At 49.7% G+C, this 43,287-nt stretch carries 41 protein-coding genes (1 of these 41 only partly in view); 19 read left to right on the top strand and 22 right to left on the bottom strand.

The annotated features are described in order from the left end of the window. Nucleotides 1-172: 172 nt before the first annotated feature. Together CR164_RS06105 and CR164_RS06100 are read left to right on the top strand one after the other, a co-directional pair. Complete coding sequence (locus CR164_RS06105) at nt 173-1,909, top strand: N-acetylmuramoyl-L-alanine amidase family protein (RefSeq protein WP_239994478.1); 1,737 nt, start codon at nt 173-175, stop codon at nt 1,907-1,909. Nucleotides 1,910-2,112: 203 nt separating this feature from the next. Next, nucleotides 2,113-3,174, top strand: coding sequence for a methyltransferase family protein (locus CR164_RS06100; RefSeq protein ID WP_161953490.1), 1,062 nt, complete (start codon nt 2,113-2,115; stop codon nt 3,172-3,174). 113 nt (nt 3,175-3,287) lie between these two features. Here CR164_RS06100 and CR164_RS06095 read toward each other — a convergent pair whose 3' ends face one another. After that, nucleotides 3,288-4,217, bottom strand: a complete 930-nt coding sequence (locus CR164_RS06095) for a homocysteine S-methyltransferase family protein (RefSeq protein ID WP_110023030.1) — start codon at nt 4,215-4,217, stop codon at nt 3,288-3,290. Between the two features lie 207 nt (nt 4,218-4,424). Between CR164_RS06095 and CR164_RS06090 the strand changes: the two genes are divergently transcribed. The 8 genes from CR164_RS06090 to CR164_RS06055 all read left to right on the top strand — a co-directional run bounded on the left by CR164_RS06090 (nt 4,425) and on the right by CR164_RS06055 (nt 12,978). After that, nucleotides 4,425-5,411: a biotin--[acetyl-CoA-carboxylase] ligase gene (locus CR164_RS06090; protein ID WP_110023066.1), complete on the top strand. Its 987-nt coding sequence runs from the start codon at nt 4,425-4,427 to the stop codon at nt 5,409-5,411. Nucleotides 5,412-5,422: 11 nt separating this feature from the next. Continuing rightward, entirely contained in the window at nt 5,423-6,442 is a 1,020-nt protein-coding gene (gene bioB / locus CR164_RS06085; RefSeq protein ID WP_110023029.1) for a biotin synthase BioB, read from the top strand. 14 nt (nt 6,443-6,456) lie between these two features. After that, nucleotides 6,457-7,614 carry an aminotransferase class I/II-fold pyridoxal phosphate-dependent enzyme gene (locus tag CR164_RS06080; RefSeq protein WP_239994477.1) on the top strand — a complete coding sequence of 386 codons (1,158 nt, stop codon included), beginning with the start codon at nt 6,457-6,459 and terminating at the stop codon, nt 7,612-7,614. A gap of 44 nt (nt 7,615-7,658) precedes the next feature. After that, nucleotides 7,659-8,351 carry a DUF452 family protein gene (locus CR164_RS06075; RefSeq protein WP_110023027.1) on the top strand — a complete coding sequence of 231 codons (693 nt, stop codon included), beginning with the start codon at nt 7,659-7,661 and terminating at the stop codon, nt 8,349-8,351. Beyond that, nucleotides 8,336-9,112 carry a malonyl-ACP O-methyltransferase BioC gene (gene bioC / locus CR164_RS06070; protein WP_110023026.1) on the top strand — a complete coding sequence of 259 codons (777 nt, stop codon included), beginning with the start codon at nt 8,336-8,338 and terminating at the stop codon, nt 9,110-9,112. Before CR164_RS06075 ends, bioC begins: the two co-directional genes overlap by 16 nt. Nucleotides 9,113-9,213: 101 nt before the next feature. Next, entirely contained in the window at nt 9,214-9,909 is a 696-nt protein-coding gene (bioD, locus tag CR164_RS06065) for a dethiobiotin synthase (RefSeq protein WP_110023025.1), read from the top strand. Beyond that, nucleotides 9,899-11,182, top strand: coding sequence for an adenosylmethionine--8-amino-7-oxononanoate transaminase (gene bioA / locus CR164_RS06060; protein WP_110023024.1), 1,284 nt, complete (start codon nt 9,899-9,901; stop codon nt 11,180-11,182). The genes bioD and bioA overlap by 11 nt, the downstream gene beginning before the upstream one ends. 101 nt (nt 11,183-11,283) lie before the next feature. Beyond that, nucleotides 11,284-12,978: an AMP-binding protein gene (locus CR164_RS06055; protein WP_110023023.1), complete on the top strand. Its 1,695-nt coding sequence runs from the start codon at nt 11,284-11,286 to the stop codon at nt 12,976-12,978. A 311-nt stretch (nt 12,979-13,289) separates the two neighbouring features. Here the strand turns inward: CR164_RS06055 and CR164_RS06045 are convergent, their stop codons facing one another. After that, the gene (locus tag CR164_RS06045; RefSeq protein ID WP_161953489.1) at nt 13,290-13,808 is read right to left on the bottom strand and encodes a jacalin-like lectin; all 519 of its coding nucleotides are present in this window, start codon (nt 13,806-13,808) and stop codon (nt 13,290-13,292) included. Nucleotides 13,809-13,927: 119 nt separating this feature from the next. On the opposite strand from CR164_RS06045, the gene CR164_RS06040 reads away from it, so the two are divergent. Continuing rightward, on the top strand, nt 13,928-15,187 hold the full coding sequence (locus CR164_RS06040) for a class I SAM-dependent methyltransferase (RefSeq protein WP_110023020.1): 1,260 nt from the start codon (nt 13,928-13,930) through the stop codon (nt 15,185-15,187). Here the strand turns inward: CR164_RS06040 and CR164_RS06035 are convergent. The 3 genes from CR164_RS06035 to CR164_RS06025 form a co-directional block, all read right to left on the bottom strand. Beyond that, on the bottom strand, nt 15,184-16,131 hold the full coding sequence (locus CR164_RS06035) for a Ppx/GppA phosphatase family protein (RefSeq protein WP_110023019.1): 948 nt from the start codon (nt 16,129-16,131) through the stop codon (nt 15,184-15,186). The two genes, CR164_RS06040 and CR164_RS06035, sit on opposite strands and share 4 nt — an antisense overlap. 17 nt (nt 16,132-16,148) lie before the next feature. Then, nucleotides 16,149-17,012, bottom strand: a complete 864-nt coding sequence (gene prmA / locus CR164_RS06030; protein WP_110023018.1) for a 50S ribosomal protein L11 methyltransferase — start codon at nt 17,010-17,012, stop codon at nt 16,149-16,151. 105 nt (nt 17,013-17,117) lie between these two features. After that, nucleotides 17,118-17,705, bottom strand: a complete 588-nt coding sequence (locus CR164_RS06025) for a C40 family peptidase (protein WP_110023017.1) — start codon at nt 17,703-17,705, stop codon at nt 17,118-17,120. A gap of 107 nt (nt 17,706-17,812) precedes the next feature. On the opposite strand from CR164_RS06025, the gene lysC reads away from it, so the two are divergent. The 4 genes from lysC (at nt 17,813) to CR164_RS06005 (ending at nt 22,230) form a co-directional block, all read left to right on the top strand. Continuing rightward, complete coding sequence (lysC, locus tag CR164_RS06020) at nt 17,813-19,228, top strand: lysine-sensitive aspartokinase 3 (RefSeq protein ID WP_110023016.1); 1,416 nt, start codon at nt 17,813-17,815, stop codon at nt 19,226-19,228. Nucleotides 19,229-19,384: 156 nt separating this feature from the next. Next, the gene (gene purM / locus CR164_RS06015) at nt 19,385-20,374 is read left to right on the top strand and encodes a phosphoribosylformylglycinamidine cyclo-ligase (RefSeq protein WP_110023015.1); all 990 of its coding nucleotides are present in this window, start codon (nt 19,385-19,387) and stop codon (nt 20,372-20,374) included. Nucleotides 20,375-20,493: 119 nt separating this feature from the next. Beyond that, nucleotides 20,494-21,201: a glycerol-3-phosphate 1-O-acyltransferase PlsY gene (gene plsY, locus CR164_RS06010; RefSeq protein WP_110023014.1), complete on the top strand. Its 708-nt coding sequence runs from the start codon at nt 20,494-20,496 to the stop codon at nt 21,199-21,201. Nucleotides 21,202-21,225: 24 nt separating this feature from the next. Continuing rightward, nucleotides 21,226-22,230: an NAD(P)H-dependent glycerol-3-phosphate dehydrogenase gene (locus CR164_RS06005; RefSeq protein ID WP_110023013.1), complete on the top strand. Its 1,005-nt coding sequence runs from the start codon at nt 21,226-21,228 to the stop codon at nt 22,228-22,230. Between the two features lie 52 nt (nt 22,231-22,282). Here the strand turns inward: CR164_RS06005 and CR164_RS06000 are convergent, their stop codons facing one another. From CR164_RS06000 to CR164_RS05990, 3 genes are read right to left on the bottom strand one after another with little or no spacing between them, the layout of a single operon-like run. Then, nucleotides 22,283-22,777, bottom strand: a complete 495-nt coding sequence (locus tag CR164_RS06000) for a SixA phosphatase family protein (RefSeq protein ID WP_110023012.1) — start codon at nt 22,775-22,777, stop codon at nt 22,283-22,285. Next, on the bottom strand, nt 22,774-23,889 hold the full coding sequence (locus CR164_RS05995) for a glycoside hydrolase family 3 protein (RefSeq protein ID WP_110023011.1): 1,116 nt from the start codon (nt 23,887-23,889) through the stop codon (nt 22,774-22,776). The genes CR164_RS06000 and CR164_RS05995 overlap by 4 nt, the downstream gene beginning before the upstream one ends. Nucleotides 23,890-23,918: 29 nt before the next feature. After that, nucleotides 23,919-25,241, bottom strand: a complete 1,323-nt coding sequence (locus CR164_RS05990) for an AAA family ATPase (protein WP_110023010.1) — start codon at nt 25,239-25,241, stop codon at nt 23,919-23,921. Nucleotides 25,242-25,369: 128 nt separating this feature from the next. Here CR164_RS05990 and kdsA point away from each other — a divergent pair, with 128 nt between their 5' ends. Together kdsA and CR164_RS05980 are read left to right on the top strand one after the other, a co-directional pair. After that, nucleotides 25,370-26,188: a 3-deoxy-8-phosphooctulonate synthase gene (kdsA, locus tag CR164_RS05985; RefSeq protein WP_110023009.1), complete on the top strand. Its 819-nt coding sequence runs from the start codon at nt 25,370-25,372 to the stop codon at nt 26,186-26,188. Nucleotides 26,189-26,230: 42 nt separating this feature from the next. Then, nucleotides 26,231-26,800 carry a KdsC family phosphatase gene (locus CR164_RS05980; protein WP_110023008.1) on the top strand — a complete coding sequence of 190 codons (570 nt, stop codon included), beginning with the start codon at nt 26,231-26,233 and terminating at the stop codon, nt 26,798-26,800. Nucleotides 26,801-26,851: 51 nt separating this feature from the next. Here CR164_RS05980 and recO read toward each other — a convergent pair whose 3' ends face one another. Further along, nucleotides 26,852-27,643 carry a DNA repair protein RecO gene (gene recO, locus CR164_RS05975; RefSeq protein WP_161953488.1) on the bottom strand — a complete coding sequence of 264 codons (792 nt, stop codon included), beginning with the start codon at nt 27,641-27,643 and terminating at the stop codon, nt 26,852-26,854. A 173-nt stretch (nt 27,644-27,816) separates the two neighbouring features. Between recO and CR164_RS05970 the strand changes: the two genes are divergently transcribed. Beyond that, nucleotides 27,817-28,062, top strand: coding sequence for an FmdB family zinc ribbon protein (locus tag CR164_RS05970; RefSeq protein WP_110023006.1), 246 nt, complete (start codon nt 27,817-27,819; stop codon nt 28,060-28,062). Between the two features lie 81 nt (nt 28,063-28,143). On the opposite strand, the gene CR164_RS05965 is transcribed toward CR164_RS05970, so the two are convergent. Next, entirely contained in the window at nt 28,144-29,067 is a 924-nt protein-coding gene (locus tag CR164_RS05965) for an OstA-like protein (protein WP_110023005.1), read from the bottom strand. A 56-nt stretch (nt 29,068-29,123) separates the two neighbouring features. Here CR164_RS05965 and CR164_RS05960 point away from each other — a divergent pair, with 56 nt between their 5' ends. After that, nucleotides 29,124-30,230 carry a UDP-N-acetylglucosamine 2-epimerase gene (locus tag CR164_RS05960; RefSeq protein WP_110023004.1) on the top strand — a complete coding sequence of 369 codons (1,107 nt, stop codon included), beginning with the start codon at nt 29,124-29,126 and terminating at the stop codon, nt 30,228-30,230. A 60-nt stretch (nt 30,231-30,290) separates the two neighbouring features. Here the strand turns inward: CR164_RS05960 and CR164_RS12930 are convergent, their stop codons facing one another. The 12 genes from CR164_RS12930 to CR164_RS05900 all read right to left on the bottom strand — a co-directional run. Next, the gene (locus tag CR164_RS12930; RefSeq protein ID WP_146204141.1) at nt 30,291-30,533 is read right to left on the bottom strand and encodes a hypothetical protein; all 243 of its coding nucleotides are present in this window, start codon (nt 30,531-30,533) and stop codon (nt 30,291-30,293) included. 117 nt (nt 30,534-30,650) lie between these two features. Continuing rightward, entirely contained in the window at nt 30,651-31,853 is a 1,203-nt protein-coding gene (locus CR164_RS05950; RefSeq protein WP_110023002.1) for a glycosyltransferase family 2 protein, read from the bottom strand. Next, on the bottom strand, nt 31,850-33,070 hold the full coding sequence (locus CR164_RS05945; protein WP_110023001.1) for a glycosyltransferase family 4 protein: 1,221 nt from the start codon (nt 33,068-33,070) through the stop codon (nt 31,850-31,852). The genes CR164_RS05950 and CR164_RS05945 overlap by 4 nt, the downstream gene beginning before the upstream one ends. Further along, entirely contained in the window at nt 33,067-34,161 is a 1,095-nt protein-coding gene (locus tag CR164_RS05940; RefSeq protein ID WP_110023000.1) for a glycosyltransferase family 2 protein, read from the bottom strand. Before CR164_RS05940 ends, CR164_RS05945 begins: the two co-directional genes overlap by 4 nt. Nucleotides 34,162-34,192: 31 nt before the next feature. Next, nucleotides 34,193-34,633: a hypothetical protein gene (locus tag CR164_RS05935; RefSeq protein WP_239994476.1), complete on the bottom strand. Its 441-nt coding sequence runs from the start codon at nt 34,631-34,633 to the stop codon at nt 34,193-34,195. Between the two features lie 6 nt (nt 34,634-34,639). Beyond that, nucleotides 34,640-36,064, bottom strand: a complete 1,425-nt coding sequence (locus CR164_RS05930) for a hypothetical protein (protein ID WP_239994475.1) — start codon at nt 36,062-36,064, stop codon at nt 34,640-34,642. A gap of 16 nt (nt 36,065-36,080) precedes the next feature. Beyond that, nucleotides 36,081-37,286: a glycosyltransferase family 4 protein gene (locus CR164_RS05925; protein ID WP_239994474.1), complete on the bottom strand. Its 1,206-nt coding sequence runs from the start codon at nt 37,284-37,286 to the stop codon at nt 36,081-36,083. Nucleotides 37,287-37,357: 71 nt separating this feature from the next. Beyond that, nucleotides 37,358-37,864, bottom strand: coding sequence for a serine O-acetyltransferase (locus tag CR164_RS05920; RefSeq protein ID WP_110022996.1), 507 nt, complete (start codon nt 37,862-37,864; stop codon nt 37,358-37,360). After that, nucleotides 37,861-39,030, bottom strand: coding sequence for a glycosyltransferase family 4 protein (locus CR164_RS05915; RefSeq protein ID WP_239994473.1), 1,170 nt, complete (start codon nt 39,028-39,030; stop codon nt 37,861-37,863). The genes CR164_RS05920 and CR164_RS05915 overlap by 4 nt, the downstream gene beginning before the upstream one ends. Beyond that, nucleotides 39,012-41,315: a GumC family protein gene (locus CR164_RS05910; protein ID WP_110022995.1), complete on the bottom strand. Its 2,304-nt coding sequence runs from the start codon at nt 41,313-41,315 to the stop codon at nt 39,012-39,014. Before CR164_RS05910 ends, CR164_RS05915 begins: the two co-directional genes overlap by 19 nt. Further along, entirely contained in the window at nt 41,315-43,075 is a 1,761-nt protein-coding gene (locus tag CR164_RS05905) for a lipopolysaccharide biosynthesis protein (RefSeq protein WP_110022994.1), read from the bottom strand. The genes CR164_RS05910 and CR164_RS05905 overlap by 1 nt, the downstream gene beginning before the upstream one ends. A gap of 10 nt (nt 43,076-43,085) precedes the next feature. Further along, a protein-coding gene (locus CR164_RS05900; RefSeq protein WP_239994472.1) for a polysaccharide biosynthesis/export family protein crosses the window boundary here: on the bottom strand, nt 43,086-43,287 show its final stretch. It continues 968 nt past the right edge of the window; only the last 202 of its 1,170 coding nucleotides appear in the window; its start codon lies beyond the right edge, outside the window — the gene reads right to left on this strand; the stop codon is at nt 43,086-43,088.

Raw genomic sequence — 43,287 nt, 5'->3', positions numbered from 1 at the left:
AATCAGCTTTCCATTAAATTCCAGGGAAGAGTACCTTTATGAAGAATGGCTGTTTACACAGTTTTCTGAACAGACCCCACTGTCGACTTCGCAGGTTCCCCGTGGCTGGCATGGAAATTTTTAGTATAATTTCCTAACCAACTTGTCTCGTTAAGAATAAAATGCAGTTTCCGTGAGTGAATGTGCCGGCCGTCTCAGATACCATGCTTTATTTGTTCTGCTGCTTATCATTGCCATGCCTGGCAAGTTATTCGCCGTGTCGCTGGACAACGCCAAACCTGAACAGCTTGCCCTGCATGCTGTAAAAGGCTTTCAACAGGGGTATACCTTCAATGTCAGCGCTTTGCGGACAGATGCGGTGGTTTACGTAAATCTGGAGTCGATGTCCCGTGCTCTTCGACTGCTCAGCAAAAAGGATGGTAACCAGTTGAAAATTGTCCTCGAAAGAGATGGGACAACATCGGTTTGCCGTTTTATCGAAGGCAGTAACTTTGTGGGTATTGTACCGGAAAAATCAAGTGTGGGCGAGCGAGTCGTACATATGCGCTCCGCTCCTGTTCTCAAAAACGGGGCTCTCTGGTTGCGAGCTGTTGATGCGGTACGCTTTTTTTCCATCTGGTTGGACCGGCAGGTTGTCTATGACCGTAACAAGGGCGTGATCGACGCTTTTTTATGGAGCGCGGAGCCTGGGTCGGGAAAGAGCCGGATCGGGATTGTCAGGGATCAGGATCGCTATATCAGTGCAGGAGGCCCTTCGCCGCAATACAAAGGGCCGACGACCATAACCGGCATGAGGGTCGATGAACTCGCAAACGGGGTGGTTATCCGTTTAAAGGCGTCGGGAGCGAAAACCGCGGCTTCGTTCATAAAGCCTGATAAAGCAGGGAACGCATCACTGACTTTTGAAACTGCCAAGGGGAACCCGGCCGACATATTCAGGACGTTCAGCCAGGGACTCATAAAGGAAATCCGGGCGATCCCGCTGGGAAAAGGCGCCATGCAGATCAATATTGCCTTGAATACCGAATTTTTCAATGTTAAATCCAGCGAGTATCAGTGGGATCCAAGGACAAATACCTATGTGATTTCTGTTATGAGCGATATCGATGTTCAGGCGGTCTATCAGGCAGAAAAAGAAAAGCGTATCAAACAGGAGCTTGCAAAGGATTTGCAGAAATGGAAGTTCGATACCATAGTGCTCGATGCCGGACATGGCGGAAAAGATCCTGGTGCTATTGGGCTGGCAGGAACCCGAGAGAAAGATATCGTGCTGAAACTGGTCCACTATCTCGGTGCAATTATTAAAAAAGAGTGGCCCGAGATCAAGGTTGTTTACACGCGAAGTGACGACAGGTTCATACCGCTCAAGCAAAGGGGGAAAATCGCGAACCGAAACGACGGCAAGCTTTTTGTCAGTATTCATTGTAACGCAGCTAAAAATAGATCTGCGAAGGGGGCTGAGGTTTACATCCTCGGTCCTCACAAAAATCAGGCAGCTCTCAGGGTCGCCATGCTTGAAAATGCTGCCATAAAGCAGGAAGAAGACTACCAGAAGAAATACAAGGGATTCAGTGAAGAACACATGATTATGAGCAGTCTCGCGCAGAATGCTTTTACCCTTCAGTCCAAGGAGGCTGCGAGGCATGTGCTCGAGGGAATGGAAAAAAAAACAAAGATAAACGGCAGGGGGGTTCGCCAGGCGGGTTTCATGGTTCTCTGGACTCCTTCAATGCCGAGCCTGCTGGTCGAAGCGGGGTACCTCTCGAATCGTGAAGAAGAAAAAATGCTCCGCCGCCCCGATGTGCAGAAAAACATTGCGAGAGGGATTTTCAACGGATTGAAGCGCTATCGCGCAAGTTATGAAAAACAGCGGCTCGTCTCGGGTGCCGGTGCGCAGTCGAAAGGGTGAGCGCTCACTGCTTTTTCCATAACATTTCTCTTTTTTCTCCATCAGCATGACGTTCATTTTTAATTGTTCGGTGCTTATTTTTAATTTTGACTAATTAAAAATAATTGCCATGTTGTGCTGTTTAACATAGTTTTCGTTAGGGTTTTCTGCTGAAAGGAATGCTTTTAGAACAAGCTCGATATAAACTTACAATCGGTGTTACTATGGATACGTTTATGGATGCGTTTTGCCCAACAGCGTCACAGGTGCGGGCACCTTATAGCCAGCTGAACAATCTTCTCTATAAAAGTTATCTCCCTTTGATAATAAATAGCGCTGCCGAAATTGGTTTGTTCGATGTGCTGTCGGCAGGCACCTCTTTGCTGGAAAAGCTGGCTGAGGAGCTGAATGCGAATGTCCATGTGCTCGATGCGCTTCTGGATGTACTCGAGGCTGTCGGTCTTGTTGCGGTGCAGGATGGCTGCTACACACTGACTTCGATGTCGGGGACTTATCTTGTCAGCAGTTCGAAGGTCAATCAATTACGAGCTCTTCGAGGGTTTTCCGGTAGCCGCGGGCCGTTCGACAATCTCGTAGAGGCGTTGAGACACGATCACGTCAAGACGTTCAACAACAGGATCTGGGCGTCGGAAGAGGCTGCCTTGTCCATGGAGCAGGTATCGAAAGCCGGGATGATACAGGAGGTTGTCTCCTTCATGAAAAGCATTCCCGGTTTCAGTGGTGCCAGGAGGATGTGCGATATTGCAGGAAGCATCGGTTACTATTCCCTCGCCATGCTTCGTGAAAACGATGGTTTACAGGCTCATGTCTACGATCTTCCGGAGGTGTGTGCTATAGCGAGAAAGGTGAAACGAGATGATGAGCATTTTGAACGGGTGACCTTTCATGATTTCGATATTACCGGGTCCAGCTGGGTGGACGACGGTTTCGATCTTTTCTTCTGTTCTCATTTTCTCTATGAGTTCGGTGCAAAGGGAACTCTTGTGGATTTTCTGAAAAAGGTCAACGCCTCGCTCAAACCGGGAGGTTATTTCGTCTCCAGCCATATCTCGTCATATACTACAGAGGAGAACCGCTTGACGTTCGCCATGGTGGAGTTGATGACCAGGGCCATGGGGTACCCGACGCACACTCTTCCGAAAGAGACCCTGAAAGAAGCTCTGGGCAAAGCGGGATTCGGGGATTTTACCATACAGGAACCCAACGAGGACCTTGCATTCGCAACGATGTTGCTTTCGGCGAGGAAGTTGCAGGAAATCCTGTGAGGGCTGTCGTCATCACCGTCGCTGTTTGAACCGAAGCTGTTAATGGAAGGGTTCATGCATCCTTCGGCTGACAAAACAATGATGGTGACGGACTGATTATGGGCCCTGTATGCTCAAGGCGGGGATAAAGCGTTTATCTTCCGAACAATGTATTCGAGATGCTCGTGGTTTGTACCGCAGCATCCCCCCAATATTTTTATGCCATACCGTTTATTCAAACTTACCATCAGGTCTCCCCACTCGGATACAGGATTGGTTCGAAGTGTTTTCGCACCGTCCAGCTCGCAGTGATCGAAAGACGAGGCATTAGCCTGGTAGCCGATGATGCGGGAAAGAACCGATTGAGAAAGGGTGTCCGCTTCGAGAAACGATGGGTAAGCACAATTGATCATGTAACCGAGGGGCGGCCTGTTACAGGCTGCATCGATGCTTTGAACCGCCAGTTCCAGGCTGGTGCCGTCAAGAAGAGTGCTTTGCCGGTTGATAACGAAACTGATGATAAAGGGAAGCCGGGTCTCAGACATGGCCATGGCGATGCCCGTCGCTTCTGGCAGTGCGGGTAAGGTTGCGCCTAAAAGTAAATCCGTGCCCGCATCGCTGAGCTTATCGATTTGCCAGGAATGGAATAACCGTGCTTCGTTTGTCGAAAGACCTTTTTCAGGGATGTAGGCATCGTTTTTACAGCCGACCAGACCCCCGATGAAAATGTTTGAAGACCATGTTCCCCAGGTCGCTCTGATATCCTCGAGAAATCTTACGGCGTCGGTATTGACGTTGTGGGTTATACAGGACTTCGACAGCCGTTCCTCGTTTGCCCGCCATGTTGGAGTGCTGACGATCATGGGAACATCGTGGTTCCTGGCAATTTCGAGGTAACGCCGGAAAAGCGCTCGTAACGCCTCCTTGCCCGATGTGTCGTAAATCAAGAGAGCATTTTCAAGGTAAGGGTGCAGCGTTACCTGTCCTGATCGTCGTAGTGATTCGATGATGGATGCTTCAGTGAGGATTATGTCATGGCGCTGAAGTGCCTGCTGAATATTCATGCGGTGTGGTGGTTGTCATTCTCTGTGTCTGTGGACGTTGCTTTTTCCTCTTCAGGAAATTAGAAAATCAATAGTTTTTTTAACTCCATTACCACAGTGTTTGGTTTTTTTGTTTGCTTGCAAACTTGTCAACTTGATCGTAAATTCCGGTTGACAATGGCGGGCGTCCCTCGCGGCGCTTTTTTACTTGAATACGCTGACGAATTCATGAACCAGCTGACCTTGCAAATTCTCAATAGGCTCAGGGCATCGAACGGTTTTTTGTCGGGTGGTGAGTTGTGCCGTGAATATGGTATGACCCGAAGTGCTGTGTGGAAGCATATTTCACAGTTGCGTGAAAACGGTTACACCATCGAGGCGGTTTCCGGCAAGGGGTATCGGTTGAACGGCAGTCCCGATCTTCCGGTTTCACAAGAAATTGAACCTCTGCTTCGAACAGAAAGATTCGGCAGGAATCTCGTATTTCACGAAGAGGTGGATTCGACAAACGTTCAGGCTAAAATCCTGGCTCGTCAGGGAGCGCCTGAGGGGAGCGTTTTCGTTGCGGATTGTCAGACCGGCGGTCGTGGTAGAATGGGCAGAGTTTGGGTTTCTCCTCCGGGAGCGAATCTTTATTTCTCGGTTGTTCTCCGTCCTTCGGTTCCTCCGGTGAGGCTTTCACAAATTCCTCTCCTTGCTGCTGCTGCAATCCATCGGGCTTTTGGGACATCGGTAGAAGGGGTTTCGTCAATGATCAAATGGCCAAATGATATACTGATAAGCGGGCGGAAGGTCTGTGGTATTCTCTGTGAAATGGAGACAGAACCCGATATGACGCATTTCGTGATTGTCGGGATAGGGATCAATGTCAATCTTCAGGATATTCCGGGAGAAATAGAGGCCGTTGCAACCTCTCTCTTCCTCGAGTCGGGTTATGAGCATTCCCGGTCCGATATCCTTTCGTCCATACTCAACCATTTCGAGCCGCTTTATGAGGAGTGGCAGGAAGCGGAGGATCTGCGTGATTTTTTACCCTATCTGGAACGGTATGCGTGGCTGAAAAACCGGGACGTCGAGGTAGAACACTATAAGAATACCCTTTCAGGGCGAGTTCAGGGAATGAGCAGAACGGGTGAACTGCTGCTCGAGGAAAAGGATGGGACCGTTATTGCAGTTTCTTCAGGTGAAGCCCGCTTGTGTAAAGGATCATTATAAACGTTCGAGAGATGAGGGCGCCTATACACGAATCCATACTCAAAGCTTACAGTGTTCTGGAGACCGGTGAGCCGCTTCCGTTTGACGTTGCCATTGAGCTTGCATGTCTTGCAGGAGAAGATGTTCCAGATCTTTTGTCACTGGCAAACAAGGTAAAGAACCGTCATGCTATGCTGACGGATGGTTGTTTGCATAGCTGTTCCATCATCAATGCAAAATCCGGTGTTTGTGCCGAAAACTGCCGCTTTTGTGCACAATCATTGCACAACAGTGCGGACGTGGAGCAATATCCATTGCTTGATGCCACGCATATTCTGGAATCTGCCGGTAACGTTTATAAGGAAGGCGTCAGGTTTTTCGGGATCGTTACCAGCGGCTACGGCTACAGAACGGTCAACCCGGAGTTTCTGAAGATTGTCGATAGTATCGATCAGCTGCAGCAGGAGTATCCCGGGCTACATGTTTGTGCGTCTCTCGGAGTTCTCGGTGAAGAACCTGTCCGTGTGCTCGCGGAGCATAATGTTGCACACTACAATATCAATATCCAGGTTGCTCCTGATCGTTACGATGATCTCATTGCCACCACTCATTCTCTGGATGAGCGTCTTGAAACCGTGCGACTGCTCCGAAAGTATGGCGTATCGGTGTGCTGTGGCGGGATACTGGGGGTTGGTGAAACAATGCGTGAGCGTCTTGACTTTATCTATGCTCTGCAAGAGCTTGATATTGCGGTTATTCCGCTCAACGTGCTCGTACCGATAGACGGGACTCCTCTACAGGGTGTCGAGACTCCGGCAGTTACCGATATTGTTACAACGTTCGCGCTATGCAGGCTTGCTCATCCCCGAAAAATCATCAAGTTTGCAGCCGGGCGTGAGACGGTGATGAAAGATTTCCAGGGTCTGTTGATGCTTGCAGGGGCGAACGGATTGCTTACCGGAGGATACCTGACAACGAGGGGACGAAGGGTCGAGGATGACAGGACGCTCACGCAGCAGCTTTCAGGTTTCATGGGGAGTACGGATTCATGAGCCTGAAAGAGCATATGCAAAAAGAGCTTGAAATGCTCAGGGGGCGACAGTGTTTCAGAATGTTTCCCGAAACAGGGGAACGCCGGGGAGCATCCATCGAATCAGGAGGACGGAGTGCCCTGAACCTTTCCTCGAACGATTACCTCGGTATTGGTGATGACGGGAAGCTTCGGCGAGAGTACCTTCTTTCGTTCGATCCGCTGAACAATGACGACCGGTTCGGCCTGGCCAGTTCATCCTCACGTCTGCTCACAGGGAACCACCGGCTCTACGAAGAGCTGGAAGAGTATCTTGCGGCCTGGTACGGCAGATCAGCCGCACTGGTGTTCAACAGCGGTTATCATGCAAATATCGGTATACTTCCCGCTTTGACGACGCGGCATGATCTGATCCTCAGTGATAAACTGAACCATGCCAGCATCATCGACGGATGCAGGATCGCTGATGCGGATTTCAAACGATTCCGTCACCTTGATTACGATCATCTCGAAATGTTGCTTGATCAGGGCCGTGAAAAATACCGCCAGTTGTTTATCGTCAGCGAATCGGTTTTCAGCATGGACGGTGATCTGGCCGACCTGAAAAAGCTTTGTGAACTCCGTGAACGGTATGATGCCTTCCTGATTGTCGACGAAGCACACGGTGTCGGGACATTTGGTGAGACGGGGCAGGGGTTGTGCGAAATATCGGGGCTCACCGGTTCCATCGACATCATTGTTGGGACATTCGGCAAGGCGTTTGCTTCTACCGGTGCCTACGGTATCATGGACGGTGTGGTCCGTGATTACCTTATCAATACCATGCGTCCCCTGATTTTTACCACAGCCCTCCCACCGGTGGTTCTCGGGTGGAGTAAAATGGTGCTGGAACATCAACGAACGAAGGTTGCAGAGCGAAGTCATTTGCATTTTCTTGGCGTACGGTTACGTGATGCATTGAAAGAAAAAGGAATGCGCACCGCCGGTGAAAGTCAGATTGTGCCGGTTATCGTGGGTTCGAACAGCAGTGCTGTTCGAACGGCGTCGGCGTTGCGTGACGCAGGAATTCTCGCGCTGCCGGTTCGTCCTCCAACGGTACCTGAGAATACTGCGAGAATACGGTTTTCTCTCCGGGCGGACATCGGATGGGAGGGTGTATCCGGTATTCCGGAGATATTGCATGCCGTACGTTGATCATTTTATAAAAAACGGTTACACGCTACCTGCCACTGAACGATATGATTACTCATTGGATACAAAGAAAAGGATATAGCCGGCTCCTGATTTTTTTCAACGGATGGGGGATGGACAGCCGGATTGCCGATTATCTCCAGTCCAATACTTCCGGGTTCGACAGTGATATTTTGCTTTGCTATGATTATCGTTCGACAGTTCTGCCTGCAGATGTGCTCGGTACGGTTGCCGGGTATGATGAACGGATGGTTGTGGCATGGTCCCTCGGGGTGTGGGCGGCATCCCGGGCGGGATTACACGGGATTGACCGGGCATTGGCGATAAACGGCACCGTGAATCCGGTAAGCAGCGATGAAGGAATTCCGCCCGATATTTTTCGGGCAACGCTCGATAACTATGATGAAGGGAACAGAAAACGGTTCATGAGGCGGATGTGCGGTGGTAAAGCCTCTTTGTTCGAACGGTTTCTCGATATTGCTCCTCTACGTACTGCTTCCGATCAAAGAGAGGAGCTCGCGTTGATTCTGCAGAGCGTCGAGAAGAATGTTGAAGAAGGGGGCGTACCATCATGGAGCTATACGGAGGCGTTGATCGGCGGGCGTGATATGATTTTTCCACCGGTAGCCCAGGCATTTGCGTGGCGTGGGATAAAGCATACGGTGGTGGACGAAATGGCCCACTTTCCGTTCTTCGATTTCAGCAACTGGCAAAGGGTGTGTACATGCATGGAGCGGTGAACAAAGAGCTTGTCAGGCAGCGGTTTGCCAGACGCCTGAAAGAGTATCGCCGACATGCGATCATTCAGGAAAGCATGGCATGCGAGTTGGCCGAATTGATTTGTGGCAATAAAAAACCACCGCTGTTCGGGCGTGTTCTGGAGATAGGTTCGGGTTCAGGAGCGTTTACCGAAGCATTGCTCAGTCGTTGTGATGCAATGCGTTATGTGGCAAACGATCTGGTAGGCGAAAGCCGTGAGCTGGTCCGCAGGATCGTTTTGAATCATGGTGTACGGGAGTTCTCTTTCATAGCGGCGGATATCGAGGAGTGTGAACGTCTACCCGATACCGTCGATCTTGCAGCATCGAACGCAACCGTTCAGTGGCTTACAGATATGCCCTCATTTTTCTTGAGAATGTCCGAGATTATCAGGCCGGATGGGCTTCTTGCGTTCAGTACTTTCGGGCGAAGAAACATGCTCGAGGTCAGTTCGCTTGAGGCGCATACGCTCAGCTACCATTCTCTTGCCGAGCAGGAAAAAATGGCCCGGCCCTGGTTCAGGCCATTGGTTCTGCATGAAGATGTGCGCAAGCTCGATTTCAGGAGCCCTGAAGAGGTGCTACGTCACATAAGCCGTACTGGGGTTAATGGTCTTGCCCGTGAGAGATGGACGAAAACACGTCACCGCAGCTTTGTCGAGCGTTACCGTTCGTCGTTTCCTTCGGGATCCGGAGTACATCTTACCTATCATCCGTTGTTTTGTGTTTTTCGGAGAAAATGAGCGTGACGTCAATATTTACAATGGAAGAACGTGCTTTTCGGCTACACGTAGGCTTTTTACATAACCGTTGAGTAACTCAACGATTCAACCGACAAAAACAGGTGCCTGGCAAAGTCATTGCAATAACGGGGATTGATACCGGTGTGGGTAAAACGGCTGCAACCGGTCTTCTTGCGCGTACTCTTCGTGAACGAGGTAGAAACGTCATAACGCAAAAACCAGTCGAGACAGGTGGTGAAGGCGTTTCATCTGATATTTTCAGACATCGTGAAATCATGGGGATTGATTTGTGCGAAGCCGATCTTGACGGAACAACATGTTCTTATCTGTTTCGGTATCCGGCGTCTCCTCACCTTTCAGCGGCAATGGAAAAACAGGTGATCGATGTGTCGGTGATAGATGATGCGACACGTCGGCTGCAGGCAAGATACGATATTGTTTTACTGGAGGGTGCAGGGGGGTTGCTAGTGCCGTTGAACGAGGCATTGCTGTTTGCCGATTTTCTTCAGGAGCGATCATACCCTCTCATACTTGTTACGTCATCCCGGCTTGGCAGCATCAATCATACCTTGCTTTCAATCGAAGCTTGCAGGAAAAGAGGATTGCGGCTTTGCGGGCTGATTTACAATCATGCCGGTGGCAGCGACGGTGTTATTGCCAGTGATACACTTGAGGTGCTTCGAAGCTTTCTTGAAAAGTACGGTTATTCCTGCCCGGTTGTTGAACTGCCGGACATGGAAATGAGTGGCTGGAAACTTATGAACATGGATCTATTGAAGGTGTTCGATGAATCTTGATTTCGACAGGGAGCACATCTGGCATCCCTATACGTCGATGCGCGATCCTCTTCCGGTGTATCCTGTGAAGGGGGCGTCGGGGACCTACATTGAACTGGAGACCGGGGTGCGTCTTATCGATGGGATGTCCTCCTGGTGGGCTGCCATTCACGGTTACAATCACCCGGTGCTGAACAAGGCGGTGGAACGACAACTGCAGAACATGAGTCATGTGATGTTCGGAGGATTTACCCATGCACCGGCGCTACAGCTTGCAGAACGGCTTGTCGGCATGACCCCCGATTCCCTGCAGAAAGTGTTTTTCAGTGATTCCGGATCGGTTGCCGTCGAGGTTGCAATAAAGATGGCGCTGCAATACCATCAGGCTGCGGGCCGACCGGAAAAACATCGTCTTTTAACGGTCAGGTCAGGGTATCACGGCGATACCTTTGCTGCAATGTCTGTCTGTGATCCGGTTACCGGTATGCACGGCCTTTTCAGCCGGGTGCTTCCCGAGCAGATTTTTGCCGAAGCACCCATGTGCGGATTTCATGAATTCTGCAGTGACGACTGTATCGAGGATGTAAGGCAGAAGTTCGAAAAGCACCATCGAGAGATTGCGGCGGTGATTCTCGAGCCGGTCGTGCAGGGGGCGGGGGGCATGAGATTCTACTCGCCCGACTATCTCCGCAAGTTACGAAAGCTCTGTGAACTCTATGGTGTGCTTCTGATCTTCGATGAAATAGCCACTGGTTTTGCAAGGACAGGTAAAATGTTCGCCCTTGAACATGCCGGAGTTGTTCCTGACATTCTTTGTTTGGGTAAAGCGCTTACCGGGGGGTATATGACTCTTGCTGCAACGCTCGCAACCGATAACGTTGCGTCGGTGATCTCCGGGGCTGATCCAGGAGTGTTTATGCATGGTCCGACGTTCATGGCGAACCCGCTGGCGTGCTCCGTCGCGGTGGCAAGCATCGATCTGCTTTCCAGTATGGAATGGGAACACAAGATTCGGAATATCGAAAAAAGGCTTGCCGCCGGTCTGCAACCATGTAGTAAACTTTGTGGGGTTGTCGACGTTCGTGTTCTCGGAGCGATCGGCGTCGTCGAACTTGAACGGCCTGTCGATATGGCGGCTGTTCAGAAGCTTTTTGTTGAGAGAGGGGTCTGGGTGCGTCCTTTTGGAAAACTGGTCTACCTCATGCCTCCCTATATCGTCTCCGACCAGGAACTGAACACCCTGACCGGTGCAGTGTGTGATGTGGTTGCGCAAACCCTGTTCAAAAACGGATGATATCTTTCTTTGAAAAGTAAGAAAGTTATTGTTTTTTCTTACCTTACAATATAGTAGCATAGCCACGAGGTATTCCCCCACTTTTCTTTGTACCTACAACAATGGCTGTTCAATCATGGTGTGATCATTATGACAAGGGCGTTCCACATTCGCTCAGGCCGTATCCTGTGCGAACTCTTGTGGATATAGTCGGAAAAACCGCCAGGGAGATTCCCGAAAGTCCGGCACTTTTTTTCAAGGGCTCGAAGCTGAACTATTGTGACCTGGAGAGGCAGAGCGATGCCTTTGCGTTCGCGCTTGCGGAGGCAGGGGTGCGAAAAGGCGACAGCATTGCGCTGCTTATGCCGAATGTGCCTCAGATGATTGTTTCTGAGCTCGGGATATGGAAGGCAGGAGCTGTGGTCGTTCCGCTGAATCCCCTCTATACAGGTCATGAACTGGAGTTTGCGTTGAATGAATGCGGGGCTGAAATCGCTGTCGTGCTTGCACTGTTTTACGGGAAAGTGAAGGCTATTCAGTCGAAGACCATGCTTCGTCGGATTATCGCAACCGGCATCAAGGAGTATTTGCCACCGGTAAAAAAATTATTGTTCACCCTTCTGAGAGAAAAAAAGGAAGGGCATGGAGTTCGTGTGGAATCGCCTGACTTGCTTTTTTCCGAGATGATTCGGCGAAATCTGGGAAAAAAACCTCGGCAACCTTCTCCTTTGCCTGGCGATACGGCTCTTTTTCTCTTTTCCGGAGGAACGACCGGAAAGCCTAAATGTGCTGTGAGTACCCATGATTCTCTTGTGATGACCGGTATGCAGATATCGGCATGGTTCGACAACGCTCTGGTAAAAGGCAAGGATATTTTCATCCTCAATATGCCGCTCTCTCATGCATATGCCCAGGTAGGTGTCATGGCGACAGGGTTTGTCGGGCGGCATCCGATGGCTTTGCTCGCTGATCCAAGGAATATGGATGATCTTTTCGATACGATCAGGAGTCTGAAACCGGCATTGCTTCCCGGAGTTCCTACTTTTTTCAATGCCATGCTCCGTCATTCAGCGGTTTTGGCTGAAAAAAGCATGTTTGGCTGCCTGAAAGTGTGTGTTTCAAGTGCAGGGCCCCTTGCCCCAGGCATCAGGGAAAGGGTTGAGCAGCTGACAGGCGGACAATTTATCAATGCGTACAGCCTTACGGAAGCAACTGTCGCAACGGTGCTGGAACCGGTTTTCGGACTTAAAAAAGACGGGGCGACAGGTATTCCCGCTTCTGACGTTGTCGTTAAAATTCTCGATGATCAGGATGAAAAAACAGAGTTGCCGGTTGGCGAGACTGGAGAAGTCGTGATTTGTGCGCCACAACTCATGAAAGGTTACTGGCGTCGTCCGGAAGAGACAGCGGCAGTGCTTCGTAATGGCTGGTTATACACGGGAGATATAGGCTATCTCGATAACGAGGGGTATCTCTATATTGTCGATCGCAAAAAAGATGTGATAAAACCGGGTGGATTTCAGGTTTGGCCGAGCGAAGTCGAGCGGGTTATCTGTAGTCATCCCAGTGTTCTGGATGCCGGTGTAAGCGGTGTGTTTGATGACTACAAGGGCGAAGCTGTCAAGGCATGGGTTGTTCTGAGAGACGGGCGGCAGGTAACAAAAGAAGAGTTGAGAGAATGGTGCCGTAAGGAGCTTGCTGTTTTCAAGGTGCCGAAAGCCGTGGTATTTGTCGATGAGTTGCCAAAATCACCAATCGGCAAACTTCTGCGTCGCGAGTTGCATTCGATCGATGAGATGGCTTCTGAAACGTCTTGATATCAAGCCTTTACGGCAGTGATAAAAGCCGTACGCCAAAGGAAGAGTACTGCAGCTCCACTCTTCAAAGTCATGTTGCACTGTGAAGTAGATGCTCGGGTTTCAGGGGGATCAACTCTCTCAAAAAGTCATGCCGGACTTGATCCGGCATCCACAGACAAAGGCAGGAAAACCTATGGATCCCCGGGTCGCGCTCTGCTTGCCCGAGGATGACAAGAAAGGAGATATCAAACTGCCCTGTGAAATAGCTGTTTTTGATTTCACGGATAGAGCCCGAGGCTGTTCATCCCCGGGCTTGTATCGCTCTCTTGTTACTTTGTAAGGAGGATGACGCCGAGAGCGTCGATATTAGTTCCGGCACGCCCGAACAGCCCGAAAATGCTCGATCCGGGTGGCGCGCTATAGGTATACTCGACCGAACCGCCGGAGCCTCCCCAAGATTGCGTCGTACGACCATTACTGGTCCATAGTTGCATCGAATCGATGACTGTTCCGTGTTTGCCACTGATTTTGACGATTGTTTCACCGGGCTGTAACATGAACGTACTGAGTGTGCCACCATTTCCGCCATGCTTCGTGCCTTCTATTTTACCACCTTGTTTGTTTTTATAGACAAACTGTATGGCATCGATACGGCTGCCGTGCCATACACGAACCTCTGTGACAGTCAGGCCTTGGGTTTGGCTGTCGGTATATTTTTTGCCGCCGGTTCCACCAGAGGCGCCGCAAAAGGAAAAGCTTTCTGCAGAAGCTTGTTTGACCGGCAGCGCCGCGCTGACGCCGATCAACAAGACAGCCATTACGATAAAAAGAAAAGGTATTTTTTTCATGAGGGTGTTTTCTTTTTTTTGAAGGAAGCTATCAAGGGTACTGCCGTGGTACATACTTTTGGAATATATGAATTTATGGTTAAAGAAGACGTATTATTGCTGAATAATTTAAATGACTGATGACTGAGGAAGAATTACAGAAACTTTTCGACCCTGACATAAGGAGGCTGATAGATGTACACGTCGAAGAGGATCCTTCAGCTTTTGCATTGAAATATCATGGGGCCGTCAACATGCCGGTCAGGGCTGTCGCGGAACAGATCGCGTGCAGGCGCAAGGCCGCAAAAAAACTGCCGAAGCTGGTATGTTACGATCTTCTCTATACGACACTGTCCCTCGAACAGGCTTCCGGTGAAAAGACGGCACGTTACAAATCGGCCCTGGATGGAATGGCGGGAAAAAGAATGCTGGACATGACCGGAGGGCTCGGTATCGACAGCATCTTTTTCGCAGACCGGTTCGAGGAAGTTGTCTATGTCGAACGAGATGAGGTGCTTGCAACGATGGCTGTTCATAATTTCAGGGAACTCGGTATCGGTAACATCCGTGTCATTTCGGGCGATAGCGTTGAGCTGCTTGAAGCAAGCGCTGATGATAGCTTCGACTTGATATATCTCGATCCTGCAAGGCGTGAAAAAGGGAGACGTTCGGTAGCTCTTGACGCAGCGCAGCCGAATGTGGTCATGCTACACGATCTGCTGTTGCAAAAGGCGGGAAAGGTTTGCGTTAAAGCATCTCCTGCACTTGAAATCAGCTCGCTTCATGAAACGTTGCCATCGCTTTCACGGGTCATCGTCATTTCGGTCGATCGGGAGTGCAAAGAGGTTGTGCTTATCTGCGAAAGGGATAAAAAGCAGGATATTTCAGGAGTGGCTGTGGCCGCGGTATGCCTGCAGCAGGGAGTTGAAACGGTTGTTGCCGGCCAGGAGGGCGCGGCCGAGAGGAATGGCGTCACCTTCGATATCGGAGAATATTTCTATGAGCCCGACCCTGCAATCATCAAGGCCCGTCTGACAGATGTTCTGGCGCAGAAGCACCAAATGCTCTACATCAATCCCAGGGTTGATTATCTTACATCGGATAGGGAGATCGTTTCTTTTCCCGGCAGGATGTTCAGAGTCAAAGAGTTCCTTGCCTACAGTCCGAAAACATTCCGGCGTTTTCTCAAAAATGCCCGAATCGCTGCAGCGAGCATCCAGCGGCGTGATTTTCCTTTGTCACCTGAAGAGATACGGCGAAAGTTCCGCCTTGGAGAAAGCGATCAATTATTTCTTTTTTTTACCCGTAATGCTTTTCTCGGACCTGTTTGCATTTGTTGTGAAAAACTGCCGGGTAGGCGAGAGTTGCAGGGTGAAGTGTCTCGCAGCGACCGGTTTTAGAGTATATTGGAATTTTCGCCTTGAAGTTGCTGCAGTTCCTTGAGTGCCATACCGTAACGTAGTCCTTGAATACTCACTGTTATCTCCTGTACACCGAGCAACCTCATGAACTGGTGCAGGATGAGTGTTCCCATGGTTATGACATCCGCCCTGCCTTCAGGGACTCCTCTGCCGATGATTTGTTCGATGGTCAATGACTTCAGTTCTTCGAGCAATTGTCTGACCTGGTTGTAGTGGAGTGGATAATTGTGGATTTTTGCAGGGTCGAACTCTTTCTGCCCGGAAACAAGTTTTGCGATTGTTGTCAATGTGCCGGCTACTCCGAAAACATGCTCCCTGCCGGCAAAAAACGGTTCAAGGTTTCCTGTAAACATCCTGTCGATTTCCTCTTTGGCGGCATAAAATTCCGTTTCGGAAGGTGGTTGATCTGAAAACAGCCGTTCAGTGAGTCTTACCGAGCCGATATCGAGGCTGACGCTTTGATCTAAACAGGCCATATCACCCATGGATATTTCAGTGCTGCCGCCGCCGATATCGATAACGGTAAATCGTTCAGGCGCATTTTCCATGCCCGCTATCGCACCGGTGAACGTTAATGCCGCTTCCTCTTCTCCGCTCAAGGTTTTGATGACGATACCGCTTGCCATGACAACCTCGTCGATGATCTCCATGCGGTTTTTTGCATCACGAAGGGCACTTGTTCCCGCCGCGACAATGCGTTCTGCTTTATGTTCTTTGCTCAGCTCCTTGAAATCAAGCAAGCATTGGATAAGACGCTGCATCGCGACGTGATCGATAATCTTCTGTTCATCGACGTTTTTTCCGAGCCTAACGATGGTCTGGCGGTGCAGGACGGGTATTATCCTGTTGTTGACCGGGTCCAAGTCTGCAATGAGCAGCAGCGCTGTATTGGTTCCTATATCGATAAATGATGCACGTTTCATAACTTTTGCAAATGGGTTCAGGATGACGGTGCTGCAAGGCAGGAGAGCCACTCATCTTCATAAAGGGTGTCGGCAATGCGGTACTCGAGCCTTTCAAGCAGTTTTTTTAACCAGGACTCGTCGTAAGTCATAATCCCGGAAAGAAGCACCGGACAATCGGGGGCCTTGTTTTTTATTGCCGGCAGAATTCTGTCGATGACGTTACGGTTGATGTTTGCAAGTATGAGGTCATACCGTTCCTCGAGGATGGCGTCCAAGTCGTCTTCTGCGTCGAGCATGTCGACTCTGATGTTTTCCACAAGGTTTTCCTTGATGTTTTCACGAGCGTTTTCGACTGCCCAGTCATTATTGTCGACAGCACGTATCGGCCGGTTGTTGCCGAGCTTTCTGCATGCAATGGCGAGGACGCCGGTACCGGTTCCTATATCGAGAATACGCTTGTTTTCAAGATCGATGTTTTCGATCTGGCGGAGCATAAGCCGTGTGGTTGCATGATATCCGGTGCCAAAAGACATTTTTGGGTTGATTTCAATCACGGTTTGTCCGGGTTTTGGGACGCGGTCTTTGTTTTGCTGGACGATGAGGAGGCGGTCGGATATTTCGATTGGTTGAAGATGTGCTTCCCATTCGGCGTTCCAGTTTCTGTCCGCCATGTGTTTGAGGGTGAACGGTGGGACCGAGCCGAACGAAGCGGCAAGGGTTTTCATGATGTCCTGCTTTTTCTCCTCCGACCACAAAGAGTCCGGAAGATAGGCGTAAAGCTTGTTTTGTTCCTCCTGGAAATATTCGATTCCTTCGCCGGACAACAGTCCCAGGCATGGTTCAATCAGTTCAGGGGGAAGAGAGAAGGCCAGTTCTATATAATCGTGTGAAGTTGCCATAGTCTTTTACATAAGTCAACAATGTTTGGCTTGTCGCCGCTTTTTTGCGCCAATATACAGCTTAATCCGGCATAGTATAGCATGGCGATCGATCATTGTACATGTCTACTGTCGGGAGGATGCCGTAATTTCCAGCAGGCGCACGGCTTTGACGAAACGTTTCTTATAATATCTATTATCGAGGTTTCCCATAGTTACCCCCCTGCTGGATGAAGCATGTGCGAAAAGATTTCGGTCGAGGTAAATTCCGACATGGTCGATTTGGCTGCTGTTGAGCCTGAAAAAAACCAGGTCGCCCCTTTTGAGTTTTTCTGGTGATATTTTTGCCCCGATTTTTGAAAGTTGCCGGGATGTACGTGGAAGATGAGCTTTGAAGGTGTCTTTGTAGATATATTGTACGAAACCGGAGCAGTCGAATCCTCTGATCGATTCTCCTCCGTAATGATAGCCTGTGCCAAGGAGATTGCTTATGGTTTCAAGCATTTGCACAAGTTTGTCTTCATGGACTCGGATTGGCAGAGGGGTATATATTTTTGTGTTTTTTCCGCTATATTTAACGCCTTGAGATGAATAGCTGCTTGCACAGCCACATGAAAACAGCGCAGTGCATACAAGCAGGCAGCGAATCAGGTACCGTTGGTCCTTGAAGTTTTGCGGGCAGGAACTGCTTTTTCTGCATGTTTTGTTCTGCATGTATGTTATAGGTCTGTTTAACAAGGGAAACGGTTGTTGAACCGGTAATTTACAGGCAAGCATAAGGCCTGAAATCAAGAGATCACCATAGAAAGATAATAACTGTCATGGCTGTAATGAAATTTGGGGGGACGTCGATCGGAACGGCTCCCGCCATGAAGCGGGCAATGGAAATTGTTGCCGCAGAAAAAAATAGAGACGTGCCGCTTGTCGTGCTCAGCGCATGTAGCGGAATTACCAACAAGCTGATTCGGATTGCCGAGAAGGCCGGTGAAAGCTGCCTTGAAGAAGCGATGGCGCTTTCCGGTGAAGTGCGAGAGCACCATCATGATTTGGTTGATTTTTTGATAAACAACGATACACGTCGCAAATCTCTGCTTGAGAAAGTGGATGCATATGTTGCCGAGCTCGACGTGCTTATTAAAGGAGTCGATATTGTCGGTGAGTTGACTGCGCGATCTTTCGACACGTTTTGCTCATTCGGCGAGCTGCTTTCCACTACCATTTTCAGCGAGGCGATGCAGGAGGCCGGCTATGAAGCGGTTTGGCTGGATATACGTGAGGTGATGATAACCGATGATAATTTCAGCGCTGCACGTCCGCTGGAGAGCCTTTGCGAGACAAATGTAAAAAAAGCGGTCAAACCGCTGCTTGAAGAAGGTAAGGTTGTTATAACTCAGGGGTTTATCGGATCTACAAAAGATGGAAAAACAACGACGCTCGGCAGGGGAGGTTCGGATTTTACCGCTGCACTTCTCGGGGCGTGGCTTCCGTCGAACGAGATACAGATATGGACAGATGTGGATGGCGTGATGACCTGTGATCCGAGGATTATTCCTGATGCAAGAAGCATCAGGGTGATGACGTTTACCGAGGCGGCGGAACTTTCCTATCTTGGAGCCAAGGTTCTGCATCCCGATACGATTGCTCCTGCAGTGAAGCAGAATATTCCTGTTTTTGTGCTCAATTCACTGCATCCGGAAGCGAAGGGAACCGTTATTACCAATAATCCGGTAACCCTCGAAGGTATGAGCTATGGCGGACTGGTTAAATCCATAGCGGTAAAAAAAGGCCAGTGCATCATTAATTTCCGTTCCAACCGAATGCTCGGCCGGCACGGTTTTATGGCGAAGATTTTCGAGGTGTTCGCTCGTACAGGGGTTTCGGTTGAAATGATTTCGACAAGTGAGGTCTCCGTTTCCCTGACGGTGAATGAATCTGTTCAGCTTGAAGAACTTCTGGCTGAATTGAGAAAAATGGGTGACGTTGAGATCGAACCGAATGTTGCAACTATCAGCGTTGTCGGTGATAATCTCAGAACGTCAAAAGGTGTGGCCGGCAGAATCTTTAGCGCCATGAAAGACGTCAACATCAGAATGATTTCACAAGGTGCATCCGAAATCAATGTTGGTTTGGTTGTGGAGGGGGATGATGTTTCGAAAGCGGTTCAAAGTCTCCATCACGAGTTTTTTTCAGGCAACGAGACCAGCGGTATATTTGAAACGCCGGCGAATAAACGATAGCCGGTTCTGTTCGTCTCTCGGCAGAAAAGTTTGCAGTGTGTTATCTTGAAACAAAAGGGGCCTCTATTTAGTCAGGAATCCTGAGTATAAATCGGGATCAACGAAAGAATTGCGTTGCGGAATGCGTAGAAGTGTCCAATAAATCAAATCAGGGATATGGATTATAAAACGGCAGGAGTCGATATCAGTGCAGGTGAGGAGTTCGTGCGATTGATCAAGCCCGATGTTCGCCGGACGTTCACCCGCGGAGTCATGACCGATATTGGAGCATTCGGCGGTTTTTTTCAGCCGGATTTTTCTGGATATGGCGAGCCGGTTCTCGTCAGCAGCATCGACGGAGTTGGAACGAAACTGAAAGTTGCGGCTGAAATGGGCAGATATGATACTATTGGAGCGTGTCTGGTCAATCATTGTGTGAATGATATTCTGGTGTGCGGGGCGAAACCGCTGTTTTTTCTCGACTACTATGCATGTGGAAAGCTCATGCCATCGATGGCTGCGGATGTTGTCAAGGGAATGGTGAGGGCATGCAGGGAAAATTCCTGCGCTCTGATCGGTGGCGAGACTGCTGAAATGCCGGGGGTTTATGCCGAGGAGGATTTTGATCTAGCCGGAACGATTGTCGGTGTTGTCGACCGTGGCAAGATTATCAACGGGACGGCAATATCGGAAGGAGATGTGATGATCGGTCTTCCTTCAACCGGTTTGCATACGAATGGCTACTCTCTTGCAAGGGAAGTTTTGAAAGGCAAGCTTCAGAATACCTGTGATGGTCTCGAAGGTACGATCGGCGATGAACTGTTGAACGTTCACCGTTCCTACCTCCCGGTTGTCGAATCACTGCTTGGAGCTGATGAGCTGCATGGCATGTCACACGTTACGGGTGGCGGGTTGATGGGAAATACCATGCGGATTGTCCCGGAAGGTTTTTCTCTCGATATCGAATGGACATCATGGCCTGAGCCGATGATTTTCGACATCATTCGAAAAGAGGGTAAAGTCCCGGAGGAAGATATGCGCAGAACATTCAATCTCGGCCTGGGTTTGGTTATGATTGTTTCCAAAAACGGGGTAGACCGCATAATGGCAGATTTGAAATCGAAGGATGAAAATGCTTACATTATAGGCCAAGTTACTCGGGCATGACATACTTGTCGGTGTTTTTGATTCCGGATTATGAGTTTTTAATCCTCTGAAGGCTGCGTATACAGCTTGTAAACAACAATTTTAACGCTTGATACGGGTTGAACATAACCCGGACTATTATGCTTACTTTGATTGTGATTCTGATCGTGAGCTACCTCATTGGCTCGATACCTACCAGTATCATCGCCGGTAAGCTGCTCAAAGGCATCGATATTCGTGATTACGGCAGCGGAAATGCCGGGGGGACCAATGCTTTTCGTGTTCTCGGATGGAAGACGGGATTGACGGTTACCATTCTCGATATCGTAAAGGGAGCGATTGCGGCAATATCCGTCGTGGTATTTTTCGAAGCCCATCCTCTCGGACCCCTTCCGGATATCAACCCTATTGCGCTACGGCTGATTGCCGGATTATGTGCGGTTTTCGGTCATGTCTTCACCATATTTGCCGGTTTCAAGGGAGGGAAGGGCGTAAGCACAGCTGCAGGTATGATGTTCGCTATCGCTCCTGTGACAACACTTATCGTGCTTGGGATTTTCCTGCTTGTTATCTTTTTTTCACGGTATGTTTCGGTTGCCTCCATGCTGGCTGCAGTGGCTTTTCCTTTGATTATCGCTGTGAGAAAATACCTGTTCGATCTTGGCGGGGGTTTGGATTACTATATCAAAATGTTCAATACCAGGGTATTTATTCATGACAGCCTTGATTATCACCTTTTGATTTTCGGGCTTATTGTCGCTTTTGCGATCATTTACACCCACAGGACAAATATCAGGCGTCTCATTTCAGGTAATGAAAACCGGGTTACTTTCCACGGGCGTTCCTGATGCATTATGCGTTGGGAGAAACAGATGAAGATAGCCGTATTAGGAGCTGGAAGCTGGGGAACGACGCTTGCTGTGTTGCTGGCAGAAAAAGGGTTTTCTGTCGATCTGTGGGCGCACCGCAAGGAGTTTGCGCTTGAGCTCGACCGTTTTCGCAAGAATTTCCGATACCTTCCTGGTGTCCTGTTTCCCGATACTCTTCATATAACCGGAGACATTTCCAGCGCTGTCGAAGATGCAGGAATGATCATTACGGCCGTGCCGTCGCAGGCGTTGCGTGAAACACTTTCATTGCTGCGTGCATCCTCTCTTGAAGAAACAATCATCGTCAATGTCGCCAAGGGTATCGAGCTCGATACAGGCCGGCGTTTATCGGAAGTTGTGCTTGACGTGCTTCCAGCCATATTGCCTGAGAAGGTTGCTGTACTCTATGGCCCGAGTCATGCGGAAGAGGTTTCGGAGAGGCAGCCAACAACGGTTGTCGCAGCATCATCCTCTCTTGAAACGGCGAAGAAGGTTCAGGATGTTTTCCATACGAGCGCCTTCAGGGTGTATGTCAATACAGATATCGTCGGCGTTGAAGTGGCGGGTTCGGTAAAGAACATTATTGCAATCGCGGCAGGGATCTCGGATGGTCTTGGTTTTGGCGACAATGCCAAGGCCGCGATCATTACGCGAGGACTCGCCGAAATGTCACGTCTTGTTGTCGGTCTCGGAGGTGATCCGATGACCGTATCCGGGCTTTCCGGGATAGGGGATCTGGTTGTCACCTGTTTGAGCCGTCACAGCAGAAATCGGTATGTTGGAGAGCAGATCGGTAAAGGCCGGAGCCTCGATGACGTTGTCACCCATATGAAAATGGTCGCGGAGGGGGTTCCCACCACCAAAGCCGTTGTTGCCCTGAGCAAAAAGCTCGGTGTGGATATGCCGATAACCGTTGCGGTGTATGAGATGCTTTTTGAAGGCAAGCCGGCAGAAAAAGCCATTCTGGATTTGATGACGAGAGAGCCGAAAAAGGAGCTGGAAGAGTAAAGGGGCTGCAGTTGCCACGGCGCAGGTCGAGGACTGCCAGGCGAGGCGTTGTTTACTGGTATTTCTTCGGATACTCGTACCATACCAGTTTACCCGAATCCATCAAGGTTTGCTGCCAAAAATCGGTCTTCAGATCGATTCTGACGACTCCACAGGTGACGATATTTTCAAGGTGTTCGCCGGAAATGAAGTTCGCAAAGGAGGTCATTGTCGGATTGTGTCCGAAGAGCATGGCTGAAGAACAGCTATCGGGAATTTCCCGGACAATCTGCAGCATCTGATTGATCCCGCCTTCATAGATTTCAATACGCTGTTCGATCTTTTCAGGGGGATACCCCAGAACTTCACAGAATGTTTCCGCAGTTGTCAATGCACGGTTTGCCTGGCTGGAAATGATACGGTCGACCTGTACGTTGTTTTCGCTCATCAGCTTTGCCATGAATGGCGCTGCTTTTTGCCCGCGTTTATTGAGAGGGCGGTCGAAGTCAGCCAGGTTTGCATTATCCCAGCTCGATTTTGCATGCCTGACAAGATAAAGGGTTTTCATTTGGAAACAGTCAAGTATTGTTGCTTCAGTGTCGAGATCCGCTGATAAGAACTGTCTATTCGCGCAGGCGGTATTGTTCCGTTTTCGACAAGTGAGTGAATGATCGAGATTGCTTTCCGGGCAATGCCGGGATCATAGCTTGAATTGTTGGCAAAAAGCAGGATGTCGACACCTGCATCGATGGCTTGCAGGATTGCTGTTTCGAGGCTATAGTGGTCTGAAACCGCTTTCATCTGCATGTCGTCACTGATTACCGGACCTTTGAACCCGAGTGAGTTGCGCAACAGTCCTGTGACGACGGGTTTTGACAACGTTGCCGGAAAAATGCTGTCGAGCCGGGCGTTGTAGACGTGTGCTGTCATGACGAGGTCGCTGTAACCATGATCGATGAGCTTCCTGTAAGGCTCGAGCTCGGTTTTGTTCCAGCTTTCGGTTATGTCGGTGAAGTCCTTGTGGGTATCGGTTGTCGAGCTGCCATGGCCGGGAAAATGTTTGAGAGTTGCAATGATTTTTTTCGTATGCAGTGCTCTGACTGTTGTGGCGGCCTGTGACGTCACGATGTCGGGGTCGGCTGAAAAACTTCTTTCCAGAGAGCCGATGACCGGATTTTCAGAGTTGCTGTCAAGATCGACTACAGGGGAAAAATTGACGTTGATTCCGGCTTTTTGAAGAGATTCCGCGATTTTCAATGCCGCATGGTAGGTGCTGTCGGGATTATTGAGCAATCCGAGCTTCTTTGCCGACGAGCTTTCGGGAAACCCGTATTTTGTTTTCAGTCTCGCTATTCTGCCGCCTTCCTGGTCGACAGCTATGAGAAGAGGTGTTTTCGCTGCCTCTTGCAGCTCGTCTGTCAGTTTCTTCAACTGCTGTGGAGAAGTGATATTTCTGCCGGGTGATTTCGACGGAACGTCGTAATCGAACAGAACTACTCCTCCCAGATTGCGCACTGTTATATCTTCTTTGAGATTCGGTGCTTCCTGCAGGGTTGTTCCCCGAAAACCAACCATGATCATCTGCCCGATTTTCATGTTCAGCTGATCCTGCACAGGCCTGGCAACGGCAGTCAGTGTATGCAGGATCAAAAAAGAAACGGCAAGGAAGCTTTGTTTCATGAGCGCTTTAGAATTCAGCAGATGTCTTGTCAGGAAGCTGCTTTTACAAGAGAAAGAGTTCCGTCTTTCACCGTTATAGTTACGGAGTCACCTTCCTGAACGGAACCTTCAAGGATCAGTTCCGAAAGCTTGTTGGTAATATGCCGCTGCATGACCCGTTTGAGCGGCCGAGCGCCGAATGCGGGGTCGAAACCTGCATTGGAAAGCCACAGAAGCGCATCGTTTTCCAGGGTTAAGCGGATATTCTGGCGAAGAGCGAGTTTTTTTATCAGATTGAACTGTATCGTGACGATTTTTTCAAGATCTTCCCTGCCGAGAGGCGTGAAAAGGATGACTTCATCGATACGGTTGAGAAACTCGGGACGAACTTGCTGCTTGAGGAGCTGAAAGAGCTTTTCCTGAAGGCTTTCCAAAACAGTATCGCGATTTGCTCCATCCATCTTTTCCATCTCACTCTGGATGAGCTGTGCACCAATGTTGCTTGTCATGATGATGATGGTGTTCTTGAAATTCACTGTATGACCTTTGCTGTCGGTCAATCTGCCGTCATCGAGAATCTGCAGCAGGATATTGAACACATCGGGGTGAGCTTTTTCGATTTCATCAAGCAGAACAACTGAAAACGGTTTTCTCCGCACCGCTTCAGTAAGCTGTCCTCCCTCTTCGTAGCCGATATAGCCCGGAGGAGCTCCCACGAGACGACTGACGGTATGGGATTCCATGTATTCGCTCATGTCGATACGAATCATCGCATCCTCATCGTCGAAAAGATATTCGGCAAGGGTTCGTGCAAGCTCCGTTTTACCGACCCCTGTCGGGCCGAGAAAAATAAACGATCCTATTGGTTTTTTTTCATCTCCCATGCCTGCACGTGACCGCTTGACAGCTTCACTGACTGCCTGAACAGCTTTATCCTGGCCAATCACGCGTTTATGCAGTTCTTCGTCGATATGCAGGAGCTTTTGGCGTTCCGACTGGAGCATCTTGCTGACCGGTATACCGGTCCATTTGGAAACGATATCCGCAATATCTGTGGCATCGATCTCTTCTTTTATAAGGAGCTCGCCCGATGCGCTTTTCTCTTCGATTTTCTGCTTGTTGTCTTCAATCTCTTTTTCTATCGCTGCGATGCGCCCATAGCGTATTTCCGCAACTTTACCGTAATCGCCGCTTCTTTCGTACTCTTCTGCCTGATGTTTGAGGTCTTCCAGTTCAGATTTCAGTTTTCTGGATTCCTGGACAAGACCTTTTTCCGCATCCCAACGCGCTTTGATCCTTCGCTGTTCTTCATGGAGGTTGGCAAGCTGTTTTTCAATTTCTTCCAATCGTTGTCTGGTATCCGAAGAGTTCATACTTGCGTTTTGATGAGTTATGAAATAATGTGTTAAGTTGTAAATTTAAAGCTTAAATCGAAAAAAACGCAACATCCTGAAAGTATCGTTTTTTTGCTGTCTTCCGGGATGTAATAACGGCTATACAGGTGGAAAAGTTCTCAGTTGGAGCAGTTACCATTCCAGATGAAACGTCGCTTTTTTTTATTGCCGGGCCATGTCTTATCGAGGGCCGGGAGATGGCTTTTGACGTTGCGTCTGCCCTGCGATCGATTCGTGACTCGGAAAATGTTTCGTTTATTTTCAAGGGATCTTTTCGTAAAGCGAACCGAACTTCTGCCGGTTCTTTTACAGGAATCGGCGATATCGAGGCGCTTGAAATTCTTGGAGAAATCAGAGAGCGTTTCGATATGCCGGTGCTTACCGATGTTCACGAAACGCATGAGGTGGAGCAAGTTGCACACTATGTCGATGTGCTGCAGATTCCAGCCTTTCTCTGTCGCCAGTCCGACCTTTTGAGAGCGGCAGGAAGCTCGGGCCTCTGTGTGAATATCAAAAAAGGGCAGTTCATGGCTCCTGAGGATATGGCTATGGCTGCCGATAAAGTCTCCCGGACGGGCAACTCACGTGTGATGCTGACCGAAAGAGGGACGACCTTCGGTTATCACAATTTGGTGGTTGATTTTCGGAGTATTCCCAAAATGGGCAAAACCGGCTATCCGGTCATCTATGATGCAACCCACAGTCTCCAGCTTCCTTCAGCTGGAAAGGATGTTTCCGGAGGGGAACGGGAATATCTGCTTCCGATGGCAAGGGCTGCCGTTGCTGCAGGAGTTGACGGTCTGTTTTTCGAGGTTCACCCTGATCCTGAAAAAGCTCTGTCCGATGCTGCCACGCAACTTGCGCTCAAGGATTTCCCTGCGGTTGTAAGGCAGTTGCAAAAACTTCATGCTTGTCTGTCGGCATGATCTGAATGTGTTAATTATGCAAAACGTAAAACTCAGAAAACAGTGTCAGGTATAAACTACTTTGGGATTCAGCTGTCATCCGGTGACGCTTCCGAGCGCTTGCAGAATGCATTGCGACAGGTCAAGGCGTTGATTTTCCCGGTCGAAGGTATTTTGACGGGAAGCCAGGTAACCTTCAATGGTCGCGGGGAAGAGATCTGTTCCTGTAATGTGAGGGATGCTCTTGCGATAAGTGAAGCCAGGCAAAGAGGGCTCCACGTAGCTGCAGTTTCGGAACGGTCGAGTGACGCACAACGGCATTTGCTTGGCCATCTTGGAATAGAGCATGTGTATCTTGATTATGGTCGCAAGGTAGATGCATATGAGGAATTCAAAGCAGGTCTGGGCCTGGAAGACGAAGAGTGTGCCTATATTGCCGATGATGTTGTCGATATACCGATCCTTGAAAAAGTCGAGCTTTCCATTACTCCGATTGACGGCATTGAATATCTTCGCAATCGTGTTTCCTATATTTCTGCCTATGAAGGAGGGAAAGGATGCATCAGAGAGATGATCGAGCTGATTCTCCAGGAGCAGGGAAGGTGGGAATACAGCGAATACTCGGCCATGTGAGGAAATAACCCGGAGATCTGAAGTCGGAATCCGGTAGATGACGGTAGAGAATCAAATTCCTTTGGAGCGTATTTGCGAAATGATTTTCCGGTTTTTTACTGGCGGTTGGCTGTCGCTGTGCATCGAGCAATAGTTCTGTAAAATGTCGCATAACTGTTGACTCTCTTCGGGTAAAACGTCAAGATCGTTGACCGAAAGAATATCGGTATTGGCAAGTGTGTGCATAAGCAGATACACAGGGACCGGTAACGGCTGCCAGGCTTGGCGTGAGTGAATCGCCGGAGGTTGGAGCGCGACACCTCCTGGATCATAGACAAGGTAAAGCGAGCTGTCCGGCCTTTCCTCGAGTATCGCCATGATACGACTGCCGGTCATGACGCAATGTTCGATTGATGGCTCAAAACCCATGTTTGAGATAAGCCGGAGGAGAAACCACGCCACGACTGCATCGGTGTTTTGACAGGTGCAGCAGAGGCTTTCGATCGTCAGGGCGAGGGCATCGAAGAGGTGGATATTTTTTTCTTCGTTTCCTGTTGTGTTTCTGATTGTTTCAATGATACGATAGATTGCGCTGAAACGTTCCATGTCCGGTTCCGCGGTCATCGGGCTTCTGATGATCCGAGCTTCGCTGACAAGGTGCAGGTTGCGGTTGTTTCCTTTGTAAAGCACCACTTCGAGAAGGTTGCCGGTGCTGAACAGCCCGGAAAGCTTGCTTTTGGGATTCCTGCTTCCTTTGAGAATGACGGAGAGCCTTCCGAAATCTCTGGTATAAAGCGTGCATATCGTCGAGGTATCCCTGAACTTTATTTCTTTGAGAACGAAAGCCCTGGTTTTGGTGAGCACGGTGCGGATTTTTTTATTCGGCAAAATAATTATATATATCCCAGCCTGGTTGTTTCAGGTTGAGATATGCAGCTTTAGGATAAAGTATACAAAATAACAGACAGACGGGGACCTCCATTGACGTTTTACAACAAGGGAAAGGTACCCGTAAATAGATTACGGAGGTAATTACAATGCCAACCTACCAGTATCGTTGTAAAAAGTGCGGATGCGAAGAAGAGGTTTTTCAGAAAATGAGTGATGACGCATTGACGACATGTCCTGAATGCAATGCTGAAACGTTTGAGCGGGTTATCAGTGCAGAAGGAGGTTTTTTGTTGAAAGGCTCAGGATTCTACAAAACCGATTACAGCAAACAGAGCTGTGAAAGTGCTTCTTCAGGATCATGTCCGACAGGTTCTTGCCCTCTTGCCAAGTAAGTTCAGGTTTTTCATATATCGAACAAAAAGCCTTTCTTACCGGAAGGCTTTTTGCATTATTTTTTTCTCCATTACCAACACCTAAAAAGCCGGTTTCTCATCGTAGCGCAGCCTGAAGCCGGGAAGGTCGACTTTTCTACTGCCCCTCAGTTTGTTCGGGTACTGTTTTCCTTCAACGTTGCCGCTTACCGCTATTCTATCAAGTTGTCCATCGGTGAACGACATGACTATTCTGTTCCCGCTCGAGTAGTTGATCCCTGTTGGCGTTTGGTCTTCGTCGTAGGTATGATAGAGGCTCCGGGCCTGTGAATCGACTTGTACGCCGGTTACCGTTTCCTGATCATCGAGCTCGATGTACATGGTTTTACCGCTCAGCTGGTTGTATAACTGTCTGCTTGGATCAAGGGTGTCTCTGGCTGCAAGAAAAGCTTTGCCGATGACGGTGATTTTTTCAATGTTTTTCTTTTTGTTCAGCTCTCTGAGCTGTACCGCAATACTGTCTCCGCTGAGCTGGCGTTCCCCCTGCCATGCAATAGCGTTCTTGTAAATCGATATCTGGTTGCTGGGGTTGTCGATACGCGCTCGTTCGGATTTCGTGATCAGGTTGTTTTGAAGAAGCCGACCCTTTACATTGTTTTCAAGCTCTGCAATTCCGGTATCGGGGTAATAGAGTGCATCGTCGCAGTAGACTTCGAGTTTACGGTCGGTCATGAAAATATTGCCGCGTAGCTGAACGATACCGCTTTCAAGAAACTCGGTGGCCTTGTCACAGGTAAGCAACAAGTTTTCCTGAACAAAGACGACGTTGCCGGAAACGGAGCGTACCTCTTCTACTCTGCCGGTTGGAGAACGTTTCTTTCCTCCCTGCAGTTTATCGGCCTGTTGTAAAATAATTTTCTTTTTTTCCGCAAGGGCAGTATTATGATTCAGCTTCAGAATACTGTCGTTTGCCTGAAACAGCAACAGGCAGAGCAGGACGAGCGCAAGTGTTTTGGTTCCCTTCATTTCCTATAGGGATGGATTGGTTGACGTGTTTGAACAATGTAAAAAGGATTTGTCTCGTGAAAAAGATTCTTTTGGTTGCCGGTGAACGACATGGCTTGTTGAAGGTTCTCCCTTTACATAAGGCTTTACATGAGCATGATGGATATGAGGTTCTGTTTGCTGCCGGTTCTCCGTTGCCTCGGGGGGAACGTTCGGGGGAAAATCTTCCGGAACTTTTCGGGATTTCCGAAACTATCTTTTCAGTCGGGACCGGAGGCATTTCTCCGGTTGGTCGAACGGCTTCGGCAATGACTGCTTTTGAAAAGCTTGTTGTCGATGAAAGACCCGAAATTGCCGTTATTGGCGGAGACGATGATGTTGCTTTAGCCGCAGCACTTGCTGCTGTAAAGCTCAGTCTTCCGATTGCATATATCGGTGCGGGTATGCGGGATTACAATCGCAGTTCACCTGGTGAAATCAACAGGAAGCTTATCGATACGGTTGCCGATATTCTGTTTGTCAGTGAGCATAGCGGTGAATACAATCTTATCAATGAGGGATACGATGAAGACCGGATTTTTTTTGTCGGTGAAATGACTATCGACAGCCTTGCCGGTCTTATCGGGAGGGCTAACAGCTCCAGCGTTACCGGTGATTTCGGGGTCGAAGCAAAGAAATATGCTCTGGTTCTGCTCGACCGTGCGGCTGCTCTTGACGATATCGATGTTCTCAAGAAAATGGAGCGAGTGGTAAGGGCCATTGCCGAGAAGCATCCGGTATTGATACTGGCCGATCCCTATGTTGGAACTGTTTTGCGGGAACATGAAATGGAACCTGCCTTTACGTCGCTGCCAGGGGTTCAGGTCATACAGTTTCCCGGATATGTCGAACTCCTGCGGCTGGTCAAGGATGCTTTGTTTATCGTGACCGATTCTTTGACTGCTCAAGCCGAGTCGACCGTCATGAAGGTTCCGTGTCTGACGATGCTTGACGATACTTCCAGTCCTGCAACCATCGAGATCGGCACCAATGTTCTTGTCGGGGACAGGGAGGAAGATATTCTTCAAGGCATAGGCGATGCTGTGGAGGGAAAAATAAAACACAGGGCAAAAATTCCGGAAAAATGGGATGGCGCCGTAAGCCAGCGTATTGTCGATGTATTGGATCGGCTTTTCAGGGAATGATCGGGGCCAGGCTGCCGGTATGCAAGCCTTCTTTGCCGGTAAAAAAGATGTTTTCAATATCTATTTTCGGTTTGCAGAGCGTTTTCCGAGCAGAAGCGTTCGGGTTATATCATATCGTGATGCAACGACTTCGACCAGGATAGGATCTGCTGTTCCAAGCGTTGTGCCGAGGATGAAAAGGAGCCATATGTCGTTGATGCCGGTGCTCTTGGCTGTAATTCTCGAAGCTGCGGTGAAAAAGACATGGAAGAGGTAGGTGGAGTAGGAATAGTTTCCGATAAAAGCCAGGAATTCCGATCGCATCTTTGTCAGAAAGAGCGTGAAACATGAAAGCGTGCCTATTGTCAGAGCGTTGAGAGACCGCCGGGGTTTTCCGTACAGTAACAGAAAAATGATGATAAGGGCAAGGAGGGTTTGTTGTCAGGTTTCCCGTTGTTTATCGGTGTTTTCCCGGGAAGTTCGTACCCATTCATTCCTTTTTTTTCGAAGCAGCATGGCTGCGTACAGCGGTATTTTCCATAAAATGTAGAGCGGTGCGGCAGCAAGCACGAACCAGGTGGTTATGGGGGCGTGCCGTTGTATCTGGCCTGAGATGACATACATGAACAGAATCAGCCACCAAAAGGCCGGGACAAAGAGCCAGGCGCCTTCGAGGAGCAGGAACGATGCTGTTGTTACCAATGCGAAAAGTATCACGAGCAGTGAAAGCGGAGGGATTGCAAGTTCCGCTAAAGCGAAGAGGTATCGGAAATCGCGTGAACGGGCAAAAAGAGAAAACAACGGCCCGGTCATGTTTTTTACCAGGAAGAAACGGCCTCCTTCCCATCTGCTTCGCTGGCTTGAGGCGTGTTTGCCCGAGGTGACCATCTCGCTGCGTATTACAGCATCCGGATTGTAATGGACATCGATACCGTCCTGTAAAAGGCGCAAGCTGAACTCCATATCTTCTACAATGGAGTGGCAGGGCCAGCCGTAGTGTTCGAGAACACTTGTCCGGAACGCCATGCCGTTTCCTTTCAGGACGGCTGTTCCTGAAAGCACGACCGAGCCGGCCATGCGCAAATGGTTGAAGACATTGAACGCGGCATCGATGAGACCTGGTCGCCAGCCTGCGCCCGGATTGCTGACCCCGTTGTATGCCTGCAGAACGCTGGTCTCCGGCAGGCTGAGCGAGGCGCTTATCTCGCGCAGATAGTTTCTGTCCGGAGTGACATCGGCATCGATAATGGTGATGACGTCCGTGTTATGGTAGAGGTTGCGGTGATGGTGGAGGAACCAGTCCAGCGCCTGACCTTTTCCCCTGTTTGACGTATCATGGCGTTCAGCGACCGTTGCGCCTGCATTGCGGGCATGCTCTGCTGTCAGATCGGTACAGTTATCGGCTATAACGTAGATTTCGAAACGGTTTGCGGGATAGTCGCTTTCCTGAACGCTTCGAATGGTGCGTACAATTCCCTCTTCTTCATTATGGGCGGGGATGAGTACCCCGATATTGAGGAAACGGTTCTGCTCAGGATTCTCCTTTCGGAAAAGAAACGCTGCAATGGTTGTTACAAGCAGATAGCCAGCAGGGAGGCTGAGCAGGATAATCAGGATTTGAAGTATTGTATCGACAACGCTCATGTTCTCTGGTTTTCTTCCTGGAAAAGTTTGACCATACCGGTATTGTTGGAATGCTGATTATACTGCTCGAGCACTTTCTGCCTGCCCGCTTCGGCAAGCTTCCGTCTCAGCGGAGGGTTTTCGAGCAGTTTTTCGATCTCTTCTGCAAGGTTGTGTGAGTCACCGGGGACGGCCAGCAGACCGTCTTTTTCGTGATCTATTAGTTCAGGGATTCCCGTTATGCGTGTTGCTATAACGGGAATCTCCTTTGCCATGGCTTCCATCAGCACGACGGGTACCCCTTCGGCAAAGCTTGCCAGGATGAAAATATCTGCTTTGTCATAATAGGTTCTTACCTTGTCCTGACCGAGAGCTCCGGTGAAGGTAACCGTTCCGTCGAGTCCGCTCTCTGCCGTACTGTTTTCGAGAGAGGTTCTGTCGGGGCCGTCACCAACCATGGTCAGGTGAAAGGTGTACCCCTTCGCTTTCAGTCGGGCACATGCTTCGAGCAGAATATGCTGTCCTTTTGCCGGTACCAGTCTGCCTACGCAAAGCAGTTGCGTTGTTTTGTTGCTTGGTTCCGGCCTTGGCGAATAAAGTGCCGGATCGACTCCACAGCGGACAATGTGGTACCGGTTCCATTCCGACGGGTCGCTGATACGCATGACCTGGCTTCGGCAGTAGTGGCTTATGCAGCGGATAAATGAGGCATCCCTGATTTTTTCGGGAAGCATGGCCGAATCGACTGTATAGAAGATATCCGGGCCATGTATCGAAAGGCTGTAGGAAACGCCTCCATAGTGCTTCATGAGCCTCGCGACAAGAGCTGTGGGGTTTGCGAAATGCTCGTGAATGTGCGTGATGTTGTTGTGGTGTGCCCATTCGAGAAGGATGCCGGCTTCGGCGAGGTATGCAAGCGCCTTGATCGGACTTTTGGGACCTGTGGTGAAAAGTTTGAGTGCGGAAGCCGTCATTCTGAGGTATCCCGGGAAATTTTTTTTCAGGCAGTGCAGATGGGCTTTGAGTATGGCGAGCGGTGAGCGGGAGAGAACCATCAGGGTTTTGTCGGCTTCACGCTGTTCGTCGGGTGTCATGACATCGAGATCCGAGGGTTTTCGGATCGAAGCTGTGTGAACGCTTATTCCGGCTTTGCGAATCGATTCAATTTCCCGATAGATAAAAGTATGGGAAATAGCGGGGTATTCGCTGCAGAGGTATCCTATCGGTGTCTGGTTCATGATGTAGGGTTTGAGAGTCTTGTCTGAAGCTTGTTCCGCCTGTTTTTCAGCGGTTTGTTGAACGCACGTCCTGTATAAAACCGAACGATGCCGAAGAATTGCGGGAGCGCAACCAGCGAGCAGTGCCAGGCATATTTTTTTGCATCATTGCGGTTAAGTCGGTTTTCCTTCATGAACTTGTCGACTTTGAATAGTCGGGGGCCGAGGAGAAGAACCGTTCCCCCCGCCAGGCAAAATGCAGCTACCGTGATACCGGCGATATTCGGTTGAACGGCAGGTATGGCAATGCCGGCCAGTATGCCGGCCAGAAAACCGCCGCCTTTGATGATTATCCTCCGTTGTTCCGTTTTCCAGAAGCTGCTTCCGGTTGCTCCGATTCTGCTCTGTACCGCAGCAAAACCATATCCTGAACGATATGATCGGCGCAGGTACTGTGCTGTTTTCAGCATGGCCAGGTCATGGTGGGTCATGAGGGCGTCGAGCATGAGAAATTTCCACCCGGCTTCGTGTATCCGCCAGCTCAGTTCGGGGTCTTCTCCCCCGACAAGTTCTTCATCGTATCCCCCTGATGACTCAAGGGCATCGCGACGGATCATCACATCACCGCCGAAACTGTCGCACTCACCGGGAAGGACGTTCCACTCGAGATCACCTACCCAGTTGAAAAAAGATCGTTCGGGGTGCATTTCCCGCCGGTAGCCTCTGACTGCGCCAACCTCCCGGTCGTCATTCATGGCTTCAACACCCGTGGCGAGCCACTCCGGGTCGAGAATGGTGTCCGAATCAAGGAACTGTACGAAGGGTGCCGACCCGGCTTTCCACCCGGCGTTTCTGCCTATGCCGGGGGTGGGAAATTCCAGGTTGAGCTCGATTACCGTTACTTCCGTGAACGTTCGGGCGATCTCGATACTGCGGTCGGTCGACCCTCCATCGGCATAGAAAATATGCAGCAGTGCTCGTGGATAGTCACTCGAAAGGATCGAATTAATACAGCGTTCAAGGGTTTTTTCGCTGTTGATCCCGATGATCACGCAATCGATAGAGGGACATTCCTCTTTGGCGGTATGATGATTGTTGTGTTCCTGGTTCATTTGTCGGGATAGTTACCCCCTCATGAAGAGGTTATTGTTTGGATGCTTCATGATTTTTTTCCATTTCATAATGATTGTTCAGGCGTACAACGAATCCTGCGGCAATGCCGAGGATGACTCCTGCATTGTTTGCCAGGGCGTTCAAGGCATGGAACGGTTCTCCAGTTACAACTACGTTTATGGTTTCGAAAAGGTAGCCGAGGGGTGTTATGGCGATGGACGCGAGAAAGGCGGTTTTTCTGTTCGCAAGCAGTACCATGGGTACAAATGAGAGAACGCTGTAAAGAATGATATGGGCCAGGGTGTCCAGGCCGTAGAAATTCGCTATGATTGCATTGAACGGTATGAGGCTTCCCGCAAGGATAAGAAACAGGCTTACCAACCAGTATCCTATCATCTTGTTGCCGTTGTCAATCTCGGGTTTGAGCATCGGGCTGTTCTGCTTCATGATATGCAAGTGGGGTGTGGCCATGTTCGATCAGTTGATAAACCTTGATGGTGATATTTCCGGTTCGGTGATGAATCGGGTTGTGGAATGACTCGGAACGGATTGGCGGATCGTAACGGATGATTCAACTTCGGGTATCGATGCTGGAATTCCTGCGTGCATTCGTAGCATCACACCGATGATACCGCCGCTGAAAAGCATATATATCGGGTTGATCATCGAATTGAGCAGGTTGTCGATCATGTAGATTGCCAGAAAAACAGCCATGACTGCAGGCGCCGCCCATTGCTGTTCGTTCCATCGGTTGGGTTTGACCCGTAACAGAAAAAGTATCACCGGTAACTGTACCGCGATGATCAGGGCGATGAGCCCGTATATGCCGTTCTGGCCGAGGGTGATGATCCACAGGCCGTCCGCGATACTGATATCCTTGCCTTTGTCGTCGTAAACGCGGGAGCGTCCGAAGCCTCCCCATCCGAAAAAGGTTCCCTGGAGTGCTTTGTCGATGAGGATCGTTTCGTTATCGAGGCGGAACTGTAGTGACTGGGCACGTTCTTCACTGATTTTTTCTGCTACGAATTGTGAAAGGTTTCTGCCATCCCATGTGCCGGTCGTTCTCGTAATGATATAGAGGTGAGGTGTCACGAGAAGAATCAGAATCAAAATTCGCAGCTTCATTTTATTTGTCAGAAAGATGACTATGAGACCGAGAAAGAGCAGAGAAACCGCTCCGAAGGATTTCATCATCATGGTTGTGAAAACAAGCAGCAGCAACAGATAGACCGTGGGGACGAAAAGGATTTTTTTCGGCAGGCTGCCGGATACATAAAGCCAGACTCCGAGAAAGACGGCAATGACCATCCACATCGAGGTCATGAGCCCGTGATCCATGAACACCATCGGTCTGAAACCGCCGCCAGCTCGTATTGTCTGCAGGAAACTGTGCTGGTGGAAGCCGTATGTCATGCGGTGGAGCTGGGGGCTCATGATCATTTCGAACCAGCAGAACGGTATGTAGACGATACCCCCGATGACGATGGCCAGGGCGAGGATTTTAAGCCCTTCGGTATCACTGAAGTAGATTCTTGCGATATAGTAGGGGAGGCCCCAGGTGATGCTTTGATACATGGTTTGGGATAAGCCGTCATAGGGGCCGAGTCCGTTGGCGACCGACGAGAAAAAGGGAGCGGTGCACCACAGGAGAATAGGGATGTCAACGGCGCTGAACCGGAATTCACTGAACCGTTCTTTGTCGAAAAGCCAGGCCCCGGCCAGAATGCCGACACAGGTCGCGGTTGTTTTGGTGTAGTCGGGCAGCGCCGGTAGGTTGTATGCTGCGACCGGAAGAAACATCCAGCCGGCTACAAATGCCGCAGCTGCCGCTATTTTCGCCTCGAGACGTGAAAAAAGTATCATGACGAAAGGGATCCAGCCGAACATTACGATCGGGACCATGATATTTCCTGGTGCATTACCCATAAGGCAGGCTCCCTATAACTTTTTTAAGTGCGGCTCCCCAGGAACGGTCTGGATCGTAGAACTGCTCCTGTACGGCTTTGCAGCCCTGCTGTTTTTCCCGGTAAAGGTCTTTTGAAGAAGAAAGTTTCTTGACAGCTTCGAAATATGACGACGGGTCGTCGGGAACAGCTTCCACGACAGCTTCTTTCACGTAATCGAGTGCAGGGCAGACTGACGAGGTGATAACCGGTCTTCCGGCAAGGATGGCTTCGGCAACGACTTTGTTGAACCCCTCCTCGAATGAGGTTCGGGTTGGAACGATGAAGGCATGACTCCGGTTGATGTGCTCCAGCATTTCCTGTTGATGGCAGTAACCGTGCAGATGAAAAAGCTGTTCGACTCCTTTGCTCCTGGCAGTCATTCTGAGCGAGTCTTCCTCCGAACCGTCGCCGCAAAGGTGCAAGGTGACGTCGTCTATTCCTGCACGATCCAGCATCAGAGCGATCTCGAGAAGGTCGTAGACTCCTTTTTCGATTTCCATCCGTCCGGCATAGAGCAGGTTGAATGGTCGCTGCTCTGTAGGCGGTTGTATGGTTGTGAACAGTTTGCGCCGGTAAAAGGGGATGAAAGGGTAGATGGGCACGGTGTTCCCTCTGGTCATATCGAGCAACTGGCGCCGGATATCGTTTGAAAGGCAGAGTATGGCCTGCGCCCTGTTGGCGAAAAGGCGGCGGCTGAGAAGCGAGGTGAGCCTCGCTCTGGCCGTTTTGTCGCGGCTTCTGGGCCAGAGGGTGCAGTGCAGGGAAACTGCGAGACGCATTGTTTTCGGAGCAAACCAGACAAGAGAGAAAAGGTGCCCTGTAGAGTCAGCCATGACAAGGAGGTCGGCATCGACAGCCAAGGCCCGCTTTATGATTTTTCGAACATAGCGTATCTGTTGGGTATGGAATGCAATACCGTTACTTGCCGGTCCTTTCGGGAGGTTCTCGACGATGAACTGCGCTGTCGTGATACGGTCTGTGCGCGGGCATGACGATACCGCAACCCCTTTTGCCCCAAGCGTTCGGCAAAGGTCGAAAAACTGGCTGCTATAGGTGACGGCTACCTGGTGTGGATCGTCTCTGCCTTCCTGCCAGCAGGAAAAAGTCGTGACGATGTCCCCCGGCCCGGCAGCGTAAAAGATGCAGAGTTGTTTGCCTTGCTTTTTTCTGTTCTGCATGTTCATCCGCTGTGTTTTTTCGTTGATCTTTTCGGCATGTTCCCCCTTCTTTATGGTTGTGTTGTTTCCTTTTATTTTGCCGTTTCATCTACTTTTTTTACCTGTGCGGGTATGCCGACTGCCGTCGCATGGTTCGGGATGTCGTCAATAACAACAGCGTTGGCTCCGATACGAGCATGGTTGCCGATGTGAACACCGCCGAGGATTTTGGCTCCGGCTCCTATATCGACATGTCCTTCGATCACAGGTAAGCCTTGCTTTGGTCCTTCACCGATGGTTACCTGTTGAAAAATCAGACAGTTTGGTCCGATTGTCGCATCGGGATGAATGACGATGCCATTTGGATGGGGAATGAGAAGGCCTCCTCCTATACGAGTGTTGATAGGGATGTCCGCTCCGCAGACCGCGCTCCAGAACCTGTGGCTCAGGACAGCGAAAGGTTTCATGGTCCGGGATGTGATGCCTTGTTTCTCGAGTCGCTGGTAAAGTCGAATCGCCGAGAGCATTTTTTTTCCGGGTTCATAACGTCCGGGAATGATTTTTTCCCTGTCCCAATCGGCTTCTGTTGCTGATATCATAGTGCTTCTTTTGTTTTCCAGATCCCGATGCAGTGCTCTTCGAGAAGCCTGGCTCGTTGTTCGGCAACCTGTTTCCAGGTGAACTGTTTCGATCTTTGCTGTGCGAGATTTCCGATCTCTTTTCTCCTATCGGGGTTTTCCGCCATGAGTGTCATTGCCTGGGCCCATGCGTCGATGTCCATATCCGGCAGGATTGTGCCGTTCTTGGTGTTTTCAACAATTGCGCCTCCACCCATGGCGGTGACAAGCGGAGGGATGCCATGTGCCATGGCTTCATAAGTGACCATCGGTCCGCCTTCCTCGAGGCTTGGAAAAACAAATACATCGGTTTTTCTGTAGAGCTGGCCGATATCCCTGGTATAGTTCACGTGACGTACGTTTTTGATGCTTTCGAGCGAAGGGTAGTGCTCCTGTATTTCATGGGCTATCGAGCCACACAGCAGGAGTTCTGCGTTGAGGTCTGCCCGTTTCCACGCTTCGAGAAGCAGTGGTATTCCCTTGCGAAGACAGATGGTACCGGCAAAAAGAAAGACCGGGCGCAGAGAATTCGATGGTTCTTTTTCCCTGGACGGGAACCGTTCAGGAGACCATCCATAGCTGGTGGAAAGCAGTTTGCTTTCATCGACGTTGTTCTCGAGCATGGAGTTACGGACCATCGGGCTAGGGCAGAACACGGCGTCTGCAATGTCGAGTTTGCGGTTCTCTTCTTCTATGGCCTCGCTGGTGATTGCCGCCGTTACAGGGATGTTCCAGTGCTCGGAAGCCTGTTGGAGAATGCGTTGTGCGCTGTGCCTGTGGCAATTGATGCGTTCGATGATGATGGTTGCGCCACGTCTTTCGAATTCCTCGAATATTTCCAGAGAAAGACCAGCCCACAGATAAACGTAAGGGGACTGTTTCTCTGTTTTCAGAAAAAAACGCTCGGCAATCCGCCGTGGGATTGCGGGATAGCCCAGCCGGTAGATAACTTTTTTGGCAAGACCGCTCATGGCAGGTTTGAGCCAGGAGTAGCCGAGCGCCGGGTCGGTACTGGGAACGGTAAGGCTGACATCTCTGCCGCTGTTGTGCCAGTGCCGGCAGAGTGAAAGAGGTACGTGACTGTTACCGAGGTTCGAGGCATGGTAACCGAACAATACGGGCAGGTGGCTCATTTTTTTCTCCCCCATTTTATTTTCGCCTGTATTTTTTGCAGTAGTGTTTTTGCCATTTCCTGTGCTTTTTGCAAGAGCTTTCTTGCTCTTTCCTTTGTTTTTTGCAGCAGTTCTGTTGTTGATGGTAGTTCCCTGAGAAGGGTTTCCAGCTTTTCAGTATTTACCCGGTTGAGAAATTCAGGGCGTTTTTCAAGCAGTTTGTCGATACTGAACGACCGCTTGTAGCCTCCCCAGTTCAGTACGGGAGCGATTACAGGAGCATTGAGGTATACCAAAAGTTCAGCGGCGGTTCTCAGATCCCGGAAAAGCGTGCTGTCACCGAGCGCGATCAAGGTGGTTATGTCGGTGTGAGTCACGAGGTTTTCTGTCAGGTCACTTTCCATGAGGGGGGCTGAATCGATACAGATGATATCGTATTCTTTGCGGATCTCTTTAAGGACATTTGCCAGTTTTTGTTGTGGAATGCTTCCCCCTGTTGCGTTTCCTGTCGGCATGATATCCATGTTGTTTTCCATTCGTGTGCGTATTGTTGTTTTCCATGGTATCGATGAAGAGAGTATGTCAAGAAGTCCGGGTGCATCGGCAGGTATTTCAGGTACAAGTTCCGTCGACCGGTTCGAGGTATCCGCATCGATGAAAAGAACTTTCGGCACAAGGGTGCCAAGGGCACGTGTTGTGTTGAACGCGATCGAGCTGCTCCCGACGCCTTTTTCGATACCGGTAAACAGAATGATTCCGGCTCCATGTTTTTCTTGTTCGTGTTTCAGTCGTACAGCAAGACTGCGCAGGGCTCCTGCTGTAACAGGATTTGACTCGATCTCCTGGGAGAGCAGTGCTTTTCCGGCATCCGGAATGACAGCAGCCGGCGGATGGCCCAGACCGTGCTGGATTTCTTCAGGGCGTCGTATGCGATTGTCAAAAAAGTCATATGCCAGAAACAGGCCGCCGGTGCTGCCAAATGAGAGAACGAAAAAGATCAGCATGAGCTTTTTGACGTTTGAATCGGCTGCGCTATCGGGTTCACGTGCCTGTGACTCGATAGAGATGCGCAAGGGAGCTTTGCCTTCGACCTCGAGTTCATGTATTCTTGTATCGATACGGTTGAGCAGTGCACGTTTATGCTCGAGCCGGGAGTCCAGAGCTTGGCCGAGATGCATCCCAACCGAGATACGGACGCCTTCTTCCTGGTTTTGTTTTAGCTTTTCGAGTACTTCGGTTTCAGCGTTCGATGCTTTTTCAAAACGATTTTCCGCGAGTATCAGATCTTTTTGAAGATCATAGTCTCTCTTGCCGTAAAGAATTGTTCGAGCATTGTCGCGGATTTCATCTTCAAGTTTTTTTTCATAACTCTGCATTCCTTCCATACGTTGTTCGACGTAAATGCGGTCGGGGTTGTTTTTAGTCAATCCATCGGTTGAACTTCTCATCTGCTGGAGTTGCTGATAGGTCCAGGAGCTGGTGAAATCGAGGGACTGATCTTTTATGACAAGCTCTTCGACCATGGGATCGAGAGAAAGCGACTCGAGCAGTTCGTTTGCTTTCAGGGTTGTGTTGAAATTGTTTTCGGCAATAACCCGTTCTTCGAACGTGCGGACATAGAGCTTTTGCAGTTCCTCGGTTTTTTTGCTTGCAAGGTTGTAATCTTCTGAAAAGGAAGCGGTATAGATATCGCCGGTAAGCTGGCTTAGCTGTTCCTCGATGTTGGTTATTTCTGCTGTCAGTCCTTGCTGTTTGTTGCGAAGAAACGTCAGGCGTTCGTTATCCTGCATTTCCGTGTTGGTGCGGACTTTTTCAAGAAAGACCTCCATGAATGTATTCAAGAGGGTGGCAAGGCCTTTCCTTTTAGGGCTTGAGACAGAGACCTGAATCAGATGGGTCCCGCTCATGGGTGTGACTTTGATGATCAAGCCAAGAATGTGTGCGCATTTGTCGGCGGGAAGCGCTGGTGGCAGTACGGCCGCTTTTTCTTCGGGTGTGAGCTTTTCGACGGTTCTTTTCAGAACTTCGAACTGCATCATTCTTTTGGCCTGTGTCCTGGCATAGTCCTGGTAGTAGTTGATGATGGACGGGTCTTCACTTTTGGTTATGAGTGACGGAATCACGGGATCGATGCGTATGAGTGCTTTCGCTTCATAATTGGGCTTGCTGATCAACAGGACGACCGGGACAGAGAGGGTGAAGAGAAACGAACCGATGATCAGAACAAACAAACCGTATCTTTTCAAAAACCCTATTGTATCGAAGGCTTTCGATGGTTTGCCGTGAGGCAGTGGATTTGTCGTTGTCTGAAAGTCCGCCATTATGGTTTTCTTTTACTTGCGGAAAAAACCGGTAAAAGATCGGCGGCTCTTTGTTTTTCATCCGCATTCAGTACGGTATACCAGAGGATTGTCAAGGTGACGGCAATGTAAAGTATTGCATAACCCAGAGCGATCAGAATGGTTTCTATTCTGCTGCCGGAAGGTACCGCCAAGGTTGCAATGTAAATGCCGGCGGCGGGAATGAGAGGAACAAGCGCCGGAATGATAGTGTGTCCCGTAAGCTCTTTCAGGGAAATCTGGAATGTGTAATTGCTTCGCCAGAAAAAAAATATGGCGCTGGCGGACGATGATGCAGCCAGGGCGGCTGCAGCTCCAGCAAGACCGTAGGATGCTGTGGCTGAAGGGAGCCACAGCAGAACAAGCACCAGTTGTGTCAGCAGGTATTCGAACTCTCTGCCGTTTCGGTCGATACCGCGGAATATAAGGTTGCCCGGCCCGGTGGAGAGCTGCATGGTATAAGCCAGGGAGATGAAAATCATGAGGAGTATGGCCTCATTGTAGCCGGGGCCTACCCATGCGTTGATCAGCGGGGTTGCAGCGGCGATCAGGAAAGCGAAAGTGGTTATGCTTACAAGGTTTGTATAGCGGAGTCCGTTGAGGTAGAGCATTCTCAGTTCACCTTTGCTGAGCCGTTCGCCATGTCGGTGTTTTTTTCTGAGCGGTATGAAAAGGATGATCGATACAATGACAAGGAGCGGTGCTAACGATTCAGCAGGAATCGGGAGCATCCGATTCACCGAAGGCAGGAAAAGGGTTGGTACGGCTCCTGCGGTAAATATGAAAAAGGTGATGTGCAGATAGTTGCGGGACCGTTTTGCCGGTGAATCGTGAGACTCTTTTTCCCATGATGCATCGAGATGAGCTGCTGTCGGCAAAAAGGGGCCGAAAGCCGATTCGGATATTTTTTTTGCGGTAAACGGAAGCTTTCGTCCGATTTCAAACATCCCGACTGCTGCAAGGCCAGATATGGCGGTGACAAAAATCCTGTCGAGAGCGGTCAAAAAAATACCCGCAGCGCCAAGTGCCTGTACTTTTCCGCCGAACACGAAAAAAAGCCGGAAATGCTCATGGTTTATGAGACGGGGAGATAGACGGATACCGGGAAGAAGGCGGCGGGTGACCTGCCAACAGCTCCAGGTTTCAAGAATAACTCGTAGCGTGTAGGCATAGAGCAGTCCCATAATGCCGGTTCCGAGAAGAAGAAATGCGATGATTGCGGCAACTTCAGCAAGACCGGCAAACGTGGTGATGGTTTTCTCTTTTGCGATTTCATGCAGTCCATTGATGATGAAGCGGAACCCGCCAAGTGTCAGCTCAAGGCTGAAAACCGCAGCCGTTCCGAGAAAGATGGACGTCGCTATCGGTTGCTGTGCCTTGTCTATCTGAAAGATATCGTGAATCAGCGGCATGAACAGATACAGCAGCAGAATGAAAAGCAGGCTGAATACAAGCATACAGGCGATACCGGTTGAAAGGAGCCTGCCGATCTCGCTTTGACGGCCTTCGGCGAGATAGCGAGCTGTATAGCGGATATACGTGCTGTTGATTCCGAACCCTCCCATCGAGGCGTAGGAGAGAATAATGAAGCAGAGCGACCATAGGCCGAATTCAGCAAGGGTGAGATAGTTCAGAATAAAAGGGGTCAAAATCAGTCTGCTGACAAGATAGATTCCAGTTGCTATCATGCCCGATAGCGCGTTGCCTGCCATTTTTTGCTGTATGGAACTATTCAGATCCATGGTATTGGCATTAGTCGCTACTGGTGTTTACAAATCCTTCCTGTCCCCACAATTCTCTGCGTATTTCCTGCATGATGCCGAATGCTTCAGCATTGTCGGTTATGAGGTTGAGGACCCGTAGGGGAGGTATCAGTTTTTCGATCGTATAATTGAATTTTGTCATACCGTCGGGGCTGACAAAGACGATGTCGTTTGGCTTGAGGGCGAAGTTC

Source organism: Prosthecochloris marina (assembly GCF_003182595.1).
Taxonomy (GTDB): Bacteria; Bacteroidota; Chlorobiia; order Chlorobiales; family Chlorobiaceae; genus Prosthecochloris; species Prosthecochloris marina.
The sequence above is the reverse complement of the archived record's forward strand: the minus strand, read 5'-3'. Positions and strand labels throughout refer to the sequence as shown.

Excerpts from the sequence above, each read along its gene's own strand:
- CR164_RS06100 (WP_161953490.1), top strand. The coding sequence starts at position 2,113 with ATGGATACGTTTATGGATGCGTTTTGCCCAACAGCGTCACAGGTGCGG.
- CR164_RS06095 (WP_110023030.1), bottom strand. The coding sequence starts at position 4,217 with ATGAATATTCAGCAGGCACTTCAGCGCCATGACATAATCCTCACTGAA.
- CR164_RS06090 (WP_110023066.1), top strand. The coding sequence starts at position 4,425 with ATGAACCAGCTGACCTTGCAAATTCTCAATAGGCTCAGGGCATCGAAC.
- bioB (WP_110023029.1), top strand. The coding sequence starts at position 5,423 with ATGAGGGCGCCTATACACGAATCCATACTCAAAGCTTACAGTGTTCTG.
- CR164_RS06080 (WP_239994477.1), top strand. The coding sequence starts at position 6,457 with ATGCAAAAAGAGCTTGAAATGCTCAGGGGGCGACAGTGTTTCAGAATG.
- CR164_RS06075 (WP_110023027.1), top strand. The coding sequence starts at position 7,659 with ATGATTACTCATTGGATACAAAGAAAAGGATATAGCCGGCTCCTGATT.
- bioC (WP_110023026.1), top strand. The coding sequence starts at position 8,336 with ATGCATGGAGCGGTGAACAAAGAGCTTGTCAGGCAGCGGTTTGCCAGA.
- bioA (WP_110023024.1), top strand. The coding sequence starts at position 9,899 with ATGAATCTTGATTTCGACAGGGAGCACATCTGGCATCCCTATACGTCG.
- CR164_RS06055 (WP_110023023.1), top strand. The coding sequence starts at position 11,284 with ATGGCTGTTCAATCATGGTGTGATCATTATGACAAGGGCGTTCCACAT.
- CR164_RS06045 (WP_161953489.1), bottom strand. The coding sequence starts at position 13,808 with ATGAAAAAAATACCTTTTCTTTTTATCGTAATGGCTGTCTTGTTGATC.
- CR164_RS06040 (WP_110023020.1), top strand. The coding sequence starts at position 13,928 with ATGACTGAGGAAGAATTACAGAAACTTTTCGACCCTGACATAAGGAGG.
- CR164_RS06035 (WP_110023019.1), bottom strand. The coding sequence starts at position 16,131 with ATGAAACGTGCATCATTTATCGATATAGGAACCAATACAGCGCTGCTG.
- prmA (WP_110023018.1), bottom strand. The coding sequence starts at position 17,012 with ATGGCAACTTCACACGATTATATAGAACTGGCCTTCTCTCTTCCCCCT.
- CR164_RS06025 (WP_110023017.1), bottom strand. The coding sequence starts at position 17,705 with ATGCAGAACAAAACATGCAGAAAAAGCAGTTCCTGCCCGCAAAACTTC.
- lysC (WP_110023016.1), top strand. The coding sequence starts at position 17,813 with ATGGCTGTAATGAAATTTGGGGGGACGTCGATCGGAACGGCTCCCGCC.
- purM (WP_110023015.1), top strand. The coding sequence starts at position 19,385 with ATGGATTATAAAACGGCAGGAGTCGATATCAGTGCAGGTGAGGAGTTC.
- plsY (WP_110023014.1), top strand. The coding sequence starts at position 20,494 with ATGCTTACTTTGATTGTGATTCTGATCGTGAGCTACCTCATTGGCTCG.
- CR164_RS06005 (WP_110023013.1), top strand. The coding sequence starts at position 21,226 with ATGAAGATAGCCGTATTAGGAGCTGGAAGCTGGGGAACGACGCTTGCT.
- CR164_RS06000 (WP_110023012.1), bottom strand. The coding sequence starts at position 22,777 with ATGAAAACCCTTTATCTTGTCAGGCATGCAAAATCGAGCTGGGATAAT.
- CR164_RS05995 (WP_110023011.1), bottom strand. The coding sequence starts at position 23,889 with ATGAAACAAAGCTTCCTTGCCGTTTCTTTTTTGATCCTGCATACACTG.
- CR164_RS05990 (WP_110023010.1), bottom strand. The coding sequence starts at position 25,241 with ATGAACTCTTCGGATACCAGACAACGATTGGAAGAAATTGAAAAACAG.
- CR164_RS05970 (WP_110023006.1), top strand. The coding sequence starts at position 27,817 with ATGCCAACCTACCAGTATCGTTGTAAAAAGTGCGGATGCGAAGAAGAG.
- CR164_RS05965 (WP_110023005.1), bottom strand. The coding sequence starts at position 29,067 with ATGAAGGGAACCAAAACACTTGCGCTCGTCCTGCTCTGCCTGTTGCTG.
- CR164_RS12930 (WP_146204141.1), bottom strand. The coding sequence starts at position 30,533 with ATGCGATCGGAATTCCTGGCTTTTATCGGAAACTATTCCTACTCCACC.
- CR164_RS05950 (WP_110023002.1), bottom strand. The coding sequence starts at position 31,853 with ATGAGCGTTGTCGATACAATACTTCAAATCCTGATTATCCTGCTCAGC.
- CR164_RS05945 (WP_110023001.1), bottom strand. The coding sequence starts at position 33,070 with ATGAACCAGACACCGATAGGATACCTCTGCAGCGAATACCCCGCTATT.
- CR164_RS05940 (WP_110023000.1), bottom strand. The coding sequence starts at position 34,161 with ATGAACCAGGAACACAACAATCATCATACCGCCAAAGAGGAATGTCCC.
- CR164_RS05935 (WP_239994476.1), bottom strand. The coding sequence starts at position 34,633 with ATGGCCACACCCCACTTGCATATCATGAAGCAGAACAGCCCGATGCTC.
- CR164_RS05930 (WP_239994475.1), bottom strand. The coding sequence starts at position 36,064 with ATGGTCCCGATCGTAATGTTCGGCTGGATCCCTTTCGTCATGATACTT.
- CR164_RS05925 (WP_239994474.1), bottom strand. The coding sequence starts at position 37,286 with ATGCAGAACAGAAAAAAGCAAGGCAAACAACTCTGCATCTTTTACGCT.
- CR164_RS05920 (WP_110022996.1), bottom strand. The coding sequence starts at position 37,864 with ATGATATCAGCAACAGAAGCCGATTGGGACAGGGAAAAAATCATTCCC.
- CR164_RS05915 (WP_239994473.1), bottom strand. The coding sequence starts at position 39,030 with ATGGGGGAGAAAAAAATGAGCCACCTGCCCGTATTGTTCGGTTACCAT.
- CR164_RS05910 (WP_110022995.1), bottom strand. The coding sequence starts at position 41,315 with ATGGCGGACTTTCAGACAACGACAAATCCACTGCCTCACGGCAAACCA.
- CR164_RS05905 (WP_110022994.1), bottom strand. The coding sequence starts at position 43,075 with ATGGATCTGAATAGTTCCATACAGCAAAAAATGGCAGGCAACGCGCTA.